This is a genomic window from Patulibacter defluvii (assembly GCF_034096925.1).
Taxonomy (GTDB): Bacteria; Actinomycetota; Thermoleophilia; order Solirubrobacterales; family Solirubrobacteraceae; genus Patulibacter; species Patulibacter defluvii.
On the sequence record NZ_JAWZSQ010000021.1, the window covers coordinates 1 to 56,948 of the forward strand.

53 protein-coding genes (1 of these 53 running past the window's edge) are annotated in these 56,948 nt (G+C 75.7%); 20 read left to right on the top strand and 33 right to left on the bottom strand.

The window, feature by feature from the left end; translation table 11 throughout:
- From SH587_RS18595 to SH587_RS18610, 4 genes are all read right to left on the bottom strand, one after another.
- The coding region (locus SH587_RS18595) for a helix-turn-helix transcriptional regulator (protein ID WP_320672148.1) at positions 1–558 on the bottom strand (558 nt) is incomplete at its 3' end.
- A gap of 181 nt (positions 559–739) precedes the next feature.
- Positions 740–1,975, bottom strand: a complete 1,236-nt coding sequence (locus SH587_RS18600; RefSeq protein WP_320672149.1) for a molybdopterin molybdotransferase MoeA — start codon at positions 1,973–1,975, stop codon at positions 740–742.
- An 81-nt stretch (positions 1,976–2,056) separates the two neighbouring features.
- Positions 2,057–4,243, bottom strand: coding sequence for a molybdopterin-dependent oxidoreductase (locus SH587_RS18605; RefSeq protein ID WP_320672150.1), 2,187 nt, complete (start codon positions 4,241–4,243; stop codon positions 2,057–2,059).
- A 50-nt stretch (positions 4,244–4,293) separates the two neighbouring features.
- Positions 4,294–4,785, bottom strand: a complete 492-nt coding sequence (locus SH587_RS18610) for an HPP family protein (protein ID WP_320672151.1) — start codon at positions 4,783–4,785, stop codon at positions 4,294–4,296.
- Positions 4,786–4,860: 75 nt separating this feature from the next.
- Between SH587_RS18610 and SH587_RS18615 the strand changes: the two genes are divergently transcribed.
- Entirely contained in the window at positions 4,861–5,766 is a 906-nt protein-coding gene (locus SH587_RS18615; RefSeq protein ID WP_320672152.1) for a LysR family transcriptional regulator, read from the top strand.
- An 18-nt stretch (positions 5,767–5,784) separates the two neighbouring features.
- Positions 5,785–6,372 carry a molybdenum cofactor guanylyltransferase gene (mobA, locus tag SH587_RS18620; protein ID WP_320672153.1) on the top strand — a complete coding sequence of 196 codons (588 nt, stop codon included), beginning with the start codon at positions 5,785–5,787 and terminating at the stop codon, positions 6,370–6,372.
- 9 nt (positions 6,373–6,381) lie between these two features.
- On the opposite strand, the gene SH587_RS18625 is transcribed toward mobA, so the two are convergent.
- The 6 genes from SH587_RS18625 to SH587_RS18650 all read right to left on the bottom strand — a co-directional run bounded on the left by SH587_RS18625 (position 6,382) and on the right by SH587_RS18650 (position 14,264).
- Entirely contained in the window at positions 6,382–8,034 is a 1,653-nt protein-coding gene (locus tag SH587_RS18625) for a sulfatase family protein (protein WP_320672154.1), read from the bottom strand.
- Positions 8,031–8,303, bottom strand: coding sequence for a DUF6457 domain-containing protein (locus SH587_RS18630; protein ID WP_320672155.1), 273 nt, complete (start codon positions 8,301–8,303; stop codon positions 8,031–8,033). The genes SH587_RS18625 and SH587_RS18630 overlap by 4 nt, the downstream gene beginning before the upstream one ends.
- A gap of 40 nt (positions 8,304–8,343) precedes the next feature.
- Complete coding sequence (moaA, locus tag SH587_RS18635; RefSeq protein ID WP_320672156.1) at positions 8,344–9,363, bottom strand: GTP 3',8-cyclase MoaA; 1,020 nt, start codon at positions 9,361–9,363, stop codon at positions 8,344–8,346.
- 16 nt (positions 9,364–9,379) lie between these two features.
- A complete protein-coding gene (locus SH587_RS18640) occupies positions 9,380–11,641 on the bottom strand; it encodes a molybdopterin-containing oxidoreductase family protein (protein WP_320672157.1) in 2,262 nt (753 codons plus the stop codon).
- A gap of 131 nt (positions 11,642–11,772) precedes the next feature.
- Positions 11,773–13,368 carry an ABC transporter permease gene (locus tag SH587_RS18645; protein ID WP_320672158.1) on the bottom strand — a complete coding sequence of 532 codons (1,596 nt, stop codon included), beginning with the start codon at positions 13,366–13,368 and terminating at the stop codon, positions 11,773–11,775.
- A complete protein-coding gene (locus SH587_RS18650) occupies positions 13,365–14,264 on the bottom strand; it encodes an ABC transporter ATP-binding protein (protein WP_320672159.1) in 900 nt (299 codons plus the stop codon). The genes SH587_RS18645 and SH587_RS18650 overlap by 4 nt, the downstream gene beginning before the upstream one ends.
- Positions 14,265–14,326: 62 nt before the next feature.
- Between SH587_RS18650 and SH587_RS18655 the strand changes: the two genes are divergently transcribed.
- Together SH587_RS18655 and SH587_RS18660 are read left to right on the top strand one after the other, a co-directional pair.
- Positions 14,327–14,824, top strand: coding sequence for a GbsR/MarR family transcriptional regulator (locus tag SH587_RS18655; RefSeq protein ID WP_320672160.1), 498 nt, complete (start codon positions 14,327–14,329; stop codon positions 14,822–14,824).
- Between the two features lie 98 nt (positions 14,825–14,922).
- Positions 14,923–15,486, top strand: a complete 564-nt coding sequence (locus SH587_RS18660) for a Uma2 family endonuclease (RefSeq protein ID WP_320672161.1) — start codon at positions 14,923–14,925, stop codon at positions 15,484–15,486.
- A gap of 48 nt (positions 15,487–15,534) precedes the next feature.
- Here the strand turns inward: SH587_RS18660 and clpB are convergent, their stop codons facing one another.
- Positions 15,535–18,150: an ATP-dependent chaperone ClpB gene (clpB, locus tag SH587_RS18665; RefSeq protein ID WP_320672162.1), complete on the bottom strand. Its 2,616-nt coding sequence runs from the start codon at positions 18,148–18,150 to the stop codon at positions 15,535–15,537.
- 242 nt (positions 18,151–18,392) lie between these two features.
- On the opposite strand from clpB, the gene SH587_RS18670 reads away from it, so the two are divergent.
- A complete protein-coding gene (locus SH587_RS18670) occupies positions 18,393–19,643 on the top strand; it encodes a CapA family protein (protein WP_320672163.1) in 1,251 nt (416 codons plus the stop codon).
- Entirely contained in the window at positions 19,640–20,344 is a 705-nt protein-coding gene (locus tag SH587_RS18675; protein WP_320672164.1) for a phosphatase PAP2 family protein, read from the top strand. The genes SH587_RS18670 and SH587_RS18675 overlap by 4 nt, the downstream gene beginning before the upstream one ends.
- On the opposite strand, the gene SH587_RS18680 is transcribed toward SH587_RS18675, so the two are convergent.
- Positions 20,289–21,047, bottom strand: a complete 759-nt coding sequence (locus SH587_RS18680) for an RDD family protein (protein ID WP_320672165.1) — start codon at positions 21,045–21,047, stop codon at positions 20,289–20,291. The two genes, SH587_RS18675 and SH587_RS18680, sit on opposite strands and share 56 nt — an antisense overlap.
- 3 nt (positions 21,048–21,050) lie before the next feature.
- Here SH587_RS18680 and SH587_RS18685 point away from each other — a divergent pair, with 3 nt between their 5' ends.
- From SH587_RS18685 to SH587_RS18695, 3 genes are read left to right on the top strand one after another with little or no spacing between them, the layout of a single operon-like run.
- Positions 21,051–22,073 (top strand): stage II sporulation protein M, encoded by a 1,023-nt coding sequence (locus SH587_RS18685; RefSeq protein ID WP_320672166.1) that lies wholly within the window; start codon positions 21,051–21,053, stop codon positions 22,071–22,073.
- 33 nt (positions 22,074–22,106) lie between these two features.
- A complete protein-coding gene (locus tag SH587_RS18690; RefSeq protein ID WP_320672167.1) occupies positions 22,107–22,454 on the top strand; it encodes a VOC family protein in 348 nt (115 codons plus the stop codon).
- A 23-nt stretch (positions 22,455–22,477) separates the two neighbouring features.
- Positions 22,478–22,723, top strand: a complete 246-nt coding sequence (locus tag SH587_RS18695) for an ArsR/SmtB family transcription factor (protein ID WP_320672250.1) — start codon at positions 22,478–22,480, stop codon at positions 22,721–22,723.
- Here the strand turns inward: SH587_RS18695 and SH587_RS18700 are convergent.
- The 17 genes from SH587_RS18700 to SH587_RS18780 form a co-directional block, all read right to left on the bottom strand.
- Entirely contained in the window at positions 22,720–23,973 is a 1,254-nt protein-coding gene (locus tag SH587_RS18700; protein WP_320672168.1) for a DUF58 domain-containing protein, read from the bottom strand. The two genes, SH587_RS18695 and SH587_RS18700, sit on opposite strands and share 4 nt — an antisense overlap.
- A 34-nt stretch (positions 23,974–24,007) precedes the next feature.
- Entirely contained in the window at positions 24,008–24,943 is a 936-nt protein-coding gene (locus tag SH587_RS18705) for an AAA family ATPase (protein WP_320672169.1), read from the bottom strand.
- Positions 24,940–26,046 carry a DUF4350 domain-containing protein gene (locus SH587_RS18710; protein ID WP_320672170.1) on the bottom strand — a complete coding sequence of 369 codons (1,107 nt, stop codon included), beginning with the start codon at positions 26,044–26,046 and terminating at the stop codon, positions 24,940–24,942. The genes SH587_RS18705 and SH587_RS18710 overlap by 4 nt, the downstream gene beginning before the upstream one ends.
- The gene (locus tag SH587_RS18715; protein WP_320672171.1) at positions 26,043–26,753 is read right to left on the bottom strand and encodes a DUF4129 domain-containing protein; all 711 of its coding nucleotides are present in this window, start codon (positions 26,751–26,753) and stop codon (positions 26,043–26,045) included. The genes SH587_RS18710 and SH587_RS18715 overlap by 4 nt, the downstream gene beginning before the upstream one ends.
- Positions 26,750–27,904, bottom strand: coding sequence for a hypothetical protein (locus SH587_RS18720; RefSeq protein WP_320672172.1), 1,155 nt, complete (start codon positions 27,902–27,904; stop codon positions 26,750–26,752). The genes SH587_RS18715 and SH587_RS18720 overlap by 4 nt, the downstream gene beginning before the upstream one ends.
- A gap of 137 nt (positions 27,905–28,041) precedes the next feature.
- Complete coding sequence (locus SH587_RS18725) at positions 28,042–28,545, bottom strand: heat shock protein transcriptional repressor HspR (protein WP_320672173.1); 504 nt, start codon at positions 28,543–28,545, stop codon at positions 28,042–28,044.
- On the bottom strand, positions 28,545–29,660 hold the full coding sequence (dnaJ, locus tag SH587_RS18730) for a molecular chaperone DnaJ (protein ID WP_320672174.1): 1,116 nt from the start codon (positions 29,658–29,660) through the stop codon (positions 28,545–28,547). Before dnaJ ends, SH587_RS18725 begins: the two co-directional genes overlap by 1 nt.
- Positions 29,661–30,329, bottom strand: coding sequence for a nucleotide exchange factor GrpE (locus SH587_RS18735; protein ID WP_320672175.1), 669 nt, complete (start codon positions 30,327–30,329; stop codon positions 29,661–29,663).
- A 30-nt stretch (positions 30,330–30,359) separates the two neighbouring features.
- Positions 30,360–32,258 carry a molecular chaperone DnaK gene (gene dnaK, locus SH587_RS18740; protein WP_320672176.1) on the bottom strand — a complete coding sequence of 633 codons (1,899 nt, stop codon included), beginning with the start codon at positions 32,256–32,258 and terminating at the stop codon, positions 30,360–30,362.
- Positions 32,259–32,423: 165 nt separating this feature from the next.
- Positions 32,424–33,908, bottom strand: a complete 1,485-nt coding sequence (locus SH587_RS18745) for an SDR family NAD(P)-dependent oxidoreductase (protein ID WP_320672177.1) — start codon at positions 33,906–33,908, stop codon at positions 32,424–32,426.
- 131 nt (positions 33,909–34,039) lie between these two features.
- Positions 34,040–35,704 carry a DUF7933 domain-containing protein gene (locus SH587_RS18750; RefSeq protein WP_320672178.1) on the bottom strand — a complete coding sequence of 555 codons (1,665 nt, stop codon included), beginning with the start codon at positions 35,702–35,704 and terminating at the stop codon, positions 34,040–34,042.
- A gap of 268 nt (positions 35,705–35,972) precedes the next feature.
- Entirely contained in the window at positions 35,973–36,719 is a 747-nt protein-coding gene (locus SH587_RS18755; RefSeq protein WP_320672179.1) for an endonuclease III domain-containing protein, read from the bottom strand.
- On the bottom strand, positions 36,716–37,633 hold the full coding sequence (locus SH587_RS18760; RefSeq protein WP_320672180.1) for a carbohydrate kinase family protein: 918 nt from the start codon (positions 37,631–37,633) through the stop codon (positions 36,716–36,718). The genes SH587_RS18755 and SH587_RS18760 overlap by 4 nt, the downstream gene beginning before the upstream one ends.
- A 46-nt stretch (positions 37,634–37,679) precedes the next feature.
- Positions 37,680–39,014: a hypothetical protein gene (locus SH587_RS18765; protein WP_320672181.1), complete on the bottom strand. Its 1,335-nt coding sequence runs from the start codon at positions 39,012–39,014 to the stop codon at positions 37,680–37,682.
- 79 nt (positions 39,015–39,093) lie between these two features.
- A complete protein-coding gene (locus tag SH587_RS18770) occupies positions 39,094–40,197 on the bottom strand; it encodes a hypothetical protein (RefSeq protein WP_320672182.1) in 1,104 nt (367 codons plus the stop codon).
- 3 nt (positions 40,198–40,200) lie between these two features.
- A complete protein-coding gene (locus tag SH587_RS18775; protein WP_320672183.1) occupies positions 40,201–41,022 on the bottom strand; it encodes a thioredoxin domain-containing protein in 822 nt (273 codons plus the stop codon).
- Positions 41,019–41,552, bottom strand: coding sequence for a MauE/DoxX family redox-associated membrane protein (locus SH587_RS18780; RefSeq protein ID WP_320672184.1), 534 nt, complete (start codon positions 41,550–41,552; stop codon positions 41,019–41,021). Before SH587_RS18780 ends, SH587_RS18775 begins: the two co-directional genes overlap by 4 nt.
- Positions 41,553–41,622: 70 nt before the next feature.
- On the opposite strand from SH587_RS18780, the gene SH587_RS18785 reads away from it, so the two are divergent.
- Both SH587_RS18785 and SH587_RS18790 read left to right on the top strand, forming a co-directional pair.
- Positions 41,623–43,518, top strand: coding sequence for a glycosyltransferase family 39 protein (locus SH587_RS18785; RefSeq protein ID WP_320672185.1), 1,896 nt, complete (start codon positions 41,623–41,625; stop codon positions 43,516–43,518).
- Between the two features lie 55 nt (positions 43,519–43,573).
- On the top strand, positions 43,574–43,903 hold the full coding sequence (locus SH587_RS18790; protein ID WP_320672186.1) for a hypothetical protein: 330 nt from the start codon (positions 43,574–43,576) through the stop codon (positions 43,901–43,903).
- Between the two features lie 92 nt (positions 43,904–43,995).
- Here the strand turns inward: SH587_RS18790 and SH587_RS18795 are convergent, their stop codons facing one another.
- Positions 43,996–44,958, bottom strand: coding sequence for a decaprenyl-phosphate phosphoribosyltransferase (locus SH587_RS18795; RefSeq protein WP_320672187.1), 963 nt, complete (start codon positions 44,956–44,958; stop codon positions 43,996–43,998).
- A 118-nt stretch (positions 44,959–45,076) separates the two neighbouring features.
- Between SH587_RS18795 and SH587_RS18800 the strand changes: the two genes are divergently transcribed.
- From SH587_RS18800 to SH587_RS18830, 7 genes are all read left to right on the top strand, one after another.
- On the top strand, positions 45,077–45,685 hold the full coding sequence (locus SH587_RS18800) for a CDP-alcohol phosphatidyltransferase family protein (protein ID WP_320672188.1): 609 nt from the start codon (positions 45,077–45,079) through the stop codon (positions 45,683–45,685).
- Positions 45,686–46,002: 317 nt separating this feature from the next.
- Positions 46,003–47,115, top strand: coding sequence for an inositol-3-phosphate synthase (locus SH587_RS18805; RefSeq protein ID WP_375341789.1), 1,113 nt, complete (start codon positions 46,003–46,005; stop codon positions 47,113–47,115).
- 126 nt (positions 47,116–47,241) lie between these two features.
- Positions 47,242–49,200 (top strand): PHP domain-containing protein, encoded by a 1,959-nt coding sequence (locus tag SH587_RS18810; protein WP_320672190.1) that lies wholly within the window; start codon positions 47,242–47,244, stop codon positions 49,198–49,200.
- Positions 49,200–50,900: a hypothetical protein gene (locus SH587_RS18815; RefSeq protein ID WP_320672191.1), complete on the top strand. Its 1,701-nt coding sequence runs from the start codon at positions 49,200–49,202 to the stop codon at positions 50,898–50,900. The genes SH587_RS18810 and SH587_RS18815 overlap by 1 nt, the downstream gene beginning before the upstream one ends.
- A gap of 55 nt (positions 50,901–50,955) precedes the next feature.
- Entirely contained in the window at positions 50,956–51,738 is a 783-nt protein-coding gene (locus SH587_RS18820) for a phosphatase PAP2 family protein (protein ID WP_320672192.1), read from the top strand.
- 143 nt (positions 51,739–51,881) lie between these two features.
- On the top strand, positions 51,882–52,490 hold the full coding sequence (locus SH587_RS18825; RefSeq protein WP_320672193.1) for a uracil-DNA glycosylase family protein: 609 nt from the start codon (positions 51,882–51,884) through the stop codon (positions 52,488–52,490).
- Positions 52,463–53,176 carry a hypothetical protein gene (locus SH587_RS18830; RefSeq protein ID WP_320672194.1) on the top strand — a complete coding sequence of 238 codons (714 nt, stop codon included), beginning with the start codon at positions 52,463–52,465 and terminating at the stop codon, positions 53,174–53,176. The genes SH587_RS18825 and SH587_RS18830 overlap by 28 nt, the downstream gene beginning before the upstream one ends.
- On the opposite strand, the gene SH587_RS18835 is transcribed toward SH587_RS18830, so the two are convergent.
- Positions 53,173–54,117, bottom strand: coding sequence for a zinc-binding dehydrogenase (locus SH587_RS18835; RefSeq protein WP_320672195.1), 945 nt, complete (start codon positions 54,115–54,117; stop codon positions 53,173–53,175). The genes SH587_RS18830 and SH587_RS18835 overlap by 4 nt on opposite strands.
- A 56-nt stretch (positions 54,118–54,173) precedes the next feature.
- Here SH587_RS18835 and SH587_RS18840 point away from each other — a divergent pair, with 56 nt between their 5' ends.
- Complete coding sequence (locus SH587_RS18840) at positions 54,174–54,869, top strand: class I SAM-dependent methyltransferase (protein WP_320672196.1); 696 nt, start codon at positions 54,174–54,176, stop codon at positions 54,867–54,869.
- 8 nt (positions 54,870–54,877) lie between these two features.
- Here SH587_RS18840 and lhgD read toward each other — a convergent pair whose 3' ends face one another.
- On the bottom strand, positions 54,878–56,101 hold the full coding sequence (gene lhgD / locus SH587_RS18845; RefSeq protein WP_320672197.1) for an L-2-hydroxyglutarate dehydrogenase: 1,224 nt from the start codon (positions 56,099–56,101) through the stop codon (positions 54,878–54,880).
- 101 nt (positions 56,102–56,202) lie between these two features.
- On the opposite strand from lhgD, the gene SH587_RS18850 reads away from it, so the two are divergent.
- Positions 56,203–56,664 carry a MarR family winged helix-turn-helix transcriptional regulator gene (locus SH587_RS18850; RefSeq protein WP_320672198.1) on the top strand — a complete coding sequence of 154 codons (462 nt, stop codon included), beginning with the start codon at positions 56,203–56,205 and terminating at the stop codon, positions 56,662–56,664.
- Between the two features lie 14 nt (positions 56,665–56,678).
- Here the strand turns inward: SH587_RS18850 and rlmD are convergent, their stop codons facing one another.
- Positions 56,679–56,948, bottom strand: the end of a protein-coding gene (gene rlmD / locus SH587_RS18855) for a 23S rRNA (uracil(1939)-C(5))-methyltransferase RlmD (protein ID WP_320672199.1). The gene runs 1,167 nt beyond the window's last position; the window shows 270 of its 1,437 coding nt (coding positions 1,168–1,437); its start codon lies beyond the right edge, outside the window — the gene reads right to left on this strand; it ends in the stop codon at positions 56,679–56,681.

Sequence of the window (56,948 nt, forward strand, 5' to 3'; positions counted from 1 at the left end):
GCGCGGGCCGTGGACGACCGCCGCGTGGACCCGGCCGGCGCGCAGGGCCCGGCGGGCGGCGCCGCTGGTCGCGGGGGCGGCGATCGTCCGCTGGTCGCCCTCGCGCGGGCCGAGAGCGGCGGCCACCGCCAGCGCCGGGTCGCAGCCGGCCACCAGCGCGCCGCCGCGCTGGCCGCCGGGCAGCAGCCGCGGGCCGTCGGCGGCGATCAGCGCGTCGGCGGTGGCCCACTCCCCGTCGGGCCCGGCCAGCGGCACGGCGACGGTCCGCGCGCCGACGGTCGCCAGCCGCACCAGCGCCCCGGCCGCCGGTGCGTGGCCGTCGATCGTCGTCGCCGCCGGCGCGTCCGGCCCCAGGTCGGCGTCGGGACCGAACAGCTCCTCGACGGTGCTGCCGACCGCCGCCGCCAGCCGCAGCGCCGTGTCGACCGCGGGCCGGTGCCGGCCCCGCTCGACGGCGCTGACCAGCGCCCGGCTGACCCGCGCCCGCTCGGCCAGCTGGGCCTGCGAGAGGCCGGCGTGCTCGCGCAGCGCACGCAGGCGGACCGGAGCGGCGTCCATGCCAGGAATCTAGCGCGGCGCCAGGAAGCTGTCAGGGGAGCGAACGTCACACGCCACCGCCGCCCCTCATCGCCGTGTCACGTTCACCGTCACCGGCGGTGGCGAACGTCGCACGGCGAGGAGCGCGCGCCGGGCGTGCGACGTTCACCCCGGGCCCGGGACCTCCCCTTCGCCGTCGGGCCTAGGCCCCCGGCACCGCCACCACCTCGATCGGCTCGCCGGCGGCCAGCGGGCCGTCACCGGGCGGGACGATCGCCAGCACGTCGCCCTCGGCCAGCGGACGCAGCCGGTGCGAGTGCTGGGGACCGAGCACCCGAACCCCGAGCACGCCGTCGTCGCCGAGCGCCGCGACCGCCCGCAGCGCCCGCATCCGGCGGCCGTCGCGGGGAGCGTCCTCCAGCAGCCGCGCGCGGCGGACCGGCTCCGGCGGACGGCCGAGCATCGCCCGCAGCGCCGGGGCCGCGAACAGCGCCGCGGTCACGAACGCCGACGCCGGGTTGCCGGGCAGGCCGAGCACCGGCCGCGCGCCCGCCGCGCCGGGCAGGGCCCCGATCCAGGTCGGCTTGCCGGGCTGGAGCGCGATCCCGAAGACGCTCTCGGTCGCCCCCAGCGCGGCGAGCGCCGGCCGCACGTGGTCGTGGCGGCCGACCGAGACCCCGCCGCAGGAGACGACCAGGTCGCCGTCGGCGTCGCGGAAGGCGGCGATCGTCGCCTCGCGGTCGTCGCCGACCCGCACCACCTGGACCTCGCCCGCGCCCGCCGCCCGCAGCAGCGCCGGGATCGCCAGCCCGTTGACGTCGTGGACGTCGCCCGCGCCGAGCGGTCCGCCACCGGCCACCACGACCTCGTCGCCGGTCGCGATCACCGTCGCCCGCGGGGCCCGCCGGACCGCGACCCGCTCGATCCCGACGCCGCCGAGCAGCGCGATCCGGCCCGGGTGCAGCAGCTCGCCCGCGGCGACCGCCGGCTCGCCCGGCTGGACGTCCTCGCCCGCCGGCCGCACGTCGTGGCCCGCCGGTACCGCGACCCGGATCGCGACCGTCCCGTCGGCCTCGTCGGTGTCCTCGACCCGCACCACCGCATCGGCCCCGGCCGGTATCCGGGCGCCGGTGCTGATCCGCATCGCCTGGCCGGCGGCCAGCGCGCCGTCGCTCGGCCGGCCGGCCCGCGACTCGTCGACCAGCCGCAGCCGCGCGGGCGCGTCGGCGCTGGCCCCCGCGGTGTCGGCGGCCCGCACCGCGTAGCCGTCCATCGCCGAGCCGTCGAACCGCGGCAGCGCGATCGGCACCGCCACCGCCTCGGCCGCGATCCGGCCCGCGGCGGCGGCGATCGGCACCCGCTCGACCGCCGTCGGGGCGGCCGTGCCGAGGGCGATCGCGGCCGCACGGGCGTCGTGGGGGGAGGTCAGCGGCGCCATCGGCCGCAGCCTAGTCGGGCGATCGCCCACCGGCTGCGACCTTCCGGACGCTCAGCGACCGGAACGTGACAGCGGGCGAGCTCACGCCGGCGCGGGAACCGGGACGGCCACCTCGACCGGGATCCCGTTCAGGACCGCGGTCCCGCTCAGCGGCTCCAGCGTCTCGCCGTCGGCCAGCCGGTTGGCGTTGACGCCGGCCACGCCGCGCGCCACCTCCATCCGCGCGCCGGCCGCGTCGTGGCCCCAGCCGTGGGGGACCGACACGACCCCCGGCCGGATCCGGTCGGTGACCGTCGCCGGCAACTCGATCGCGCCGACTCGCGAGCTGATCCGCAGCGGCTCGCCGTCGGCCACGCCGACCCGCGCCGCGTCGTCGGGGTGGATCCACGCCGTGCAGCGCGCGGGGCCCGAGACCAGCAGCGGCAGGTTGTGCATCCAGGAGTTGTTCGAGCGCAGGTCGCGGCGGCCGATCAGCAGCATCCCGTCGGCCGGCTCGTCGAGCGCCAGCGCCAGCCGCTCGACGTCCTCCAGCAGCGCCGCCGGCGCCAGCTCGACCCGGCCGCTCGGCGTCGCCAGCACCTCGGGCAGCCGCGGCTCCAGCGGGCCCAGATCGATCCCGTGCGGCGCCGCCTCCAGATCCGCGAGGGTCAGCCCGTAGGCGCCGCCGCGCAGCAGCAGGTCGAGCAGCCGCTCGGGGCCGACCCGCGGCTCCAGCTCGGCGAGCAGCCCGTCGAGGTCGCGCCCGTGGAGCGCCGAGCGCTCGTCCCCGACCTCGCGCTCGGCCAGCCCACGGGCGACGAAGGCGTCGATCGCGGCGACGTCGGCGTCCGGGCCCTGGCCGGTGACCACCCCGACCAGCCGCAGCAGCGACTGCCACTCGTCGAGCCCGTCGCGGGCCAGCAGCGGCGGGCTGTAATTGGCCACGTTGCGGATCGCGAAGCCGTAGAGCGCCAGGTCGTAGTGGGCCTTCTCCAGCGGCGACGGCGCCGGCAGGATCACGTCGGCGTGGCGGGTCGTCTCGTTGACGTAGATGTCGAGCGCGACGTAGGCGTCGAGCCCCGGCAGCGCCTCGGCCAGCCGGCCGCCGCCCGGCGCCGAGAGCACCGGGTTGCCGGCGATCGTGATCAGCGCCCGGACCTGGCCGGGACCGGGCGTCTCCAGCTCCTCGGCCAGGCAGGCGGCCGGCAGCTCGCCGAAGACCTCGCCGACGCCGCGCACGCGCGAGGTCCAGCGGCCGAAGCGCGCTCCGCGTCCGCGGCCGGCGCCGCGCTTGCCGTGGGCGGGCAGCGGGAACATCGCCCCGCCCGGCCGGTCGAGGTTGCCGGTGACCGCGTTGAGGACGTCGACCAGCCACGAGGCGGTGGCCCCGAACCGCTGGGTGGTGGTGCCGATCCGGCCGTAGACGCAGGCCCGCGGGGCGGCGGCCAGCTCGCGGGCGGCGGTGCGGGTGACCTCGGGCGCGATCCCGGTCACGGCGGCGACCGCCTCGGGCGTGAACGGCTCGGCGGCGGCCAGCACCTCGTCGAGCCCGGCCAGGTGCTCGCCCGGCGTGGTCAGCCCCTCGGCGGCGAGCACGTGCAGCAGCGCCATCAGCCAGGCCGCGTCGCCGCCGGGGCGGATCGCCAGGTGCTGGTCGGCCTCGCGCGCGGTCCGCGTCCGCCGCGGGTCGACCACCACCACCTTGCCGCCGCGGGCCCGGATCGCCTGCAGCCGCCCGCGGACGTCGGGCGCGGTCATCAGCGAGCCGTTCGAGACGACCGGGTTGGCGCCGAGGATCAGCAGGTGGTCGGTGCGGTCCAGGTCGGGCACCGGCACCGTCGCCCCGGAGCCGAAGAGGTGGGCCGTGGCCAGCTGCTTCGGGTACTGGTCGAGCGTCGAGGCACTGAAGATGCTCCGCGTCCGCAGCGCCTTCAGCAGCACCCGCCCGTAGAGCATCGCGCTGAGGCCGTGGGCGGCCGGGTTGCCCAGGTAGACGGCGACCTCGTTCGGGTCGGCGGCGCCGACGAACGGCGCCCACAGCTCGGCGATCCGGGCGAAGGCCGCGTCCCAGCCGACCTCGGCGAACGAGCCGTCGGGCTGCTTGACCAGCGGCCGCCGGACGCGGTCGGGATCCTCGTGCAGCTGCTGGAGCGAGGTGCCCTTGGGGCAGACGAAGCCGTGCGAGAAGACGTCGTCGGCGTCGCCGCGGACCTTCACCACGCGGTCGCCGTCGAGCGTCACGTCGAGGCCGCAGGTGGCCTCGCAGAAGGGGCAGGTGCGGACCGGCATGGCGCGATCCTACGCCCGCCGTCGCCGCCCGCGGGAGCGGTGCTCCGCGCTCAGCCGCCGGGCGCCGGCTCGGGCTGCGGCGCCGGGTAGCGGTGGCCGTGCAGCAGCGGGGCCAGCAGCACCGTCGAGGCGACCAGCACCGCCGCGCCGGCGAGCACGACGCTGACCGGGAACCAGTGGTCGCCGTGGTGCTCGACCGCGATGTAGGCGGTGGCCACCGCAGGGGCGTGCAGCAGGTCGACGCCGCGCATCAGGACCGCGGCCGCGGCGGCGGCGAGCGCGATCGCCAGCGTGCCCTCGCCGACCAGCGCGCCGACGGCGACCCCGACCAGGGCGCCGATCAGGTGGCCGCCGATCACCCGCCGTGGCGCCACGATCGGGCTGTCCGGCGCCGCGTGCTTGAGCGCCGCCGTCGCCACGAAGGGCGCGATCAGCAGCGGCGTGCCCGAGGCCGCGCCGGCCGCCGCCACCAGCACCGTGCTGACGAAGACGCCGAGCCCGAGGCGGAGGTGGGGCAGCAGCTGGGCGGGAGCGATCGGCACGGGCGGCGACCAACCATGCCCACCCAGGTGATCAACTTCAAATATCGATCCTTGAATCAGCAATAATCAATGCTGATGAACCTGCGTCAGCTGGAGTTCCTCGTCGCGCTCGCGGCCGAGCGCCACTTCGGCCGCGCGGCCGCCGCCTGCCACGTCACCCAGCCGGCGCTCTCGATGGCGATCCGGCGGCTGGAGGAGGAGCTGGGCCTGCGGCTCGTGCAGCGCGGCGGCGGCCCGACCGACCTGACCCCGGAGGGCCGGGTGCTGCTCGGCCACGCCCGCCGGGCGGTCGCCGACGTCGACGGCCTGGCCGCCGAGGCCAGCCGGCTGCGGGGGCGGCTGACCGGCACGCTGCGGATCGGCGTGATCCCGACGGCGATGGTCGGCGTCGCCGCGCTCGTCGCCCCACTGGCCCGCGCCCACCCCGGCCTGCAGGTGGAGATCCGGACCCGCTCCGCGGTCGAGATCGCCAGCGGGATCGAGCGCCACGAGCTGGACGCGGGGATGACCTACGTCGACGACCGCCACGGCGACCCGCGGGCGTTCGCGCCGCTCTACCGCGAGCGGTTCGTGCTGCTGCGCTCCGAGCACGAGGGCGACGAGGACGGTCCGCTGCCGTGGGCGGCGATCGCCGGCCAGCCGCTCTGCCTGCTGCCGCCCGACATGCAGCACCGGCAGGCGGTCGACGCGGCGCTGGCCGTCGCCGGCGTCGACGTCCGGGCCCAGATCGAGGCCGACACCTTCACGGCCCTGCTCGGCCTGGTCCGCAACGGCTGGCCGACGATCGTCGGCCACACCTGGCTGCGCGGGCAGCAGCTGCCGGCCGGCGTCCGCGCGCGGCCGCTGGTGGCGCCCGAGGTGGCGCCGACGGTCGGGCTGCTGGCCCCCGACGACGGCCTGGTGCGGCCGGTCACCCGTGCGCTGCTGGCCTCGCTCGAGCACCTCGACCTGCAGGCGCGGCTCGGCCCGCTGCCCGAGTGACGCGCCAGACTGCGGGTGATGGAGCCCCGTCGCCAGCCCCCGGTCGCGATCCTCGCCGGCGGCGCCGCCCGGCGGATGGGCGCCCCGAAGGCGAGCGCCCTGCTCGACGGCCGGCCGCTGCTGGCCCACGCCCTGGCCGCGGTCGCCGCCGCCGGCCTGCGGGCGGTGGTGCTGGCCAAGGACAACACGCCGCTGCCGCCGCTGGCCTGCGAGCGCTGGCCCGAGCCGCAGGAGCCGCGCCATCCGCTGGTCGCCGTCGCCGCCGCCCTCCGCCGTGCCGACGGGCCGCTGGTGACGCTGCCCGTCGACCTGCCGCGGGTCGCCCCCGGCCTGCTGCGGGCGCTGGCCGAGCGACCCGAGCCGCTGGTCGTGGTCGAGGCCGCCGGCCGGCTGCACCCGCTGCTCGGCCGCTTCTCCCCCGCGCACGCCGACGCGCTCGCCGCGGCCGCCCGCGAGGGCGCGCCGGTCACGCGGACCGTGCTCGCGCTCGGCGCCGTCCGGCTCGGCGACGACGAGGTCGCGCGCCACGGCGACCCGGCCGCGCTGCTGGCCAACGTCAACCGGCCCGCGGACCTCGCCGCGCTCGAACGCGACGACCGCGGCTGAGGACCGGCCTCAGCGCGGACGCGGCAGCGGCGGGGCCGGCGCCCGGCAGCTCGGCCCGCGGCAGTGGCGCAGCCGCTCCAGCTCGGTCTGGAGCGCCCGCTTGGTCGCCGCGTAGGAGGGATCGGCGTGCTTCGACGCCAGCTCGTCGGGGTCGCGGCGGAGGTCGTACAGCTCCTCGCTGCCGTCCTCGTAGCGGACGTAGCGGATCCCCGACTGGAGCACGCCCCAGTACTGCGGGATCCGCGGCCCGCTCAGCCGCACGCCGACGCTGCCGCCGTCCTGGTCGAGGTCGCCGCCGGCCGCCGAGGGGCCGATCTCCTGCAGCATCGGCCGCTGCTCCAGCTGCGCGCGCAGCCGCGGCCGCAGGTGGTCGAGCAGCGAGCGGCCGTCGAGCGGCCAGCGGGCCCGGGTGCGGGTCATGTCGAGGATCGTCGCGCCCAGGTCGACGTCGCCGGCCGGCAGCTCCGAGCGGACGCCGGCGGGAATCCCCGGGCCGCGGATCATCATCGGCACGTGGGTCGCCGGCTCGTAGGCCAGCAGCTTGCCGCCCGGCACCCGGTGCTCGCCGTGGAAGAAGCCGTTGTCGGAGGTGAAGATCACGTAGGTCCGCTGCAGCTGACCGCTCTCGCGGAGCGCGCCGACGATCGCCGCGACCGCCTCGTCGACGGCCAGCAGCGACTCGCGGCGGGCGCGGTAGCGGGCGGTGATCTTCTCGATCCCGGCCGCGCCGAGCGGGTGGCGCCAGTTGAGCCAGGCCGGCTTGTCGCTCATGTCGGCCTCGTCGAACGACGGCGGCCGCGCCAGCGGCTCGTCGGCCAGCTGGCCGCGGTGGCGCGGGGCCGAGCGCGGGTTGCGACCCGGGAACGGCCGCTCGAGCCCGGTCTCGCTGTGCGGCGCCACGAACGAGAGCGAGAGGAAGAACGGCGCGCGGCCGGGGGCCGCCTGGCCGCGCACGAAGCGGACGGCCTTCCGCCGGAAGACGTCGGTCTGGTAGAAGCGCGGATCCTCGACCCGCCGCTGGCCGTAGGTCTTCAGCTTCCCGTTCTCGTTCAGCTGGTAGCCCCACATCCGGTAGGCCTCGGTGGCGCCGTACCAGTCGGTCCATCCGGGCGGGATCCCGCGGTGGCGCGGCTTGCCGTAGCCGTTCAGGTACTTGCCGATGTGGGCGGTCCGGTACGGCTGCCGGCGGCGGTGCGAGAGCGCGAACGGCACCGTCTTGCGCTCGCCGTGGCGGACCAGCGCGCCGTAGCCGCCGAGCGGCGGGTTGTTGCCGAGCACGCCGCTGTTGTGGCTGTACTGGCCGGTCAGGATCGTCGCCCGCGCCGGGCAGCAGAGCGGGAACGAGACCCGGTACTGGTCGAAGGTCGCGCCGGCCCCGCCGACCAGCTGCCGGGTCCGCGGCATCACCTCCATGTCGGCCAACGTCTGGTCGTCGGTCAGCAGCAGGACCACGTTCGCCGGCCGGCCGCCGGTCGCCGGACCGGCCGGCAGCGGCCGCTGGGCGGCGGTCGGCAGGAAACGGACGGTCGCGGTCGGCGAGGACGGCCCGCCGCCGGTCGCCAGCAGCACCACGACCAGCGCCGCCACCATCGCCGCCAGCGCGGCGACGAGCATCCGCGCCCGCGCCACGCGCGACGGGCCTGAACCGCGAGCGCCGCTCATCGAGGCGCGTCGTCGCCGTCGGCCTCCGGCGCCCGCAGCGTCGGATCGGCCTCGACCAGCGCCAGCGCGTCGGCCACCGGCAGGCCGCTGCGGCCCGCGATCCAGCAGGCGATCGGCGCCGCCTGGCGCTGCGAGCGGTGGGCCGCGTGGCGGGCCAGGTCGAGCAGGTCGCGCAGCTCGTCGGCGGTCGGCGGGGGCGCGCCGGTGCGGGCCGCGAAGGCGTCGAGCCAGCCGGCGATCGTGGCGGTGTCGGGTGGGCCCTCGCTCATCCCCGCAGATGGTGCCGGAAACGGCGGCGGCCGTCGCCGGTCAGCCGCCGATCGCGCTCATCGGCCGCGCCGGCGGGCGGAAGCCGGGGCGGTGGATCTCGTGGCCCCACTGCTTGCCGGCGACCGCCTCGCGGACGATCCGCTCCAGCTCGCCGTCGTCGGCGCCGGCCCGCAGCGGCCCGCGGAGGTCGGTCTCGCCGTGGGCGAAGAGGCAGGTCCGCAGCTGGCCGTCGGCGGTCAGGCGGATCCGGTCGCAGTCGCCGCAGAACGGCTCGCTGACCGAGGCGATGAAGCCGACCTCGCCGCCGCCGTCGGCGAAGCGGAAGACGGTCGCGGTCGACGAGGGCGCCCGCTCCAGCGGCTCGACCGGCCAGCGGCGGGCGATGGTCGCGCGCAGCTCCTCCGCGGTCAGCACGTCCTGCTGGCGCCAGCGGTGGCCGGCGTCGAGCGGCATCACCTCGATGAACCGCAGCTGCAGGTCGTGGGCGCGGGCGAAGGCCACCAGCTCCAGCGCCTCGTGCTCGACCACGCCGCGCAGCGCGACCGCGTTCAGCTTCACCTGCCGGATCCCCGGCGTGGCCTGGGCGGCGGCGATCCCCTCCAGCACCCGCGGCAGCAGGTCGCGGCGGGTCAGCTCGGCGAACCGCTGCGGGTCGACGCTGTCGAGCGAGACGTTGATCCGGCTGATCCCGGCCGCGGCCAGCGCGCCGACGTGCTTGGCCAGCAGCACGCCGTTGGTGGTCAGCGACAGCTCCTCGATCCCGTCGATCGCGGCCAGCCGCGCGACCAGGCCGGCCAGCCGCGGCCGCACCAGCGGCTCGCCGCCGGTCACCCGCACCGTCCGCACGCCGAGCCCGGCCAGCAGCCGCACCAGCCGCACCGTCTCCTGCTCGTCGAGCCGCTGCTCGCGCGGGAGCCAGGCCATCTGCTCGTCGGGCAGGCAGTAGCGGCAGCGCAGGTTGCAGACGTCGGTGACCGACAGCCGCAGGTCGCGTGCGACGCGCCCGAAGCCGTCCGTCAGCGCGGCGGCCGGCGTCGATCGGGAGAGGGCGGTGCCCATCCCTGCACCTTACGGGTCAGTCGGCGGCGGCCCCCACCCGTGCGCCGCCGCTGCCGTCCGCGGCCGCCGGGACCACCGGCTCGGCCCGCACCGGGACCGCGGTCAGGTGGGCCATCCCGGCCAGCGGCTCGAGGTCGGCCGGGTCGCTCGACATCAGCCGGTTGACGTTGACCCCGCCCGGCCGGCCGACCGGCGCGTCCTCGTCGCCGCCGCCGGCCGCGTTCGCCCGCCGCCAGCCGCCGGTGCCCTTGTGGCCCCAGCCGTGGGGCACGGCGACGACCCCGCGGGCGACCTCGTCGGTGACCAGCGCCGGCAGCTCGATCGCCCCGTGGCGGCTGGCCAGCCGCACCAGCGCGCCGTCCTCGACCCCGATCGCCGCCGCGTCCTCGGGGTGGATCCGGGCCGCCTGGGTGCGACCGCCGCGGACCAGCAGCGGCGCGTTGTGCATCCACGAGTTCTCCGACCGCAGCTCGCGCATCCCGATCAGCCGCAGCGGATAGCGGTCGTCGTCGCGGCGGGCCTGGAGCCGGGCCACCTCGGCCGCGATCGCCGGCGGGTCGAGCCGCACCCGGCCGCCGCGGTGGAGGACGACCCGGCCGAGCACGCCGGCTCGCAGCGCCGGGGCGACGGCGGTCCCGTGCGGGTGCTGCTCCAGCAGCCGCCGGAGGCTCAGCCCGCCGCGGCGGAGGCCGAAGCGGTCGCCGCCCTCGCCCAGCCGCACCAGCGCGTCGACCAGCGGCCGCGGGGTCAGGCGTCGTCCGACCAGCCCGAGGCCGCGGCGGACCAGCTCGGTCCCGGCCAGCAGCGGCGAGGCCCGCCACAGCTCGCGCATCAGGTCGTCGACGATCTCCCACTCCTGGCGGGCCTCGCCGGCGGGCGGCACGACCGCGGCCGTCGCCTGCCGGAACGGGGTCAGGTGGAGGGTCTGGAAGGCGAGCGGGAAGTCGTCGCGCTCGTACATCGTGGTCGCCGGCAGCACGTAGTCGGCGTGGGCGTTGGTCTCGTTGACGTAGAGGTCGATCGAGACCAGCAGCTCGAGGTCGTCGAGCGCCGCCTCCAGCTCGTCGCCGTTGGGGACCGACAGCACCGGGTTGCCGGACGAGACCATCAGCGCCCGGATCCGCCCCGGGCCGGGCGTGGTGATCTCCTTCGCCATCACCGCCGCCGGCTCGGTCCCGAGCACCGACGGCAGCCCGCCGATCCGCGAGCGGTGGCGGTCGGCGCGGTCGATCAGCCGGTTGAGGACCAGGCCGGCGGCGCGCTCGCCGGGCACGCCGAGGGTCCCGAACATCGAGCCGCCCTCGCGGTCGAGGTTGCCGGCGACCAGGTTGACCGCGTCGAGCAGGAAGGTCGTCAGCGTGCCGGCCCGGCCGAGGCAGGTGCCGGTGCGGCCGTAGACGGCGGCCCGCTCGGTCCGGGCCAGGTCGCGGGCCAGCGCCCGCACCTGCGCGGCGGGGACGCCGCTGCGCGCGGCCGTCCGCTCGGGCGCGAACGGGCGGGCCAGCGCCCGCAGGCCGGCGGCGCCGGTGGCCTGGCGGGCGAGCGCCTGCTCGTCGGCCAGCCGCTCCTCGAACAGCACGTGCAGCAGCGACAGCAGCAGGAAGGCGTCGCCGTCGGGCGCGACCGGCAGCCAGTCGAAGGCGCGGGCGGTCTCGGTCCGCCGCGGGTCGACGACCACCACCCGGCCGCCGCGCTCGACGATCCCGTGCAGCTGCTCCTTGATCCGCGGGGCGGTCATCACGCTGCCGTGGGAGACGAGCGGGTTGGCCCCGATCACCACCAGCAGCTCGCTGCGGCCGAGGTCGGGGACCGGCGCCACGATCGACGAGCCGTAGAGCAGCCGGCTGGCCACGAAGCGGTTGTTGACGTCCTGCGAGCCGGCCGAGAAGACGTGCGGCGAGCCGAGCGCCTGCATGAACGCCGCCACCCAGAGCGTGTGGCTGTAGCTGAACGCGCTCGGGTTGCCGAAGTACCAGCCGATCCCGGACGGCCCGTGCTGGCCGTGGATCCGGCGCAGGCGGGCGCCGATGTCGCTGATCGCCGTCTCCCAGCTGACCCGCTCGAAGCCGCCGTCGGCCGTCCGCCGCAGCGGGTGGAGGACACGGTCGGGGTCGTTCTGGATCTCGCTGAAGGCGATCCCCTTGGGGCAGGCGAAGCCGCGCGACAGCGGATGGTCGCGGTCGGGCCGCAGCCGCACCAGCCGGTCGCCGTCGACCGTCGCCACCATCCCGCAGAGCGGCTCGCAGATCCGGCAGAACGTGAGCTTGTCCTCGGTCATCCCGCTCTCCTGTCCCCCGCGCCCGACCCCGGCTCGTGGTCAACGAGCCGCGGCCGGGCGGGTTCCCTCCGCAACCGTGCGAGACGACGTGACGCCTCACGTACCACCATAGTTCGCCGTGGGGCTCCCGCTCAACCCAGGTCGCGCCGCCGCAGGCCGAGCAGGCCGGCGACGGTCAGCGCGACGGCGACCGCCGCCAGGCCGATCAGCGCCGCGACCGACACCGTCCCGCCCGGCAGCGACGGCGCGTGATGGAACGGCGACAGGTCCAGGATCCACCCCGGCAGCCGCAGCGCGGGACCGAGCAGCGACAGCAGCGCGAACGCCCCGACGGCGCCCCACGCCGCCGCCGACCAGGCCGGCCGCAGCCCGAGCAACGCGACGGCCAGCGCGACCGGCACCGCCGCGGCCGGCGTCTGGGCCAGCGCCGCCCCCAGCATCCGCGGCAGCTGGCGGCCGAGGTCGCCGTGGAGCCCGAACGCGAGCCCGGCGGCGAGCCCGGTCAGCAGCAGCAGGCCGACGACGACCGCCGCGGCGAGGACGAGCTGGGCGCCCGCCCACCGCAGCCGCCCGACCGCGGTCGCCAGCAGCGGCTCGACGCGGCCGGCGGTCTCGTCGCCGCGCAGCCGCAGCACCGCCTGGACGCCGGCCAGCGCGGCCAGGATCGCGGCGATCCCGACCGTCATCGCCAGGAACGCGTCGTCGAGTCCCGCCTGGCCGCCGATCCGCTCGATCGCCGACCGCAGCGCGTCGCTGCTGCCGACCAGGTCGTCGAGCCCGCTGGCGACGCCGCCGAGCGTCGCCCCGAGCACCCCCGCGGCCAGCATCCAGCCGGCGACCGCGCCCCGCTGCTGCCGCCAGTCGAGGACCAGCGGCCCGCGCAGCCGGGGCGCGGCGCGAGCCGATCCCGGGCGCGGCGGCCAGAGCCCGGCCCCGAGGTCGCGGCGACGGCCGAGCGCCCGCGCGAGCACCAGCAGCGCCGCGGCCAGCGCCAGGCCCAGCAGCAGCGGCCACCAGCGGTCGGCGGCGAACGGGCGGGTCTGCTGGCTCCAGCCGATCGGCGACAGCCAGCTGGGCCAGGCCGGTCCGCCGTCGCCGGACGCGTCGCCGACGGCCCGCAGCAGGAACGACGCCCCGAGGACGCCGATCGCGATCCCGTTCGCCGTCCGCGCGCTCTCGACCAGCTGGGCGGCAACCGCGGCGACCGCCGCGAAGACCCAGCCACCGACCGCGACCGCGGCGGCGAACAGCAGCGCGCCGCCGGCCGCCTCGCCGAGCACCAGCAGTCCGATCGCGTCGAGCAGCCCGACGGCGAGCACCGCCGCGCCGGTGATCGCGAGCGCCGCGACCAGCGGCGCCTGGCGGCCGACGACCGCCGCCCCGACCAGCTCGGCCCGGCCGCGCTCCTCCTCGGCGCGGGTGTGGCGGACGACGGCGAGGATCGCCATCAGGCCGACGATCAGGACCGAGAGCCCGACCATCCGCCACGCCACCAGCCCGCCGACGCTGTCGTCGTAGACGCGGCCGTAGAGGACGAGGATCGCCCCGGTCTCGTCGGCGCCGGCGGCGAAGCGGGCGCGGGCGGCGGCGGTGTCGTAGAGCCCGGCGTAGGAGACCGCCGTCGAGACCACCGACGCGACCACCGCGTAGACCCAGACCGGCAGCTGGATCCGGTCGCGGCGGGCGGCGATCCGCAGCAGCGTGGCGGTGCCGGCGAGCGCGCTCATCGGGCCGCCGGATCCTGCTCGTAGTGGCGCAGGAACAGTTCCTCCAGCGTCGGCGGGCGGCTGACCAGCGTGCGGACGCCGACCGCGGTCAGCCGTCCCAGCAGCGCGCCGAGCGCCGGCGTGTCGACCTGGCAGCGGACCCGCGCCCCGTCGACCCGCAGGTCGTGGATCCCGGGCGCCGCGGCCAGCTCGGCGGGCGGCGGCGCGGCCAGCTCGGCGTCGATCGAGGTCCGGGTCAGGTGCCGCAGCTCGGCCAGCGTGCCGTGCTCGACGGTCCGCCCGTCGCGGACGATGCTGACCCGGTCGCAGAGCGCCTCGACCTCGCTGAGGATGTGGCTGGAGAGCAGCACCGTCCGCCCCCGCTCCCGCTCCTCGGCGACCTGCTCGCGGAAGACCTCCTCCATCAGCGGGTCGAGGCCGGAGGTCGGCTCGTCGAGCAGCAGCAGCTCGGCGTCGGACGCGAACGCGGTCACCAGCGCGACCTTCTGGCGGTTGCCCTTCGAGTAGCCGCGGCCCTTCTTGGTCGGGTCGAGCGCGAACCGCTCGATCAGCGTCGACCGCCGCCGCTCGTCGAGGCCGCCGCGGAGCCGGCCGAGCAGGTCGATCGTCTCGCCGCCGGAGAGGTTGGGCCAGAGCGTGACGTCGCCGGGCACGTAGGCCAGCCGCCGGTGGAGGCGGGTGGCGTCGCGCCAGGGATCGCCGCCGAGCAGCTCCATCCGGCCCCCGTCGGCCCGCAGCAGCCCGAGCAGCAGCCGCAGCGTGGTCGACTTGCCGGCCCCGTTCGGTCCGAGGAACCCGTGGACCTCGCCGCGGGCCACGCGCAGGTCGAGGCCGTCGAGCGCCTGGGTGCGGCCGAACGCCTTGCGCAGGCCCTCGACCACGATCGCGTCGGTCATGGTCGCGACGATACATCAGATTCAGAACTTTCTGAAACTTCAAGAGACAGTACGATCGGCCGGTGCCCCGCTCGACCCCCCGGCGCGACGACGACCCGCCCCGCGACGAGGAGGCCGTCGCCCGCTTCGTCGAGCGGTTCGCCGCCGCGCTGGTCGAGTCGGGCATGCAGCGGATGCCGGCGCGGGTCTTCGGGGCGATCCTCTCCAGCCCCGACGGGCGGCTGACCGCCGCCGAGCTGGCCGAGCGGCTGCGCACCAGCGCGGCCTCGATCTCCGGCGCCGTCCGCTACCTGGAGCAGGTGCGGCTGGTCGTCCGCGAGCGCGAGCCCGGCTCCCGCCGCGACGTCTTCGTGGTCCACGACGACGCCTGGTACGAGGCGTCGGTCCGCCGCGACGAGCAGCTGCGGCGGTGGGTCGAGGTGCTCGCCGACGGCGTCGGCGCCGTTGGCCCCGACAGCGCCGCCGGCGCCCGGCTGCGCGAGACGCAGGAGTTCTTCGCCTTCGCCGTCGCCGAGCTGCCGCGGATGCTGGAGCGCTGGCGCGCCACCCGCGACGGCTGACGCGGCCGCGCCCCTGAAATTGGGGGGGCGCACTTCACCGGCCTGGCGGGTCTTTCTCCTGATGGACGAAAACCAGGAGGAGACCTACGATGACGGGCATGACCGCGATCGCCCCGCAGCGGATCACCGCGGAGCAGTTCCTGGCGATGCCGGCACCGGCGGACGGCCGGCGCCGCGAGCTGATCGAGGGTGAGGTGGTCGTCCTCACCCAGCCGAAGCCGCTGCACCAGCTGGCGCTGCTCAACCTCGTCTTCGCGATCAAGGGCTGGACGGCCGCCGCACCGGACCGCGGCTTCGTCACGCTGCCGATCGACACCGGCGTCGACCAGTGGAACGTGCTGGCGCCCGACCTCCAGTGGTACGCCGCCGACCGCGAGCTGCCGCCGCTCGAGCGCGGACCGTGGCCGCTCGGCGACCTGGTGGTCGAGGTCCGCAGCCCCTCCACCTGGGCGCGCGACGTCGGCGTCAAGCGGCAGGTCTACGAGCGCTCGGGCGCGGCGGAGCTGTGGCTGGTCGATCCGCCCTCGGCCAGCGTCCTGGCCCTGCGGCGGAGCGGCGACGGGACCGCCTTCGACCCGCCGGTCGCGATCGGCGGCGACCAGCCGCTGACCAGCCCGCTGCTGCCCGGCTTCGCGGTCGCCGCCTCCGCGCTCTTCCGCTGAGGCCGGATCGAGACGGCGGCGGCCCCGGTCGCCCGGGGCCGCGGTCGCTCACTGCTCGCCGTCGCCGGAGGCGGCCAGCGCCGCCGGCTCGCCCGGTCGCGGCTGGGTGCCGGCCTCGGCCAGCAGGTCACCGTCGACCGTCAGCGTGATCTCGCCGTCGGCCGCCCCGACCTGAACCGTCTCGCCGTCCCGCACCTGGCCGCGCAGCAGCGCCAGGGCCAGCCGGTCGGTCAGGTGGCGCTGGATCGTCCGCTTCAGCGGCCGGGCGCCGTAGGTCGGGTCGTAGCCGAGGTTGCCCAGCAGCTCGAGCGCGTCGTCGTCGAGCTGGACCGCGACGCCCCGCTCGGCCGCCCGCTCGACCACCCGCCGGACCTGGATGTCGACGATCTTCGTCAGGTGCCGGCGGTCGAGGCTGTGGAACTCGATGATGTCGTCGAGCCGGTTGATGAACTCGGGCCGGAAGTGGGCCTCGGCCCCGGCCCGGCCGCCGGGGATGTTCGAGGTCAGGATCAGGACGGTGTTCGTGAAGTCGACCGTCCGCCCCTGGCCGTCGGTCAGGCGGCCGTCGTCGAGCAGCTGGAGCAGGATGTTGAAGACGTCCTGGTGGGCCTTCTCGACCTCGTCCAGCAGCACCACCGAGTAGGGCCGGCGGCGGACCGCCTCGGTCAGCTGACCGCCCTCGTCGTAGCCGACGTAGCCCGGAGGGGCGCCGACCAGCCGCGACACGGCGTGCTTCTCCATGTACTCCGACATGTCGATCCGGACCATCGCGTCCTGGCTGTCGAAGAGGAACTCGGCCAGCGCCCGCGCCAGCTCGGTCTTGCCGACGCCGGTCGGGCCGAGGAACAGGAACGAGCCGATCGGGCGGTCGGGATCGCCGAGCCCCGCGCGGCTGCGGCGGATCGCGGCGCTGACGGCGGCGACCGCCTCCTCCTGGCCGATCACCCGCTCGTGCAGGCGATCCTCCATGTGGACCAGCTTCTCGACCTCGCCCTCGAGCAGCCGCGCGACGGGGATCCCGGTCCAGCGGCCGACCACCTCGGCGATGTGCTCCGCGGTGACCTCGTTCTCCAGGAACCGGGTCTCGCCGGCGGAGACCGTCTCCGCCTGCTGCTCCAGCTCGCCGATCCGCGCCTCCAGCTGGGGGATCTCGCCGTAGGTCAGCTCGGCCGCCCGCTGCAGGTCGCCCTCGCGCTGGGCGCGCGCGGCCTCGACCTTCTTCTGCTCCAGCTGCTCCTGGGCCTCGCGGACCTGGTCGACGGCCTCCTTCTCGCGCTGCCACTCGGCGGTCATCGCCGCCGACCGCTCGCGGAGGTCGGCGAGGTCGCGGTCGAGCGCCTCCAGCCGCGCCTTCGAGGCGTCGTCGGACTCCTGCTCGAGCGAGGTCCGCTCGATCTCCAGCTGCAGGATCTGGCGGTCGACCTCGTCGATCTCGGTCGGCTTCGAGTCGATCTCGATCTTCAGCCGCGAGGCCGCCTCGTCGATCAGGTCGATCGCCTTGTCGGGCAGCTGGCGGTCGGCGATGTGGCGCTGGGAGAGGGTGGCGGCGGCGATCAGCGCGGCGTCCTGGATCCGGACGCCGTGGTGCGCCTCGTACTTCTCCTTCAGGCCGCGGAGGATCGCGATCGCGTCCTCGACCGACGGCTCCTCGACCAGCACCGGCTGGAACCGGCGCTCGAGCGCCGCGTCCTTCTCGATGTGCTTGCGGTACTCGTCGAGCGTGGTCGCGCCGACCGCGCGCAGCTCGCCGCGGGCCAGCATCGGCTTCAGCAGGTTGGCGGCGTCGACCGCGCCCTCGGAGGCGCCGGCGCCGACGATCGTGTGCAGCTCGTCGATGAAGAGCACGATCTGGCCCTTCGCGTCGGCGACCTCCTTGAGGACGGCCTTGAGCCGGTCCTCGAACTCGCCGCGGTACTTGGCGCCGGCGATCATCGCGCCGATGTCGAGCGAGATCACACGCCGGTCGCGCAGCGACTCGGGCACGTCGCCGGAGACGATCCGCTGGGCCAGGCCCTCGACGATCGCCGTCTTGCCGACGCCCGGCTCGCCGATCAGGACCGGGTTGTTCTTGCGCCGGCGGCTGAGGACCTGGATCACGCGCCGGATCTCCTCGTCGCGGCCGATCACCGGATCCAGCTCGCCCTTGGCGGCGGCCTCGGTCAGGTCCTGACCGAACCGCTCGAGCGCCTGGAACTTGTCCTCCGGGTTCTGGTCGGTCACCTGGTGGCCGCCGCGGACCTCGGTCACGGCCGGCTCCAGCGCCTCGGGCGTCGCGCCGACCGCGCGCAGGGCGTCGCCGGCCTTCGAGTCGTGGCCGGCCAGCGCCAGCAGCACGTGCTCGGTCGACAGGTACTCGTCGCCGAGCCGCCGCATCTGGTCCTCGGCCCCGCGCAGGACCGCCACCAGCTCGCTGGAGGGACCGGAGGCCTGGCCGCCGCCGGTGGTCGTCGGCAGCGCGTCGAGCGCGGCCGCGACCGGCCGCCGGACCTGCTCGACGGGCACGCCGAGCTTCTGGAGGACCGGGCCGACGGTGCCGCCCTCCTGGTCGAGGAGGACGAGCAGCAGGTGCTCGGGAACGATCTGGGGGTTCTTGCGGCGCTCGGCCAGCTGACCGGCCTCGGCGAGCGCCTCCTGCGTCTTGATGGTGAAGCGATCGGGCTGCATGGGCGACCTTCGGGAGTCAGGAGGACGCGGACGGCCTCCGGGGGATGCACGAGACAGCGTGACGGACCGGGCGACGTTCGGGAAGCCCGATCGGCGCCTGCTACATCTGCGTCACTTGGACTTAGATTTTGCGGGATGACTGAACTCATGTCAAGCGATCCGCTGCACGAGCGCGTGCGCGGACGGCAAGACCGGCTGCAGGAGCAAGGGGCCGGCCGCCGGGCCCCCAACCCAGACGGTCGATGGCCCCTCCCCGTCCCCGTCCCCGTCGTCCCGCCCCCGACCCGCGCCGCGCCCGCCGCGACGCCGCCGCCCGTCGGCGGGCCGCGGTCCGCCGCCGCAGCGCGATCGCGATCCTGCTGCTGGCGGCGGTGGTGCTGGCGCTGCGGGCCGCCTCGCAGGGCGATCCCGGTGCGCCCGGCGCCGTCGCCGGGGCCCGCGCCGCCGCCCCGAAGCGGCCGGCGCCGCCGATCGAGATCGCCTGGGTCGGCGACACCACGCTCGGGTCGAGCCGTGGCCTGCCGCCCGCGAACGCCAGCACGATGCTGGCCGGCGTCCAGGGCCAGCTCGGCGGCGACCTGGTGCTCGGCAACCTCGAGGGCACCTTCGGCACCGGCGGCGCCACCAAGTGCCCGGCGACGACCAAGTCCGCCACCTGCTTCGCCTTCCAGGCCCCGCCCCAGAACGCCGCCGCGCTGCGGGCGGCCGGCTTCGACCTGGTCAGCCTGGCCAACAACCACGCCTGGGACGCCGGCGGCGCCGGGATGGCCCAGACGACCCGCGCGCTCGACGCGGCCGGCGTCCGCTACAACGGCCGCCCGGGCGAGATCACGCTCCTGCGGACCCGCGGGCGGACGGTCGCCGTGGTCGGCTTCGCCGCCTATCCGTGGGCGTCGCCGATCAACGACCCGGCGGCGATCCGCAGCTTCGTCGGCGAGGCGGCGGCCAAGGCCGACACCGTCGTCGTGACCTTCCACGCCGGGGCCGAGGGCGCCGGCGCCCAGCGGACCCCGGCCGGGATGGAGACCGCCTACGGCGAGCAGCGGGGCGACGTCCGCGCCTTCGCCCGGACCGCGATCGACGCCGGCGCCGACCTGGTGCTCGGCGCCGGGCCGCACGTGCTGCGGGGGATGGAGGTCTACCGCGACCGGCTGATCGCCTACTCGCTGGGCAACTTCGCCGGCTACGACAACTTCTCGGTCCACGGCCCGATGGCGCTGAGCGGGATCCTGCGGGTGCGGCTGGCGCCCGACGGACGCGCGATCGGCGGCCGGCTGGTGCCGCTGCGGCTGGTCGGCAAGGGCCTGCCCGAGCCCGACCCGGCGCGGATCGCGATCGACCGCGTGGCCTCGCTCTCGGCCGCCGACTTCGGCGCCGCCGCGGTTCCGATCGATCCCGAGGGCCGGCTGCTCGGCGACGCCCGCGGCCACGTCGACCCGACCACCACCGTCGACCCGCCGGCGGCGACGACCAGCGGATCGCCGGCGCGATGAGCGCCGCCGGTCGCCGGCCGGCCGCGGTCGGGCGATCGGCGCTGCCGCGGGGCGCGGCGCCCGCGGCGGCGCTGCTGACGCTGCTGGCCGTCGTGCTCGGGTTCGTCGTCGGCGGCGACAACCCGGTCACCCGCGCCGACGCCCACGTCGTCCAGTGGGCGGCCGACCACCGCTCGCAGGGGCTGGTGTCGCTGGCGAAGGCGATCACGCTGCTCGGCGACGGACGGGTGGTGATCGCGCTGCTGGTGGTGCTGCTGCTGGCGCTGGTGGCAACCGGCGTGCTCGGCCGCACGGCGGCGCTGGTGGCCCCGCTCTCGCTCGGGATCGGGGCGGCGCTGGTGCCGCCGCTGAAGGACGTCGTCGACCGGCCGCGGCCACCGCTCGACCTGCACCGCGTGGTCGAGACGACCAGCGGCTACCCCTCGGGCCACTCGCAGCAGGCCGCGGCGGCCTGGATCGCGCTGGCGCTGGTGCTGCGTGCGCACGGCCACCGGCGGGCGGCCGCGGTCGCCGTCGCGGCGGTGGTGGCGGTCGGGATCAGCCGCGTGCTACTCGGGGTCCACAGTCCGACCGACGTGCTCGGCGGCTGGGCGGTGGGGACGGTCGTCGCGCTGGCCGCGGTGGCGGTCGCGGCGCGGCTCGGGGTCATCCCCGCAGCGACGTCCCCCGCGCCACCGCCAGCACCAGCTGCTCGTCGCTGAGGTCGGGCGGGACGCCGCCGACCCGCTGGCGGAGGGCGCCGCCGATCGCCGCCGCCAGCCGCTCGCGCTCTGCCGGGTCGAGGGTCGCGTGGCGAGCGGCGAAGGCGCGCGCGGTCGAGCGGTCGTGGTCGGTGAGGGCGGCCGTGTCGAGCCGCGGCGCGGCCTGATCGTCGACGGCCGGGGTCGCCGGGGCGGCGGTCGCGGCGGGGCGGCCGAGCGCGACCGAGGCCCGCCGCGGCTCGCGCACCACCAACGTGCCGCCGAGCAGGTCGCCGACCCGCTGGTGGCGGCGGGTGAGGGTGACCATTGCGATCCCCGGGGCGTAGGCCAGCGGCAGCTCGATGATCCGCAGCAGGTTGCGGACCACGCTCGACGCCGGGTCGACGCGGCGGCCGTCGTCGCGCACCACCCGCAGGCCGAGCGCGGCCTTGCCCGGCGTGCGGCCGTCGTTGGCCAGCTCCCAGGCGACGTCCCAGAAGAAGATCAGCAGGAACGCGAGCACCGACGCGATCGCGATCGTCCAGTCGTCGCCGATGTCCTCCGAGAGGGCTCCCAGCACCACCAGGCCGATCACCGCGACGACCAGCTGCAGGACCAGATCGGCCAGTCCGCTGACGATCCGGGTGCCGGGACCGGCCAGCTCCAGCTGCAGCTCGACACCCTCCGGGGTGGTGATCGCGAGCCGGTCCTGATAGTCGTCCACGCGGTGACCCTATCCCGCTTCCTCGACGATCGCGGCCCCTCGTGGGACCGGCTGGAGGCCCTGCTGCGGCGGGCCGGCTCGCGTCCCGAGCGGCTCGGCGCGGACGGCGTCCTCCAGCTGGGGGCCGCCTACCGCGGGGCGGCGGCCGATCTGGCCTACGCGCGGCGGGCGTTCCCCGGCGATCCGGTGGTGGCGCGACTGGAGCAGCTGGTGCGGCGCGCGCGGGCGCTGGTCTACGCCCGCAGCGGCCCGCGGCCGTCGCTGCGGGCGTTCGTGGTCCGCGGCTACTGGCGGCTGGTCCGCGACCTCGGCGGCTGGCTGGGACTGAGCGCGGCGGCGCTGCTGCTGCCGGCGATCGTGGTCGGGGTCTGGGCGGCGCTCGATCCGGCGGTGGCGGCGGCGATCGTGCCCGGCGACTTCATCGACGGCGCGGCGCCGCCGAGCCTCGACCGCGGGCTCAGCTCGTCGGAGTCGGCGGCCTTCTCGTCGCAGCTGTTCACGAACAACATCCGCGTCACCTTCATGGCCTTCGTCGCCGGCGCCGGCTGCGTGCTGCCCGGGGTGCTGCTGCTGGCCTACAACGGCGCGATCCTCGGCGCGGTGCTGGGGCTGGCGGCGGCCAACGACCACCTCGGGACGGTGCTGCGGCTGGTGACCGCCCACGGCGTGCTCGAGCTGAGCTGCATCGTCGTCGCCGGTGCGGCCGGGATGGCGGTCGGCTGGTCGATCGTCGAGCCGGGCGAGCGGCCGCGGCGGCTGGCCGTCCGCGACCGCGCGCGCCCGGCGATCGGCGCGATCGTCGGAACCGCGCCGGTGCTGGTGATCTGCGGCCTGCTGGAGGGCTTCGTCTCGCCCGCCGGCTGGCCGGCGCTGGCCGTGGCCGCGATCGGCCTCGGCGCCGCGGCGGTCTACTGGACGCTGATCCGCGTCCGCGGCCGGCGGCCGGCCGCGGAGCCGCCGCCGGAGGCCGCCCCGGAGCCGCCGCCCGACGGGCTGGCCGCGCTGCCGCAGCCGGCCCCGGCCTGACATTTCGGGACTTCCCGAAGTATTGTCCCGGCGATGAGCCACGCGCACCTTCACGGCGGCATCGCGCACGTCGACATCGCCGGTCCCGACCTGACCGCCCTCGCCGGCTTCTACGGCCCGACCCTCGGCTGGGACGTCCAGTCGCGGGGGCCGGGATACTCCGGGATCACCACCCCCGCCGGCAGCGCCGACGGCGCGCTGGTCGAGGCCGACGAGCCGTCGATCACGATCGGCGTCACCGTCGACGACCTCGACGCGACCGTGGCGGCGGCCGTCGCGCACGGCGGCGCCCTCGCGATGCCGCCGACCGACAACGGCTGGGTCGTCAAGGCCCAGGTCCGCGACCCGGCGGGCAACCTCCTGACGCTGATCCAACGCTGACCGACCCCGACCTCAACGAGCTGCTGCGGGCCCTCGCCCACGAGGAGCGGCGGGCGCTGCTGGCCGCCTGCTGGGAGCGTCCCCGGACCGCCGGCGAGCTGGTCGAGCGTTCGGCCCTGACCGCGCCGAGCGTCTCCGAGCACCTCAAGGTCCTGCGCAAGACCGGGCTGCTGGTGCTGGAGCGGCAGGGTCGGTACCGGCTCTACCGCGCCGACCCGGAGGTGCTGGAGCGGGTGACGGCGGCGCTCGGGCGGATCGCGCCCGGCTAGAGCGCCACCCGCCGCTTGGCCCGCAGGTAGGCGTGGACGCAGGCGGTCGGCAGCACCTCGGGCGGAGCGGTCAGGACCATCGCCCCGGTCGCGCGCAGGCGGGCGGCCGCGGCGTCGCGGGCGGCCCGGACCTCGACCGCGACCGCCTGCGAGAGCGCGGCCAGCTCGTCGTCGGGGGCCGCCGTCGCCAGCCGCCGCAGGCGCGGCTCCTCGACCGCGGCGACGCAGAGCGCGTGGCGGCGGGCGAGCACCGGCGCGGCCTCCAGCAGCGGGCCGGCGGCGGCCTCGTCGAGCAGGTCGGTGAGGACCAGGACGAACGCCCGGCGGGTGCCGCCGACGGCCTGGAAGGCCCGCGCGTGGTCGCTGTCGACCGGCCGCGGCTCGAGGTCGTGGAGGGCCCGTACGACCGCGTCGCCGCCGGCTCGCCGCGGGGCCAGCCGGCGCCGGATCCGCTCGTCGTAGGCGACCGCGCCGACGTGGTCGTCGAGCGCGTCGGCGGTCGCGGCGACGGCGGCCGCGGCGTCGAGCCAGCGGTCGAGCAGCCGCGCCCCGTCCTCGGCCCCCGCCGGCGCCGCGCCGAGCCGGCCGGCGTCGACCAGCAGCACCACGTCGCGGTCGGACTCGACCCGCCGCTGGTTGCTCATCGGCCGCCCGACCCGCTCGCTGGCGCGCCAGTTGACCTGCCGGATGTCGTCCTCGGGCGCGTAGTCGCGGACGTGGTCGAAATCGGTCCCCAGCCCCAGCGGCCCCTGCCGCCGCAGGCCGCTGGTGGCGCGGCCGGAGCGGATCGCCACCGCCAGCCGCTGGGCGGTCCGGTAGTCGGGCAGCACCCGCAGCTCGACCGCCGCCGCGCCGGCGTGGTCCCAGCGCCCCAGCCGCAGCGGCCCGGTCCGCCGTGCGACCGGCGCCGGCAGCCGGTGGTGACCGCGGCGCAGCGCCGTCACCCGCGCGTCGAGCGCGCCGCGCCCGTCGCCGTCGGCGACCGTCACCGCCGGCAGCCCCGCCAGTCGCAGCCGCAGCCGCGGCTCGGCCCGCTCGGGGGTCACCGTCACCGCCACCGGCAGCCCGCGGGGGGCGATCGCCGGCGCGACGACCCGCAGCCGCGGCGGGTCGCGGCGGGCCAGCAGCCCGTCGACCACCGTCGCCGCCGCCACCAGCGCCGCCAGCAGCAGGCAGAGCCAGCCGGGCAGCAGGATCGCCAGCACGCCGCAGGCGGCGAGCGCGATCGCGACGCGCGGCGTCGGGCTCACGCCGGGCCCGTTGCGAGGATCGCGACCGCCGGGCTCACGACGAGACCGGGACCGGGACGGTGGCCAGGGCGGCCGCCACCGCGTCGACGTCGCGGGTGCCCTCCAGCTCCGCCTCGGGGCTCAGGACCAGGCGGTGGGCGAGCACCGGCTCGGCCATCTCGCGGACGTCGTCGGGGGTCGCGAAGTCGCGGCCCGCCAGCCGCGCCGCGGCCTGGGCCGCCGCCAGCAGGTGGACGCCGGCCCGCGGGCTGGCCCCGAGCGCGACGCTCGGCAGCGTGCGGGTGGCGCGCACGATCGCGACCGCGTAGCCGGCGACGTCGCCGTGGACGTAGGTCTCGGCGACCAGCGCCCGCGCCGCCCGCAGCTGCTCCGGCCCGGCGACGGCGCGGACCTCCTCGAAGGCGGCCGGCCGCAGCCCGTCGCGAGCCGCGCCGACGATCTCGCGCTCGGCCGCCTCGTCGGGGTAGCCGACCCGGATCCGCAGCAGGAAGCGGTCGAGCTGGGCCTCCGGCAGCGGGTAGGTGCCCTCGTGCTCGACCGGGTTCTGGGTCGCCACCAGCAGGAACGGGTCGGGCAGCGCGTGGCGGGTGCCGTCGACGGTCACCGCGCCCTCCTGCATCGCCTCCAGCAGCGCCGACTGGGTCTTCGGCGGGGTCCGGTTGATCTCGTCGGCGATCAGCAGGTTGGCGAAGACCGGCCCGGGACGGAAGACCAGCTCGCCGCCGCGCAGGGCGACGGTGCCGGTGATGTCCGACGGCAGCATGTCGGGCGTCAGCTGGATCCGCGCCGCGTCGACGTCGAGCGCGCGGGCCAGCGTCGTCGCGGTCAGCGTCTTCGCCACCCCCGGCGGTCCCTCCAGCAGCACGTGGCCGCCGAGCGCGGCGGCGGCGACCAGCAGCTCGACGGTCCGGTCGGCGTCGCGGACGACCCGGCCGACCTCGTCGCGGAGGGCGGTCACGAGCTCGTTCATCGGGGACCTCCAGGGGTCGTTCGCTGTTCGAGTGCCGCCAGGGCCTGCCCGGCGGCGCGAGGATCGGGAGTCGTTCCGGTGCCGGCCAGGGCCCGCGCCGCCGCCGGCTCGAGCCCGGCCCGCAGCGCGGCGGCCTCGAGCTCGGGCGGGCCGGCGTCCGGCTCCAGGCCGACCCGCCGCCGCAGGATCGCCCGCGCCCGCTCGCGGGTCGGACGCAGCGCGGCGTCGCGGTCGCGGGTGCGGGCCAGCGCGGCGGCCAGCGCGTCGACGTAGGCCGAGCGGCTCGGCGCCGGGTCCTCGTCGGGGGCGACGGCGGGCCCGAGCCGGCGGCCGCGGGAGAGCAGCGCCGCGACCCCGGCCAGGACCAGCAGCGCCAGCACCACGCCGACCCGCGGCGAGACGCCGGCGGCGGTCGCCGCGCCGTCGCGGACGCGCAGCGCGACCACCCGCCCGCGTCCGGCCAGGCCGACGGCGAGCGCGGCGTTGTCGTCGACTCCGAGGCCGCCGTTCTCGACGGGCCGGCGGCTGGCCAGCAGCAGCAGCGTGCCCTCGCCGACCCGCGCCTGACCCACCACCACCGGCGGATCGTGGAGGACGTCGCCGACGCCGGCGGTCACCAGCGCCCACAGCGCGTGCTCGCTGCCGGGCCAGGCGACCGCGCCGCGGCCGGTGGCGACCCGGTCGACCGAGCGGGTCTCGGGACTGCGGCGAGCCCGCCGCGCGACCGGGCCGCCGGACGCCGAGGCCAGCGGCAGCCCGAGCGCGCGGCCGAGCACGATCGCGTCGCGGCCGGCGGCGACGACCCGGGCCCCGCGGCGGGCCTCGCGCAGCACCCGCCGGGCGCGGTCGCGGTCGAGGTCGCCCTCGGCGAACAGGTAGGTGGTGCGGGGCAGCAGCCGCAGCCGGTCGGCGTCGACCTCGGCCACCCGCACCCCGACGCCCTCGTGCCGCAGCAGCGCCCGCCAGCCGGCCAGGCCCCGGTCCTCGGCGCTGTTCCAGCCGTTGCGCGGCGGCGGATCCTCGCCGCCGCTGCCGAAGAGCCCGAGCACGATCAGGACCACCAGCACCAGCCCGACGACCGACAGCAGCGCCCGCAGCTTCACGGCCGCTGCTCCTCGCCGTGCTCGGCCAGGACCGACCGCCAGCCCTCGCGCGCGGCCCGGCTGGCGTCGGCGTCGACGCCGTGGCTGCCGTAGGCGGCGCGGTCGTAGTCGGCGGCGAGCGGGCCGATCGCGGGGTGCTCGACGCCGCGCGCGACCTGGCCGGCGGTCCGCGCCGCCGCCGGGCGCAGCAGGCCGCGGTCGAGCAGCCGCAGGGTGCCGGCGCGGAACCGCAGCACCACCGAGCGCTCGTGCTCGCCGGCCGCCTCGGCGGCGTCGGCGGCGCGGTCGAGCGCCGCCAGGTCGGGCCCGGACGCCGCAGCCGGACGGACCGCCGTCGGCCGCCGTCGCGGGCCGCGCCGGGCCAGGCGGACGGCCAGCAGCACCAGCGCCGCGATCACCACCACCGCCAGCAGCCGCCAGGCCCAGCCGCTGCCGCCGGAACCGTCGCCGAGCCGGTCGATCGCGTCGCCGCGGTCGCGGGCGTCGGGCCCGCGGCCGGTCAGCTCACGGGCGGTCCGGCGCAGGCGGTCGGCCTCGCCGCGCTCGGCCGCGGTCGGGGTCAGGTCGCCGGCGGCCTGGACCGGGACGTCGGCCGCGACCGCGGGCCCCGGCGCGACGACGGCCGGTCCGGCCAGCGCGAGCAGCAGCGCGACCGCCGCCGCGAGCCCGCGGCGACCGCCCGGCCGGGCTCGCGCCGCCGCCCTCACTCCCCGGACGGATCGGAGGGGCGGGCCCAGCCGCCGCCCGTCCCGCCCGCGTCCGGCTCGCCGCCGGGGGCCGCGGGATCGCCGCCCGACGACGGCGGCGGGCCGCCCTCGCCGCCCGGCGCCCAGCTGCCCGGCTCGGCGGTCGCCCACGGGCCGCTGCCGGCCTCGGGCGCGCGGCCGAAGGCGTCCGGCTCGGCCGGCCGCTGCATCTCCTCCGCCGCCCGCCACAGCGAGGCGGTGTCGGTGCCGGCCAGCGTCCGGTGCGCGACCACCACCGGCGCGACGTAGGCGGCCACGAAGACGAGGCTGAAGAGGACCACCAGCACGATGTACGGGGCCAGCGCCACGGCACCGGCGGTGTCGTCGAGCGCGAACAGCCCGCCGACGGCCAGCTGCAGGACCATCGTGACCACGAAGTTGATCACCCCGACCACGATCGAGACCAGCACCAGGACCCCGAAGAGGGCCCAGAAGCGCCCACGGCTGATCTGCCACGCGCGGCCGAACGAGGCCATCCCCAGCCCCTCCGAGAGGTGCACGACCGGCCACAGGAAGAGGCGCACCCCGACGTAGACGAGCAGGCAGAAGGCCGCGATCCCGACGATCACCGCCAGGCCGCTCGAGGCCTCGGCGACGATCGCCACCACCAGCACCAGGCCGAAGAAGAAGATGATCCAGCCGATCGCGAAGACGATCCCGAGCACGAACAGCTTCGGCACCGCGCGCAGCGCCTGGCGGACGGCGGCCTTCAGCGGCAGCGCCGGCTCGCCGGCCAGCGCCCGCTCGGCGCCGCGGACGACCGAGACGTAGGCGGCGATCGTCGCCCAGGCGAGGATGATCGCGATGATCGTCACCGCGATCACGACGACCACCGTCTGGCCGTCGGTGAAGTCGGGGACCTCGTAGACCTCGAGGCTGCTGTCGCCGAAGAACGAGCTCTCGCGGCGGGTCTCGAGCGTGGTGGCGACGTCGCCCAGCGACAGCCAGCCGACGACGCCGACGATCACGGCGATCACCATCGCCACCAGGTTCAGCGCCAGCTGCGGCAGCAGCAGCGGCCGGGCGTGGCGGCGCAGCAGCGCGAAGCCGGCGTCCAGCGTCGAACCGACGGCCAGCGGCGGGGGTGGATTCTGGGTCTCGGCGGTGCTCATGGGACGTCCTGGCGCGTGCTGGGCAGCGGGTGCGCGCCACCCTAATGCAGACGGACCCGGTTCTGGGCCGCACCTGGACGATCCTGGGGGGGGCTCCCCCTAGCCGCCGGCGGACGCCGTCCACGGCCCGCGGGGCGTCAGTCGCCCTCGCGCTCGATCCGGATCCGCAGCGACGGGCGGGCGGGCACGACCTCGGTGCTCTGGCGGTAGGGGACGATCTCCGTCCGCTGGCGGAGCTTGGCCAGCTCGGCCTGCATCTCCGCCTGCAGCCGGTCGCGCATCTCGACCGTCTCGCGCTGCAGCTGCTCCAGCCGCGCCGCGGCCTCGGCGTAGCGCCGCTTCTCCCGCTCGAGCTCGATCTCCAGCTCCAGCACCCGCTCGACCCCGGCCAGGTTGAGGCCCAGCTCGTTGGTCATCTGCTGGATCCGGCGCAGCCGGTCGACGTCGCTGTGCGAGTAGAGCCGGGTGCCCTTCGGCGACCGCTTCGGCTCGATCAGGCCGCGGGTCTCGTACATCCGCAGCGTCTGCGGGTGCATCTCCGCCAGCTCCGCCGCGACCGAGATCATGAAGACGCCGCGGTCGGCGTCGACCTGGATCGTGGTGGTGGTGCGCGTCCCCCGCTTCGGGCGTTCCTCGGCCATCAGGACTCCTTGAACAGCCTCTCACGGCTGGCGGCGGGGAAGAGCCCGGCGAGCTGGTCGACCGCCTCCCGCTGCTCGTCGCTGGACGGCTCCGGAACCTCGATCACGAACCGGTAGCGGATGTCGCCGCGGCCGCCGCCGCCGAGCCGCGGCGGCCCCTCGCCGCGCAGCCGCTGGAGGGTGCCGTGCTTGGTGCCGGGCGCGACCCGCAGCTTCTTGCGGCCGTCGAGCGTCGGGACCTCGATGTCGGAGCCCCGGACGGCCTCGGCGATCGACAGCGGGACGGTCACCTCGACGTCGTCGCCCTTGCGCTCGAAGACCTCGGACGGCCGCACGTGGGTGATCACGAAGAGGTCGCCGGGCGGCCCGCCGTTGCGGCCCGCCTGGCCCTTGCCGGCCAGCCGCACCCGCGAGCCCTCCTTGACCCCGGGCGGCACGTTGACGCGGTAGCGCTTGGTGGTATGGACCGCGCCCTCGCCGTTGCAGGTCGGGCAGGGGTCCTCGATCACGGTCCCGGAGCCGTGGCAGCGGCCGCAGGGCTGGCTGATCGAGAACAGCCCCTGGCCCTGCGACTCGACCCCGCGGCCCTGGCAGCGGGGGCAGATCGTCGGGCTGGTGCCCGGCTTCGCGCCGGTGCCGGCGCAGGTGCCGCAGGTGGCGGTGGTCCGCACGCTGAGCGGGATCTGGGCGCCGTCCATCGCCTGCCGGAACGAGAGCGTGACCTCGGCCTCGAGGTCGCGCCCGCGCTGGACGTTCGGACGCCGGGTGCGCTGCTGCGCCCCGCCGCCGCGGTTGCCGAAGACCTGGCCGAGGATGTCCCCGATCCCGCTGTCGCCGAAGTCGAACCCGGCGCCCCCGGTCGAGAACGCCCCGCCGAGCCCGCCGAACGAGCGGGCCCGGTCGTACTCCTTGCGCTTCTCGGCGTCGGACAGGATGTCGTGCGCCGCGGAGACCTGCTTGAACCGCTCCTCGGCCGCGGTGTCGCCCGGATTGCGATCCGGGTGGTACTCGCGGGCGAGCTTGCGGTACGCCTTCTTGATCTCCTCCGGCGTCGCCTTCTTGTCGACGCCCAGGACCGCGTAGAGGTCCGGCGTGTTGTCCTGTCGGGTGGCCATCTACCCCGCCACGATCACCTTCGCCGGCCGCAGCACGTCGTCGCGCAGGCGGTAGCCCGCCTGGTAGACGGTCACGACCGTCCCCGGCAGCGTGCCCTCGGGCGCCGGCTGCTGGCTGAGCGCCTCGTGGAAGCGGGGATCGAACTCCTCGCCGGTCGGGTCGTAGGACTCGATCCCGGCCTGGGCCAGGGCGCCGTGCAGCTCGCGGTGGACGATCCGCAGCCCGTCGACGATCTGCTGGTCGCCGGCCTCGGGCGCCTCGCTCAGGTGGGCCAGCGCCCGGTCGAGGTTGTCGAGCGCCGGCAGCAGCTCGCGGGCCAGCCGCGAGACGCCGCGCAGCTCGCCCGCCGCGGCGTCGCGGCGGGCCCGCTTGCGGACGTTGTCGAGCTCGGCCACGGCCCGCACGTACTTGTCCTTCCAGTCCGGCTCCTCGACCTCGGCCGCGGGCTCGGCCTCGGCCTCGGCGGCCGGCGCGCCGTCGGCGCCGGCCTCCGCCGACCCGCCGGCGCGGGCCTCGTCGGCCGCGGCGGCGGTCTCGCCGGCGGCCGACTGCGGGTCGACCGGGGTGCCGGTCTCCGGGGTCGCCGCCTCGGTCGCCAGGCCCTCGGCGTCCGCGGCCGGGTCGACCGGCGACGGGGCGTCGCCGGCCGTCTGGGGCTGCTCGCTCATGCGTGCTCCTCGCTCGGCGGGTGGCGTCGGCTACTTCTCGTCCACGACCTCGGCGTCGACCACGTCCTCGACGTCGTCGTCGCCGGAGCCGCCCGCCGCAGCGCCGTCGGCCTGCGCGGCCTGCTGCTCCTGGGCGCGCTGGTAGAGCTGCTCGGAGACCTTGTGGAAGGCCTGCTCGAGCGCCTCGCGCTTGGCGTTGATCGCGTCGGCGTCGCCGCCGTCGAGAGCCTCGCGGACGCCCTTGATCGCGTCCTCGATCTCCTTGCGCGACGTCTCGTCGATCTGCTCGCCGAGGTCGGTCAGCTGCTTCTCGGCCTGGTAGGCGCCCTGCTCGGCGACGTTGCGGGCCTCGGCCAGCTCGCGCGCCTTGCGGTCCTCCTCGGCGTGCGACTCGGCGTCGGAGACCATCTGCTGGATCTCCTCGTCCGAGAGGCCGCCGCCGGCCTTGATCTCGATCTTCTGCTCCTTGCCGGTGCCGAGGTCCTTCGCCGACACGTTGAGGATGCCGTTGGCGTCGATGTCGAAGGTGACCTCGATCTGCGGCACGCCGCGGGGGGCGGGCGGGATCCCGGTCAGCTGGAACTTGCCGAGCGACTTGTTGTAGGTCGCCATCTCGCGCTCGCCCTGGAGGACGTGGATCTCGACCGACGGCTGGTTGTCGTCGGCGGTCGAGAAGATCTCGCTCTTGCGGGTCGGGATCGTGGTGTTGCGCTCGATCAGCTTGGTCATCACGCCGCCCTTGGTCTCGATGCCGACCGTCAGCGGGGTGACGTCCAGCAGCAGGACGTCCTTGACGTCGCCGGCGAGCACGCCGGCCTGGACGGCGGCGCCGATCGCGACGACCTCGTCCGGGTTGACGCCGCGGTGCGGGTCCTTGCCGGTCAGCTCCTTGACCTTGTCCTGGACGGCCGGCATCCGGGTCATGCCGCCGACGAGGACGACGTGGTCGATCGTCGCGGCGCCCTTCTCCTTGGCGTCGTCGAGCGCCTGGCGGACCGGGGCGACCAGGCGGTCGAGCAGGCTCGAGGCCAGCTCGGTCAGCTTGGCGCGGGTCAGCCGCACGTCGAGGTGCTTCGGGCCCGAGGCGTCGGCGGTGATGAAGGGCAGGTTGATCTGCGTCTCCTGCGCCGAGGAGAGCTCGATCTTCGCCTTCTCGGCGGCCTCGAACAGCCGCTGGAGGGCCATCGGGTCGGCCTTGAGGTCGATCCCCTGGTCCTTCTTGAACTCGCCGGCGAGCCAGTCGACGATCGCCTTGTCGAAGTTGTCGCCGCCGAGGTGGTTGTCGCCCGCGGTCGACTTGACCTCGAAGACGCCGTCGCCGATCTCCAGCACCGACACGTCGAAGGTGCCGCCGCCGAGGTCGAAGACGAGGATCGTCTGGTCGGCCTCCTTGTCGAGGCCGTAGGCGAGCGACGCGGCGGTCGGCTCGTTGATGATCCGCTTGACGTCGAGGCCGGCGATCTTGCCGGCGTCCTTGGTCGCCTGCCGCTGGTCGTCGTTGAAGTAGGCCGGGACGGTGATGACCGCGCCGTCGACCGACTCGCCCAGGTACGCCTCGGCGTCGGCCTTCAGCTTCGCGAGCGTGATCGCGGAAACCTCCGGCGGGCTGTACTGCTTGCCCTCGGCCTCGATCCGGGCGTCCCCGTTGGGACCGGCGACGACCTTGTACGGGACGATCGCCTCCTCCTCGTGGACCTCGGCCTCCTTGCGGCCCATGAAGCGCTTGACCGACGAGATCGTGTTCGTCGGGTTGGTGACGGCCTGGCGCTTGGCGACCGCGCCGACCAGCCGCTCGCCCTTCGCGAAGGCGACCACGGACGGGGTCGTCCGGCCACCCTCGGCGTTCTCGATGACGGTCGGCTCGCCGCCCTCCAGGACGGCCATGCACGAGTTGGTCGTGCCCAGGTCGATGCCGATGATCTTGCCCATGGCGGTTCCTCTTGCTGATGCGTGTCGTCTCAGGGCCCGTCCCGGCGAGAGGCGGGCTTCGTCGTCCGCCAGCCGGCGGATCAACATCTGAGTGGAGTTGTATCAGATCTTGTAGGTCCCGATCAAGAAGGCGGGACCGGCGTACGCAGGCCGGAAGCCCGCGTCCTACCAGGGCGAGGGCTCGTAGTCCTTGAGGAAGCAGCCGTAGAGGTCCTCGCCCGCCTCGCCGCGCACGATCGGGTCGTAGACCCGCGCCGCGCCGTCGACCAGGTCGAGCGGCGCGTGGAAGCCGATCGACGCCATCCGCTGCTTCTGCGGGTGCGGCCGCTCGTCGGTGATCCAGCCGGTGTCGACGGCGGTCATCAGGATCCCGTCGGCCTCCAGCATCTCCTTGGCGCTGGTCCGCGTCAGCATGTTCAGCGCCGCCTTCGCCATGTTCGTGTGGGGATGGCCCGGGCCCTTGTAGCCGCGGCTGAACTGGCCCTCCATCGCCGAGACGTTGACCACGTACTTGCGGCGGGCCGGCGACGCGGCCATCGCCGGCCGCAGGCGGCTGACGAGGATGAAGGGCGCGGTCGCGTTGCAGAGCTGGACCTCGAGCAGCTCGATCGGGTCGACCTCGCCGACCGTCTGGACCCAGCTGTTGCTGTCGTGGAGGTCCGGCACCAGGCCGCCGGCGTCGATCGCCCGCCCCATCGCCACCCGCTCGAAGGTCGCCGAGCGCGAGGCCAGCGCCATCGCGGTCAGGGCGTGCGGGGTCGGCGCCCAATGGCCGTCGCCGGCGCCGAGGGCCGTGGCCGGGGCGTCGGCCAGCGCGTGGGCGTCGCCGGCGCGGCCGAGGGTGACGATCTCCGGCAGCGGGCCGGCGGGCAGCGGCTCGCGCTCGGCCCGGGCCAGCGGCGCGTAGGCCTCGGCCGAGCGGCGGACGGTCTGGGCCGCGTTGTTGATCAGGATGTCGAGCGGCCCGCGGGCGGCGACCTCGTCGGCCAGCGCCACCACCTGGGCCGGGTCGCGGAGGTCGATGCCGACGATCCGCAGCCGGTGCAGCCACTCGCCGCTGTCGGGCATCGCCGTGAAGCGCCGGACCGCGTCGTGCGGGAAGCGGGTGGTGACGGTCAGGTCGGCGCCGTCGCGCAGCAGCCGCAGCGCGATGTACATCCCGATCTTCGCCCTGCCGCCGGTCAGCAGCGCGCGGCGGCCGGTCAGGTCGGTGCGGGCGTCGCGGCGGGCGTGGCTCTTGGCCGCGCAGGGCGGGCAGAGCTGGTGGTAGAAGGCGTCGACGTCGACGAAGTGCTGCTTGCAGATGTAGCAGGAGCGCGACTGCTCGAGCCGGCCCGCGGTCGCGCCGGGAGCGGTCGAGGCGAGCGGGATCCCCGCCGTCTCGTCGTCGATCCGGCCGGGAGCCGCGGTCGCGGTGCGGGCGTCGATCGCCGCGTCGTGGGCCCGGATCGCGTCGACCCGGGCCTTGCGGCGGCGGGCGCGGACCGTCTTGTAGATCTTCGACGTCGCCCGCTGGACGGCGACCGCGTCGGGGTGGTCGACCGGCAGCGCCTCGACCTGCTCCAGCACCCGCAGCGCCCGCTCCAGCTCCCGCGGGTCGATCCCGGTCGCGGCCTCGTGCGTCGTCCCGCCGTCGTGGCGGGCGGTCATGAGCGGCCTCGACGGCCCGGCCGGGGGCGGTTGTGCAGGGTGGCGACCACGCCTCCACGGTAGTCGCCCACCGGCCGGGGCGCGTCCCGGCGCGGGGCGGGCGCGCACGGCGCCCACCCCGGCCGTGGGGATCACATGTCGGCGAAGCTGACCAGCGCGATCGCCCCGCGCGGGCCCTGCGTGCGCACGACCACGCGGTTGTTGCGCGACTTCAGCGCCCGGCGGATGTCGAGCTTGCGCTCGGCCCCGGCCCGCAGGCCGCCGACCCGGAACCGCTTGCCGTTGACGGTCAGCTCGACCGTCCGCACGCCGGGCCGGCCGTTGCTGATCCGGACCCAGCGGTCATCGCGGGGCAGCCGCTTGATCACCCGCGTCGCCCGCCCGCCGCGACCGTTGCGGAGGACCGTCGCGACCGGGTCGCAGATCGTGACGTTGCCCGCCATGTCGGTGACGCGGATGAAGAACGTCGCCGGCATCAGCGGCACGACGCCGTAGCCGCGGACGGTGATCCAGTCGGTCGTCCCGGGGGTGAAGGCCGGGATCGGCACGTTGGCGTTGTTGGTCGAGTGGACCACGATCGACTGGATGCCGCTCAGCGGGTCACGGGCGCGGACGTCCATGTAGGCCCGCAGGTCGAGGCCGACGCCCTGCTTGACGAACGTGCACTCGGGCGGCGCGGTGTCGGGCGAGGTCACCGTCAGCGTCGCCGGCGGGACCGGGTTGAGGCCCGTGCTGGTGACGTTCGACGGGCCGTTGACGTAGGTGCCGGCGGTCGCGGCCGAGACCGGCACCGAGACCTCGCACGAGCTCTGGCCGGTGGTCAGGTCGCCGCTGACGGCGATCGACGCCCCGCCGACCGGCGCGTTGAGGCTGCCGTTGCTGCAGGTGGTGGTCGCCGCGCCGGCCACCCGCACCGCCCCGGGCAGCGCGTCGCTGAACGACCAGCCCGGCTTCGCCGCCAGCTCCGAGGTGTTGGTGACCGTGAACTTCAGCGTCGAGACCTCGTTGGTCAGGACGTGGTCGGGCGTGAAGGACTTGTCGAGCGACGGGGTCGCGTCGAGGACCTTGATGTCGTCGATCGCCGCGTCGTTGCCGCCGCCGTTGCCGTTGCCGTTGCGCATCCGCAGCCCCAGCGAGGGGCCGTTGAAGAGCACCGCGCTGTCGGACGGGAAGCTGCCCGCGCCGCTGCTGGCGCCGGGCGCGCAGGGCACGATCGGGTCGGTGAAGGTCGCGATCTCGCTGCCCGGGCTGGCCGGATCCAGCAGGTAGAACTTGAACAGCGGCGCGCCCCGGCGGCCGACCGGTCCGCCGCCCGGCGCCTGGCAGTTGATCGCCGCGGCGTTGACGGAGAAGGTGATGAAGCGCCCGCCGGAGCTGACCAGCGGAATCGGCGAACCGGTCTCGAACTGGACCGCGTCGACGCCCGGGTTGTTCGAGGTGTACGCCGAGAGGACCTGGTTGTCCTGGGTCGGCGAGCTGCCGTTGACGCTGCCGAGGACGTTCCCCAGCGACTTGATCTGGGCGTAGAAGCCGCAGACGTTGCCGTTGGCGTCGGTCGTGGCGCCCGAGACCACGATCCCGTTGCAGGTGCTGCCGCCCGGAAGCCAGCCCGGATCGGCGCTGTAGGTCATCCCCGAGGCGCCGGTGTACGCGTCGAGCGCGTAGGCCTTGGTCGCGTCGGGGACGTTCTCGAAGTCCTCGGTGTAGACCGTCGTCGGCGGCACCGGGACTCCCGGAGCCGCGTGGACGGTCGCCGGCATCGCGATCGCGGCCCCCGCGATCACGGCGAAGCGCACGAGCCCGCGCCGGGCTCGGCCGTTCCTCAACATCTGGTGTTGCCCCCCTGTCGGTCCCCGGCGCACCCCAACTGCGCACCGGGGCGCTCGACTATAGGCACGGGCGGAACGGTGTCCACCGGCCTCGTTCGGCGGCGGTCGATCGGCCGCCGCCGCGCGGCCCCGGCGCCGGCGGCGAAAGCCCTGCTGGCAGGGCGGTTTCCCGCGTCGGCACGCTCTCACGCGTGGCGCCCGGGCGCCAGCGAAATCACCTGGGTGAAAGCGGCGCTCAGCGGACGCGGCCGGGGCAGCTCCGGCGCAGCGGGCACTGCGGGCAGGCGGGCCGGCGCGCGTGGCAGGTGCGCCGGCCGTGGCGCAGCAGGTTGACGTGGAACTCGAGCCCGGCGCCGACGGGGGTGATCCACAGCATCTCGTCGTGCAGCTCGTCGAGCGGGGCGCCGGGCCGGAACAGCCCCAGTCGCGTGCCGACCCGCTGGACGTGGGTGTCGACGGGGATGTCGTGGCGGTCGTAGGCGAACAGCAGCACGCAGGCCGCGGTCTTGCGGCCGACGCCGGGCAGGTCGCAGAGGAAGTCGCGCGCGGCGGCGACCGGAGCCCGCTCCATCCAGCTCAGGTCGAGCGGCGAGGCGCCGGCCGGCGGCGCCAGGCCCAGCTCGCGGGCGGCGGCGGCGCTGCGCTGCTCGATCGCCGCCAGGATCGCCGCGATCCGGACCGACTTGACCTTCGAGATCCCGCCGGGACGGATCGCCGCCTCGATCTCCTCGACCGGGGCCGCGGCGACCAGCTCCCACGAGGGCAGGCGCTCGACCAGCCGCAGGTAGGCGACGTCGCGGTTGCGGTCGTTGGTCGACTGCGAGAGGACGGTCAGGACCAGCTCGGCGAGCGGGTCGCGGTGCGGCGGCTGGACCGGCACCCCGTAGACCCAGGCCAGCCGCTCGCGCAGGGCCCGGATCCGCGGCCGGGTCGGGGCGACCCAGCTCGCGCGCGGGACGGTCGGGAGCGCCGCGCCGCTCACGCCGGCTCGAGCCCGCCCCAGCGCGCCGCGGCGGCAGCCGCCTCGGCGACGGCGTCGGGCAGCGCGGCGGCGACCGCCGCCGGGTACCAGGCCGACAGCTCGAGCGCGGCCAGCAGCGTGCCGGCCAGGGCCGCGTCGACCCCGGTCGGGTCGACCGCCGCGGGGGCGCCGACGGGGGCGCCGACGGTCAGGTCGATGCCGGGCCCGCGGACGACGCCGCCGCCGGCGTCGCCGACGACCACGATCCCGGCGCCGCGGTCGAGCAGCACCGCGGCGGCCGCGGCGGGGTCGTCCTCGGCGGTCACCCGGACCGCGTCGCGGGGGCGGACGACGACCAGCGCCGCGCCGGGAACGAGGGCCGCGGCGGCGGCGCGGGCCCCGTCGCGGGCGACGAACCGGTCGCCGCCGACGTCGAGGTCGACGACGACGGGGCGGTCGAGGTCGCGGGCGCGCTGGAGGGCGGCCTCGGCCACCTGGCGCTCGCGCGCGTCGGCCGGCTGGGCCCAGGTGGCGGCGGAGAGGAAGAGCCCGTCGCAGGCGTCGACCGCCTCGGCGATCCGCGGCCGGACGGCGTCCATCACCAGGTCGAGCGACTGCCCGTAGAGGTCGGCGTGGGCCTCGCCGGCGGCGTCGACGGTCCGGAACGCGACCGGCGTCCGCTCGCCGGCCACCTGCCGGAACCAGGTCAGGTCGACGCCCTCGGCCTCGAGCCGCCCGCGCAGCCACGAGCCCCAGTCGTCGTCGCCGACCCCGCCGGCGAGGGCGGTGCGGGCCCCGCGACGGGCCGCGTGGACGGCGGCGCCGGCGACCGCGCCGCCGAAGCGCGGGACGAACGAGGGGGCGTCGGTGAGCCGGTCGACGGGCTGCTCGCAGACCAGGTCGACCAGCGTCTCGCCGAGCATCAGGGTGGTCACGCCCGGGAGGGTAGTCGGTCGCTCGCCGGGCGCCGTCGTGCGGCGGCTACGCCGACCCGTCGGCCCAGGCGCTCAGCAGCGGCTGGCCGTCGGCCGTGCGGCCGATGGCGCGGAGCGCGAACTCCCACGCCGGCGGCCTCGCGCGCCAGCCGCCGTCGGCGGCGGTGGCGGTCGGCGGCACGACCACGCGCGGCCGGGGAGGACGGCGGTAGGGCGGACCGTCGACCTGATCGACCTCGACCATCGCCCCGGACAGCGGCACCCGCTCGACCGTGCGGTGGTCGCGCACCAGCGCCCGCTGGGCCCGGACGACGATCTCGCCAGTCGGGTCGCAGCCGATCACGGGGACGTCGCCGGGCTTCGGCGGAGGCGGTGGCACGCACGGCAGCTCCAGGCGCAGCTCGGGCGCCGACCAGTGCGCGGCCCCGCTCAGCGGATCGACCGCCCGCTCGACCACGAGGCTCGCCGTCGTGCGGTCGATCTCGCCGGAGAGGCACTGCACGCGGCCCTCGCCCGGGGCCTCGATCGCCGCCCAGCGGCGCCCGTCGTGGGCGACGCCGCAGGTCTGACGACCGCTGGACCGGGCCTCCGCGTCGCGTGCCCGTCCGGGCCGTCCCCCGGCGCCGAGCACCCGGCGGCCGACGCTGTTCTTGCCGTCCCAGCGAGCGGTCGTCCAGGTGACGCCGGCCGCCGTCAGCACCGGCGGCCCCAACGCCACGTTGCCGCTGCCGCTCTCGCCCGGTTGCGTGCGACGGACGACGAAGGTCCGCGACCGCCGGACGTCGCCGGTGACGATCTCCTGCGAGGAGCCGGAGTAGGTGCTCGGCGACGACGCCCGGACCGCGAACCGCGTCCCCCGCAGCGCGATCGCGGTCACCCCCGGATCGTTGTTGCCCTCGCGCAACGTGCAGCCGCCGACCCCGATCGACCGGTGCCGGCCACCGGCGGAGCGGACGCCGATCCGGCAGAAGCGGTCCGCCGAGGCGGTGACGATCGTCGTCCGCCACTGGGCGGCGGCCTGGACGCCGCGGCCCCAGGCGGGGCGACTGGTGCGCCCGCTGCGGGCGTCGATCCGCACCACCCGGCAGCTCGACCGGCGGCCGGGGCAGGCGATCGCCAGCACGATCGGCCGCCCGCGCTCGTCGGGACCGGCCGAGAGCCGGACGACGTGCGCCAGCCGCACCGTCCGCACCGCGCCCTGGGGCGGCCGGATCGCGATCCCGTCGGCCGCCGTCCAGGCCAGGAAGCCGCCGTAGCCGGCCGCCTCGGCGGCGAGCGGGGCCACGGCCAGCGCCCGGTCGGCGGGCGCTGCCGCACCGGCCGTCGCCGGCAGCGCCGCGGCCGGCATCAGGGCGAGGACGACGACCACGCGACGGGACATGCCCGCTCGAACCCCAGAGACAGCGATGAGTTGCGCTCGCGGCCGCGAGCGAGCGGGCGACCGCGCGGGCGGGCGGGACCTAGTACCCGTTGAAGCTCCCGCCCAGCTCCTTCAGCGCCTTGTCGATCTCGCGCTTGGCGGTGCCCTTGCGGCGCAGGACGCTGGAGTTGACCCAGCCGGAGACGCCGCGCGGGACGTAGGCGGCCTTGATCACCGTGACGCAGGAGTAGGAGCGGCAGCAGCTGCGGTCCTTGCGGCGGGTCTCCGGCGGGCAGCGCTCGGAGGGGTTGCGCTGCGTGCACTTGTAGCAGTAGCGCGCGACCACGTCGCCGGGCACCAGCCAGAAGATCGTGGTGCCGTCGGCCTCGTACTTGAGGTTGTAGCGCTCGTGGCTGAGCGAGGTGATGAGGTCCTTCTCGTTGGGATCGCGGTAGATCCCGACCTCCATCGTGGTCGGCTTGCCGCAGGTGCCCCACTTCATGGTCGACCCGCCGCACTTGTAGCCCGGGTCCTCCTTGCGGGCGTTGTTGGCGCAGCCGGTCTTGTACTTCGTGTTCTTCTTCGTGCCCGCGCGGCAGTCGAAGTCGAGGTCGGCCGGCCCGCAGATGATCCCCGGGAAGTCCGGCTCGCTGACCGAGTAGCGGGTTCCGTCGACGACGCCGGCGATCCACCCGCCCTTGTTGTGGGTGCCCGACTGGGCCGTCGGGTAGCCCCAGTAGAAGCCGCGGCCGGCGCCCAGGCCGGGCCGCATCGGCGGCGCCGGGCAGTCGCGCTCGACCCCGCCGTCGCGCTCGCTGACGCGGCCGTAGACCCCGTCGACGTTCATGATCACCGGGTTGCCGTGCTTGTAGATGATCGGCGCGTCGGGCGCCGGGCCCTTGCGGACCGCGACCCCGGTCCGGCCCTTCGGCAGGAACTCCGCCGGCTCGCTGCGGAGGGTCCGGTAGGGGGCGTAGCAGACGTTGATCTGGAGCCGGCCGTGCCCGCAGTCCTTCGGCCGGTGGCGGGGATCGGCCTCGCGCTTGGCCGTCGTCGTCGTCCGCGCGTCGCTCTCGTCGCCGCAGGCCGCCAGCAGGGTCCCGCCCGCCGCGGCACCGGCGACGCTGCCGAGGAAGCGGCGGCGCGACGGGGTCGGCGAGGCCAGGCGCTCCTGGGCGTTGCGGACGAGCTGGTCGAGCGACAAGGGTCAGTGCTCCTCGGTCGGGGACGCGTCGCGCTGCCGCACGACGGGGCGTGACGCTAGCGCAGACGCGCCAAGTTCGGCGTCGCTGCCGCCGGCGACGATCCGCACGTCGAGCGCCGCCGGCTCGTCCTGGTCGAGCTCCCAGAAGGGGATCGTCTCGCCCCAGTCGGCGACCCGCACCGAGTCCGGCGCGCCGGCGAAGACGCCGTCCTCGCAGGCCCGGGCGGCCTCGCGCAGGTGCTCGGGATCGGTCGGGCGGCCGAGCGCCACCACCTGGCCGCGGGCGATCCCCACCAGCGACGGGGTCGACTCCGGCTGCAGCCGCTCGGGCAGGTCGTCGAAGGCGACGGTCGGGACGCCGTGGATCGCGTGCTCGCGCAGGTGCTCGCGCGCGTAGGGCTCGCCGAGGGCCAGGACGCTGAGGATCCGCACGCCGTCGGCCGGCACCGGCGCGTCGTCGCTGGCCCGCTCGCCGGCGACCTCCTCCAGCGCCTCCTCGATCCCCTCGCAGCTGACGCAGCCGGGCGCGTGGACGACCAGCAGCACCGGCCGGTCGTCGGGCCCGCCGATCGCGATCGGGTCGCCGCCGCTCGCCGCCCGCCGGTCGCCGGCGTCGAAGACGGTCGCGGCGAAGGCCTCGACCGGCTCGTAGAGGGCGACGTCGAGCGGCGGCTCCTCGGCCGCGGCGGCGACGCCGGACTCGCGCAGCCGGTCGACGTCGGCCCGCAGCTCGCCGACCTGCCGCAGCAGGGTCACGACGACCGCGGCCAGCAGCCCGACGACGATCCAGGCGAGGACGGTGGCGACGACCCAGACCGCGCTCACGACGGCAGCCCCACGGTCCGCAGCCGCCGTAGCGCGACCGCCAGCTGCCAGACGCAGGTCAGCCCGATCGCGACGCAGGCGGCGCCGGCCAGCTCGCCGGCGTCGACCCGCCAGAGCGGGCCGGCGGGCGCGGCCACCAGCGCGGCGGCGCCGACGGCCAGCAGCAGGTTGCGGACGCGGCCGGTGGCCGGGTCGCCGTCGCCGCCGGAGCCGAAGCAGTTGCAGCGCAGCAGCATCCCGTCGCGGCGCGAGGCGGCCCGCCGCTCGAGCCACAGCAGCGCGGCGGTGAAGGCCAGCAGCAGCCCCAGCACCAGCAGCGCGGCGATCCGCCCGGCGGTCCCGGCCGGCGCCGCGACCAGCGCCGCGGCGAGCACCAGCTCGACGATCGGCAGGGTCGCGGCGATCCCCCGCGCGGACCGGTCGGGGAGCGCGATCCGCAAGCTCTCCCGGAACGGCTCCGGGTCGCGGATCTTCGCGATCGCGGCGAGGATCAGGGTCGCCGCGAGCAGCACGGTGACGGCCGCAGGCACCGATCGAGGGTAGCGAGCGACCGCCGCCGGGCGCCGCGCACGGCCGGGATCCGTCGTACAGTGCCCCGCGATGCGCACCGGCGGCGAGGACCAGGACGACCGGCCGGCGGACGACGCTCCCGCGGCCGCCCAGGCGGCGGGCGGGTCGCCGCGGTGGTGGTGGATCGGGCTCGCGGCGATCGTGCTGCTGGGCCTGGTGCTGCGGCTGTGGGGGATCCGCTGGGGGCTGCCGTTCGGCTACAACCTGGACGAGCGCTCGCACTTCGTCCCGCGCGCGGTCGAGTACTTCCGCGGCTCGTCGCTCGACCCCGACTACCAGCTCAACCCGTCGGGCCTGATCGAGTGGATCGCCGGCGCGCTGTGGCTGCTGCACTGGTCCTCGGACGGGATCGTGAAGGCCTGGGCGACCGACCCGAGCGACGTCTGGACGATCGCCCGGGTCGCCTCGGCGCTGCTCTCGACCGCCGGGATCGCGCTGCTCTACGCGGCCGGCGCGCGGCTCTTCGACCGCCGGGTCGGGCTGCTGGCGGCGGCGATCATGGCGACCGCCTTCCTGCCGACCCACTACGGCCACCTGGCGCTGAACGACGCGCCCTCGCTGGCCCCGACCGGGCTGGCGCTGTTCGCGATCGCCGGGATCGTGCGCTTCGGCCGCCGCCGCGACTACCTGCTGGCCGGCGTCGCGATCGGCGCCGCGGTCGGGTTCAAGTACAACGCCGCCTTCGTGCTGCTGCCGATGGGCACGGCGGCGGTGATCCACGCGCTCGGCTGGCGTCCCGGCGACCTCCGCGGCACCCAGCCCGAGGGCGTGGCGGCCGACGCGGAGCGCGGCGACGGCTTCGCCCTCCCCCACTGGCGGCCGGCGCTGCTCGGCCTGGTGGTGGCGGGGGCGGCCGCGGTGGTCGCGTTCTTCGTCTGCGACCCGTACGCGATCCTGCGGCCCGGCTTCTTCGTCGACGAGGTCCGGCACCTGTCGGACTACACGAAGGGCGGCCTGCTGCTGGGCGAGACGCAGACCTCGGGCTACCGCTACTACGGCTGGTCGCTGGTCTGGGGCTTCGGGCTGCTGCCGCTGCTGCTGGCGGTGGTCGGCGGCCTGCGGCTGATCCGGGCCGAGCGCTGGCAGGCGCTGGTGCTGATCCCGGCGCCGCTGCTGTTCTTCGCCTACGTCGGCTCGCAGGGCCGCTACTTCGCGCGCTACGGGATGCCGGTCTACCCGATCCTGGCGCTGCTGGCGGCGGCCGGCGGGGTCTGGCTGGCGAGCTGGGCGCTGCGGCGGCTGAACGTCCGCGCGCCGGGGCTGCGGCTGGGCCTGGGGGTCGCCGCCGCAGTCGTGGTGGTGGCCCAGGGCCTGGTCTGGACGGTCCACAACGGGATCGTCCTGAGCCGCGAGGACACCCGCAGCGTGGCCCGCGACTGGATGGTCCGGAACGTGCCGGCGGGGTCGACGATCGTGGTCGAGCCGATGATGCCGAAGGAGTGGTACGCCGACGGGGCCCGGCTGCCGAACCCGAAGTCGCGCGAGGGCTACCGCTGGAACCGCCTGGTGCGGACCGGCGCCGACAAGGCCGAGCTGATCCGTCGCTACCCGGAGCTGCGGGCGAAGATCAACCGCCGCGCCGACTTCGCCAACAACGGCTACACGCTCTTCCCGGGCCTGCTGGACTTCTACCGCGAGAAGGGCGCCTGCTGGATCGTCTCCGGCTCGATGCAGTCGGGTCGCGTGATGAACAACCCGGCCCGCGTGCCCGAGGCGGTCCGCTACTACCGCGCGCTCGACCGCCAGGCCGACCTCGCCTTCCAGTCCGTCCCCTTCGACGGCCCCGAGGCGAAGCACTACTTCCAGTACGACATGGCGTTCAACTTCGGCCAGCTGCGCTACGAGCGGCCGGGCCCGTCGGTGCGCGTCTACCGCCTGCGCCGCTGCACCCCGCGGATCGCCGATCCGACGTCGCGGAGCCGCTGAGGGGGCTATCGGCGGATCGTTTTGCGGCCGTGAAGGCCGGTGGTACGTTCGCGGCGTGTCGTTCGTCAACCGCATGGCTCGGGGAAAGAACCGGCTGTCGGTCAGGGTCGATCCGGAGCTGATCGCCGCCGGCAGGACGGCGGTTGCGGCGGGTCGTGCGGCCACCCTCGGTGCCTGGGTCAGCGAGGCCTTGCGGCGACAGGCCGCCCACGACGAGCGACTGGCGGCGATGGGCGAGTTCCTCGCCGAGGACGAGGCGGAGCACGGGCCGATCACCGACGAGCAGATCGAGGAGAACCGGCGTTGGCTCGAGGAGCGGTCGATCCGCTTCGACGAGCACGGCGAGATCGCCTACCGCGGGCCAAAGGTGCCGAAGAAGACCTGACCTCGGACCCCGACGACCTGCTGCCGTTGGTTTCCCTGGCGGCCCGCCGGGCGACGGTCTCGGCCCTCTGAGCCGAACGCCGTCGTCCGACCTCAGTGGATGTAGACCGACCCGAGGAACAGCGCCAGCCACGCGAGGCCGATCAGGCGCAGCCCCGGGTCGCGGATCACCAGCTCCTCGGGCGCGCCGCCCTTGCCCTGGTCGACCAGCAGGGCGTAGCGCATGATCCCCATCACGAAGGGGACGATCGACAGGCCCCACCAGGGGACCTCGCTCGTCTTCGGGTGCTCGAAGGCCCACAGGCAGTAGGTGAGGATCGTCACCGCCGCCGCCATCGTCACCACGAACCGCAGGTACTCGACGGTGTACTGCTCGAGCGCCTTGCGGGTCGAGCCGTCGCCGACGTGCAGCAGCTCGCCGTGGCGCTTGCCCGCGACCATGAACAGCGAGCCGAAGCAGGTGACGGCCAGGAACCACTTCGAGAGCGTGATGTCGACCGCGACGCCGCCCGAGATCGCACGCACGACGAAGCCGGTCGCCACGACCATGATGTCGAGGATCGCCGTGTGCTTCAGGCGGAAGGTGTAGGCGATCGTCAGCGCCTTGTACGCGGTCAGCAGCGCGCCCAGCCGCCAGCTGATCAGGTAGGCCAGGCCGAGCCCGACCAGCAGCAGCGCCACCACCGCCACCAGCGCCACCGGCACCGGCACGATCCCGGCCGCGATCGGGCGGTTGCGCTTGGTCGGGTGGCGGCGGTCGGCCTCGACGTCGCCGACGTCGTTGAGGATGTAGGTCGCGCTGGAGACCAGGCAGAAGGCGACGAAGGTCAGGACCGCGTCGCGGATCACGTCGCCGTCGTTGAGCGCCGCGCCGGCGGCCGGCGCCGCGAAGACCAGGACGTTCTTCACCCACTGCTTCGGCCGCGCGGCCCGCACCAGGCCGGCGACCAGCGAGCCCCGCGGCGCGGGGCCGGTCGGGGCGCCGGACGCGCCCGGGGCCGGATCGGCTGGGGACGCCGCGGCAGCGGACGCGGGCGCGGTGGTCTCGCCGGACACGCCCGGGAGTCTGCCGGAAGCGGACCGGACCGCGCCGATCGGGCCCCACGACCGGGGCAACGGCGCCGCACCGCTCCGCGCGCGGTCCGCCGTTCGGCGTACCCTCCCCGGCGTCCCCATGACCGCCGCGACCGACCCACCCGCCGACCGCACGCGCCTCCAGCAGTGGCTGATCGACCTGCCGCTGACCCCGAACGCGATCTCGGTCACCGGCCTGCTCGGCAACCTGCTCGCCGCCGTCCTGATCTGGCAGGAGCACTACGTCCTGGCCGGCGTGGCCTTCATCCTCGGCTCGATCATGGACACCCTCGACGGCCGCTACTCGCGGATGTCGGGCAAGGGCACGACCTTCGGCGCGTTCCTCGACTCGACCCTCGACCGGATCGAGGAGGGCATCGTCCTGACCGCGGTCGTGATGGTCTACGCCAAGCACGGCGACGACGTCAACGCGGGCCTCGCGGCGCTGGCCGCGGTCAGCTCGCTGCTGGTCAGCTACACCCGCGCGCGGGCCGAGGGCCTGGGCCTGGACGGCAAGGCCGGGATCGGCAGCCGCGCGGTGCGGGTCGTGATCCTCTCGATCGGCCTGGTGCTCGGCGGCGAGGAGATCGCCGGCGGGCTCGACCTGCTGCCGGCCTCGATCTGGGTCCTGGCCGCGCTCGGCGTCTTCACCACCGCCCAGCGGATGTGGCACGTGCGGCGGCAGCTGAACGGTCCCGACCGCGCCTGAGCCGCGGCGTCCGGCCCGCGCGCCGGACGTGGCACCACGCTCCGGGCGCGCCGACCTGCCACCATCGTCCTCGCGCCGGGAGCGCCGTCGCACGCCCGCGGCACCCGCTCGGGAGCCTGTGACGGAGTTGTAACCGGCCGCCGCGAGCGGGGTTCCTGGCTCTGGACCTCCCGCTTGCCGGCTGGCCCGACGTGGATTCGTTCCGCGCCGCCGGCTCCCCATTCGAGATCGAGGACTTCGAGAAGAACGTGAGCAACACGACCAACGGCAACGGCGCGGCCGCCTCCAACGGCAGCGGCCGCTACCAGCGCGACAAGGTGCGCGTGGCGATCATCGGCGTCGGCAACTGCGCCAACTCCTTCGTGCAGGGCGTGGAGTTCTACAAGAACGCCGATGCCAGCAAGCCGGTCCCGGGCCTGATGCACGTCGACCTCGGCGGCTACCACGTCAAGGACATCGAGTTCACGGCCGCCTTCGACATCAACGAGACGAAGGTCGGCAAGGACCTGTCCGAGGCGATCTGGGCCGATCCGAACGACACGATCAAGTTCGCCGACGTCCCGAAGCTGGACGTCCCGGTCTACCGGGGCATGACGCACGACGGGATCGGCAAGTACCTGTCGCAGAAGATCACGAAGGCGCCCGGCCCGACGGCCGACATCGTCAAGATCCTCAAGGACACGAAGACCGACGTCGTCGTCTCCTACCTGCCGGTCGGCTCCGAGCAGGCGACCAAGTGGTACGTCGAGCAGGTGCTCGAGGCCGGCTGCGGCTTCGTCAACTGCATCCCCGTCTTCATCGCCCGCGAGGAGTACTGGGACAAGCGCTTCGAGGAGAAGGGCCTGCCGATCATCGGCGACGACATCAAGTCGCAGGTCGGCGCCACGATCGTCCACCGCGCCCTCGCCCGCCTCTTCCACGAGCGCGGCGTCGTGCTGGAGCACACGTCGCAGCTGAACGTCGGCGGCAACATGGACTTCTTCAACATGCTCGAGCGCGAGCGGCTGGAGTCGAAGAAGATCTCGAAGACGAACGCCGTGACCTCGGTCGCCGGCGTCGAGCTGCCGGACCGCGACGTCCACGTCGGCCCGTCGGACTACGTGCCGTGGCTGACCGACCGCAAGTGGGCCCACATCCGCCTCGAGGGCAAGGCCTTCGGCGAGGTGCCGCTGACCGCCGAGCTGAAGCTCGAGGTCTGGGACTCGCCGAACTCGGCCGGCGTGATCATCGACGCCGCCCGCCTGATCAAGCTGGGCCTGAACAACGGCGTCGCCGGCCAGCTCGACGGCCCGTCGTCGTACCTCATGAAGTCGCCGCACAACCAGCGGCCGGACGACGAGGCGCGCAACGCGACCGAGAAGTTCATCAAGGACAACCGCCTCGTCCGCGACGCGTCGGGCAAGGCGAAGGCGAAGACCGTCGAGGCCTGAGCCACCCCCGCGCCGGCCTCCGGCGCGTTCGAGCACGCGAGACGACCCGGGCCACCGCCCGGGTCGTTCGCGTTTCGGGGGCGGTCTCGGGGTGCGCTGGCGCGCCACCGGCCTATGCTGCTGCCCGTGAGTTCTGCCGCGCCGCTGGCGATCGCCCAGATCACGCCCTACCCCCTGGAGGCCGGGCATCCCGTCACGGCGCACGCCTTGCGTCTGGCGCAGGAGCTGGCCGAGCGGGGCCACCGGCTGGTCGTGCTGGCGCCTTCACGCGACCCCGAGCGGGTGCGGCGGACGCGGGCCGCGCTGCGCGAGGACCCGGCCGGGCTGCTGCCGGAACCGGGGGCCGCGCCGGTGGTGCTGGCGGTCGGCGAGGCGCTGCCGCCGATCCCCGGGACGACCACCCCGGCGACGCTGCCGGTCGACGCGGCGCGGGCGGTCGAGGACGCGCTGACGGCGCTGGCGCTCGACATCGTCCACGTGCACGAGCCGTTCGGGCCGTCGGTCAGCTCGATCGCGTTGCGCCACAGCCGGACGCTGAACGTCGGCACCTTCCACCTGCCGGCCGAGCGGTTCATCGCCACCCAGGTCACGCGCAAGCGGGCCGCGCGGCTGCTGGGCCGGCTCGACGACCGCCAGGCGGCCAGCGCGACGACCGCGGCGCTCGTCGCCCGCTCGTTCCCGATCGGGCTCGGCTACGTCGACCGCGTCCCGCCGCCGGCCGCCGCCAGCGATCCGCCGGAGGCCGCCGCCCGCCGCGATCCGGACGCCCCGCTGCACCTGGTGGTGCCGTTCGACGAGGAGCGCCCGGCCCGCCGCGCCGCCCTCCGCGCGCTCCGCCGGCTCGACCTCGACCTGCCGTGGCGGGCGACCGTGGTGGTCGCCGACGGCGACGCGCCGACCGCGCCGCTGAAGCCGGCGTTGCGCGACCGGATCCGCTTCCTGCCGATCGACGAGCTGCGGGCCGAGCCGCACGGCGAGCACGACGGGGTCCGGCTGCTGCCGCCCGACGCCGACGTGGTGCTGCTGGCCTCGACCGGCGCCCGTCCCGCTCCCCACGCGCTGGTCGCCGCGCTGCACGTCGGCGCGGTGCCCGTCGCGAGCCGAATCGGCGTCCACGACGAGCTGACCGACGGCGGCGCGCGAGGGCTGCTGTTCGAGCCCGGCGACGTCGACGTGCTCGTCGCCCAGCTGGAGCGGCTGCTGGGCGACCCCCAGCTGGCCGAGCAGCTGCGTGCGGCCGGCCGCGAATGGGTCGCCGACCGCAGCTGGGCCGCCCACGTCGACTGGGTGCTGGAGCGCTACGCGGTCGTCCGCGCCCGCCGCCACGACCCCGAGCGCTTCGATCCCGAGATCGTCGCCCGGCTGCGCGACCGGCCGCGGATCGACGTCGACCTGCACATGCACACCGACCACAGCGGCGACTGCGCCACACCGGCCGAGGTGCTGCTGGACGCCGCCCGCCGCCAGGGCCTCGGCGCGATCGTGATCACCGACCACAACGAGGTCTCCGGCGCCTTCGAGGCGCTCGAGAAGGCCGACCGCTTCGGGGTCAAGGTGATCGTCGGCGAGGAGGTGAAGACCGCCGACCAGGGCGAGGTGATCGGGATCTTCCTGAAGGAGCGGATCCCGAAGGGCGTCACCCTGCAGGAGGCGATCGCCGAGATCCGGCGCCAGGGCGGGCTGGTCTACGTGCCCCACCCCTTCGACCGGATGCACAGCGTGCCCGACTACGAGCACCTGCTCGACGTGGTCGGCGAGATCGACGCGATCGAGATCTTCAACCCGCGGGTGGCGATCGGCTCCTTCAACGAGGAGGCCGCGATCTTCGCCGAGAAGTACCGGATCGTCGCCGGCGCCGGCTCGGACAGCCACGTCGCCGCCGGCCTCGGCTCGGTCCGGGTCCGGATCCCCGACTTCGACGGGCCGGAGGAGTTCCTGGTCGCGCTCTCGATGGCAGAGATCGAGACCAAGCCCGGCACGCTCGTCTACGTCCAGGCGCTGAAGTTCCTGGAGACGAAGGCGACCCCGCCCGGCGCCCGCCGCCGGGTCCGCGCGCGCCGCGTCCGCCGCGCGACCCGGGACTGATGGCCGGCGTCGGCCGGCGGGTCCCGCCCTGGGCGCTGGCGCTGCTGCTGGGGGCGCTCTACGTCGCGGTCGCCCCGCCGACCACCGACCTGGCCGCCCAGGAGCACCGGGTCGAGCTGGCCCGGCAGGGGGTCTGGCTGTACGACCTCTCGTGGTTCGGCGGCCACCACCTGCCGAGCTACAGCGTGCTGCTGCCGCTGCTGGGGGCACTGGTCGGGGCGACCGTCGTCGGGGCGCTGGCGGCCGTCGTCGCCGCCTGGGCCTTCGCGCGGCTGGCCGCCGGCTGGTGGCCCGCGACCGAGGACCCGCGACCGTGGCGCGACCCGGCGACGGTCGCCTCGTGGTGGTTCGCGGCCGGGATCGGCGGGCTGCTGTTCACCGGCCGGATGACCTTCGTGCTGGGGGCCGCGCTCGGGCTGGTGGCGCTGGTGCTCGCCGCCGACGTGCGGGTCTCGGACCGGGGACGCGAGATCGGCGCGGCCGCCGCCGCGCTGCTGACCGCACTGGCCAGCCCGGTGGCCGCGCTGTTCCTGGCGCTGGCGGGGCTGGCCTGGTGGATCGGCGCCCCGGCGTCGCGGATGGTCGCGGCGACCGTCACCGCGACGGCGTTCGGCGTCGCGCTGCTGCTGTCGGTGAGCTTCCCCGGCGGCGGCAGCGAGCCGTTCGTGGCCTCGGCCCTGTGGCCGGCGCTGATCGCGTTGGCCGCGACCGTGCTGGTGCTGCCGGCGCGCGAGCGGGCGCTGCGGGCCGGCGCGGCGCTCTACCTGGCCGCGATCGTGCTCGCCGGCCTGCTCGACACGCCGATGGGCGGCAACGCCACCCGACTGGCCGCGCTGGCCGGCGGCCCGCTGCTGGCCGCGGCGCTGCTGGCGCGGGAGCGGGACGGGTCGACCGGGCGGCGCGGTCGCGCCGCCGGCGCCGTCGGGGCGCTGCTGCTGGTCGCCTTCCTCTACTGGCAGTGGTATCCGCCGGTCCGCGACGCCGCCCAGGCCTGGGGCGACCGCGCGGCCCGCGCCGGCTACTGGGCGCCGCTGGCCGACCAGCTGCGGGAGCGGCTCCGCGCCGATCCGGCCCGTGTCGAGATCCCGCCGACCGCCCGCCGCGGCGAGGCGCGCTGGATCGGGCCCGAGATTCCGCTGGCGCGCGGTTGGATCCGCCAGCTCGACCGCGACCGCAACCCGCTCTTCTACGAGGGTCGGCCGACCGCCGACCGCTACCGCCGCTGGCTGGACGAGAACGCGGTCGGCTGGGTGGCGGTGCCCGGCGCAGAGCCCGACCACGCCTCGCGCGACGAGCTGGCGCTGCTGCGCGACCCCGCCGCGCGGCGGGCGATCGGGCTCGACGAGGCCTGGCGCAACGCCGACTGGACGCTTTACCGGGTGACCGATCCGGCGCCGCTGGTGGCGGCCGCGGCCGACCGCGAGAGCGACGATCCGCTCGGCTTCCCCGGCGGCGGGCCCGACCTGCGGGTGGCCGAACTGCGCGCCGACCGGGTGGTCCTGCGCGGTTCCGGCGGAGGCACGTTCGTGCTCCGAATCCGCTACTCCCCCTACCTCCAGGTGATGCACGGAACCGCGTGCCTGTCAACCGCCCCTGGGGGGTGGACGCACGTCCGGTCCATGGTTCACGGTACGGTTACATTGGGAACCGGTCTCCCCGGTCCCTGGCGACGCGCGCAACCGGACGACTGCGACCGGTAGCCGCCCCGCAGGGCGCAGGTCTCGCCCCGCGGTCAGCGCCGATCCCGTTCGTCCCATGCCAGCGTTCCTCACCCGCCCCGTCCGCTTCCTGCCCAACGGCATCCTCGATGCGCTGGCGAACCTGGCGATCGTGATGGCGGCGTACTGGATCTACCGCTACTCGCGGGGCATGGTCGACTACGAGATGGCCGCCTCGACGGCGTTCGCCAACGCCGACTGGATCATCTCGGTCGAGCGGGCGCTGCACCTGGACATGGAGGGCGGGCTCCAGCGGTTCGCGGGCAACGTGCCCGGGCTGCTGGACGGCTCGAGCTTCATGTACATCAACTTCCAGAGCACCGTCACGTTCGGGGCGATGGCCTACATCTACGCGGTCCACAACCGCGCGTTCGGCTTCGTCCGCAACATGTTCATCGTCGCCTGGTTCATCGCCCTCGCCTGCTACGTGCTGGTGCCGACGGCGCCGCCGCGGCTGGTGCCGGGCCTGGGGATCCACGACGCGGTCGCGGCGTTCACGAACATCGACCCGAACAGCCACAGCGTCAGCAAGCTGTTCAACCCCTACGCCGCGGTGCCGTCGATGCACGTCGGCTTCGCGATGATGATCGGGATCCCGCTGGCCCGGCTCTCGAAGCACAAGGTCACGCGCTGGTTCTGGGCGGTCTACCCGCTGGTGGTGACGTTCGTCGTGATGGCGACCGGCAACCACTTCTTCCTCGACGCCGTCTTCGGCGCGATGACCGTCGGCGCCGCCGCCCTCGTCGCCCGCCAGCTCGGCCAGCTGCGGCCGAACGCCTGGCAGTTCCGCGGCAAGCTGCGCGAAGCGCCCTCCTCGTAGGCCGCGGCCTGGCGCCGCCGCCGCGCGTGCGACAGGATTCCGTCAACTCCTGCTCGGCGACGCGTGCAGCACGGATTGCTGCATCCGGCAACCGTCCCTGCAACCGCGAGGACGAGCCGCGCCCCGGGTCAATCCACGCCGCGATGCCCGCGACCGACGACGAGATCCACGAGAAGTACCTCGACCGTGCGATCCGTGAGATCAACTCGTTGACCCACGACCTGCACGCCTGCGAGCGCTGCCCGCGCGGCGAGGCGCTGCCGGTCGTCGGGTCCGGCCACCCACAGGCCGACGTCTTCCTGCTCAAGCACCACGCGACCCGCGCGGAGATCGAGGAGGGCGTCGCCTTCTACGGGCGCGGCGGGACGGCGGTCCTGAAGAGCCTCAAGCGGCTCGGGATCGACCCGACGACGATCTACGGCACGCTCTGCGTCAAGTGCCCGGTCGATGACGACGAGTGGACCGGCGACCCCGGCTGCGTCGCCCGCGTCGCCGAGGAGCTGGCGATCGTCCAGCCGCGGATCGTGGTCGTGATGGGCGGCGACGCGCTCGACGCCCTCAACGCGCTGGAGATCCCGCTGGCCGAGCCGCTGCGCGACGAGCCGGGCACGATCCAGCGCTTCACCCCCTCCTGCCAGGCGCTGGTCACGCCGTCGATCGACGACGCGCTCGACGAGCTGCACGCGAAGCAGGCGTTCTGGACCGCGTTCCGGGAGCTGGGCGCGTGGCACGACTCGCTGCCGCCCTACTAGCCCTGCTGGGCGGCCTGGCCGTCCTCCTCGTCGCCGCGCCGGCGCTGCCCGAGCTGCAGCCGCCGGCGCGGGCGACGCTGGTCGCCGCGGTGCCGCCGATCGTGCTGCTCGGCGGCCTGGCCTACGTGATGGCGCCGCTGGTGCGGATGCCGCTGGCGCTGGCCGCGCTGGCCGCCGCCGGCGGACTGCTGACCGGCGCCACCGCCGCGCTCGACGCCCACGGCGGCGGCACGCTGCCCGAGGCGCTGCTGGCGATCGCGCTCGGGCTGCTGTTCGCGCGGGTCTTCGACCTCGGCGCCTTCGTGGTCGCGCTGCCGCTGGTGATCGGGGCGATCGACGCCGTCACCACCCTCAGCGCCGGCGGCGTCCGGACCTGGCCGCAGCCGCTGCCGGCCGGCGAGCCGCTGACCCTCGAGCTGCCCCTGTGGGGCGCGCACGTGGCGGCCGGCTCGCTCTCGATCGCCACCGTCCTCTTCCTCGCCGCGCTCCAGGGCTACGCGGTCCGCCAGCGGCTGCGGCCGGCCGGGACCGCGGTCGGGATGACCGCGGCGCTGGTCGGGGCCTACCTGCTGGAGTGGCGGCTGGATCGGCCGATGCCGCAGACCGCGTTCGTCGCCGTCGGCTTCCTGATCGCCTGCAGCGACCTGCTGCCGCGCTGGTGGCGGGCCGGCGGGCTCGAGCGCTAGATCGTCAGCAGGACCTTGCCGAGCTTGCCGCCGGCCGCGAACCGCTCGTAGGCGGCGGCGACCTCGTCGAGCGGGAAGCTGGCGGCGATCGGGACGGCGATCGCGCCGCGGGCGATCAGCGGCAGCAGTTCGCGCTCGACCAGGCGGGCGGTGGCGGCCTTCTCCTCCAGCGGGCGGGCGCGGAGGGTCGAGGCGCTGATCCGGCCCCGCTTGCCCATCAGCGCCAGCAGATTGACCTCGGCCTTGAAGCCGCCGCCGACCCCGATCACCACGATCCGGCCGCCGGTCGCCAGCGTCCGCAGGTTGATCGCCATGTTCGGCGCGCCGACCAGCTCGAGGACGACGTCGAAGGGCCCGGCGTCGTCGGCCAGCTCGTCGGGCGCGAGAACCACGTCGGCGCCGAGCGCGGCGACGCCGGCCCGCAGGTCGGGGTTGCGGACCGACGCGGTCACGTGGGCCCCGATCGCCCGCCCGAGCTGGACGGCGGCGGTGCCGACCCCGCCGGCCGCCCCGTGGACGAGCAGCCGCTCGCCGGGCCGCAGGCCGGCCTGGGTCACCAGCGCGTCGTGGGCGGTGGTGACGACCTCGCTGAAGCCGCCGGCGGCCGGCCAGTCGAGGCCGGCCGGGACCGGCATCGCCTGCCGCTCGTGGACCACCAGCAGCTCGGCCTGCCCGCCGCCGCCGACGATCCCCATCACCCGCGCGCCGTCGGCGAACCGCTCGGCGTCGCGGCCGCGCGCGACCACCTCGCCGGCGAACTCCAGGCCGGGGATGTCGGGCGGGCTGCCGGGCGGCGCGGGGTAGCCGCCACGCTGCTGCAGCAGGTCGGCGCCGTTGAGGCCGGCGGCCCGGACGCGGACCAGCAGCTCGCCCGGGCCGGGCGTCGGGTCGGGGTGCTCGGCGACGAGCACCTGGCCATCGCGGATCGTGGCGGCGCGCATGGCCCGACACGCTACCCCGGCGGCACCGGCGACCCGGGCCTGGCACGATCGATCGCGTGCCGCCCGCGTCCCCCGTCCCCGCCGATCGTCGCTTCGACGGGCTGGCCGAGGTCTACGACCGCTGGGAGGAGCTGACCGGCGATCCGGTCGGCGACTGGCTGCCGGGTGTCCTGCCGGGCGGGGCGACCGCGCTCGACGCCACCTGCGGCAGCGGCCGCCACGCGCTGCTGCTGGCCGAGCGCTACGACGACGTGCTGGCCGTCGACCTGTCGGCCGACATGATCGAGCGAGCCCGTGCGGTCCGGCCGCACCCGCGGATCCGGTACGTCCAGGGCGATCTCCACGACCAGCGCGGGCGCTACGACCTGGTCTTCACCTCGGCCGCGCTGCACGACGTGCCGGACCTGGACCGGGCGCTGCTCCACCTGCGGTCGCTGGTGGCCCCCGGCGGGACGCTGATCGTGGTCGACATCGCCGCCGACGGCGCGCTCCGCAGCGGCCGCGCCCCCCGCTGGACGGTACGGGCAGCGATGCTGCGCGGCCTGCTCGGCGACCTCCGGCGGCGCGACCGCCACGCCTGGGAGCGCTACCGGCTGGGCACCCACCCGGTCTGGCTGGCGCACCTGGCCAGCGACGACACGCCCGAGCGCGAGCAGCTGCGCGAGCGCTGCCTGCGGCGGCTGCCCGGGGCCCGCGACGAGCGGCTGCAGTACCTGCACGCCTTCGTCTGGACCGCGCCCGCCGGAGGCTGAGGGCCGGCTCAGCGGTCGGCGGCGTCGACGCGGTCGGCGATCAGCTCGGCGAGGGCCAGCGAGGAGGTCGCGGCGGGGCTGGGGGCGTTGCGGACGTGGACCCCGGAGCCGGTCTCGTGGACGACGAAGTCGTCGACCAGCGCCCCGTCGCGCGCGACGGCCTGCGCCCGGATCCCCGCCGGATGCGGACCGTGGTCGACGTCATCGCGGCCCAGCGCCGGCACGTAGCGCGCCGCCTCGCGCACCAGCCGCCCCGGGGCGAGCGCGGTCGCCAGCTCGTGGGCGCCGGTCCGCCACCAACGCGCCAGCACCCGTCCCGTTCCCGGCCACCCGAGCGTCGCCCGCAACTCGCCACCCCCCGGCCGCCACGCCCCGCGCAGCCGGTAGCCGTCGCGGCGACCGACCAACAGCGCCGTCGGGCCCAGCCACAGCTCGCCACCGATGGTGCGGGTCAGGTGGACCCCGAGGAACGGCAGCGCCGGATCGGGCACGGGATAGATCAGGCCCCGCACCAGTCCGCTGGCCGATGGGCGCAGCCGTAGGTAGCCGCCGCGGAAGGGCACGATCCGCGGATCGGCCGGCGCCCCGTCGGCCACCGCCAGCCGGTCGCTCCAGAGCCCCGCACAGGCCACCACCCGCCGCGCCTGCACCGTTCCCGCGGGACCGGAGACCCGCACCACCCCGCCCGACCGGTCCAGCCGCTGGACCGCGAACCCCAGCCGCAGCTCGCCACCGTGCTCGCGCAGCTGCTCGGCCAGCACCCCGGCGACGGCGGCGAAGTCGACGATCCCCGTCATCGGACTGTGCAGCGCCGCGACCCCGGTCGCGTACGGCTCGACCTCCGCGATCGCCCCCGGCCCCTCGAGCCGCCGCAGGCCCGGAACGCCGTTGGCGATCGCCCGCCGCTCCAACTCGTCCAACCGCGTGCGCTCGCCCGCGTCGAGCGCGACCACCAACTTGCCGCACCGCTCATGCGCGATCGCGTGCTCGTCGCAGAACCGCTCCAGCAGCTCCCGGCCCCGCACGCAGGCACGGGCCTTCAGGCTCCCCGGCGGGTAGTAGATCCCCGCGTGCAGCACCCCCGAGGAGTGCGAGCTCTGATGGGCGGCCACCCGCGACTCGCGATCGACCACCAGCACCCGCCGCGCGGGGTCGCGCCGTTGCAGCTCGCGTGCGGTCGCCAGACCGACGATCCCCGCCCCGATCACCACCACGTCCCAGGGCCCGGTCACCGCTCCATCATGGCGCGTCGGCGCCCGTCGGGAGCCCCGCGCCGACTACGGCGTAAGCGGACGGACGGGCCAGGTGCCCAAGCGTCGGCTACCCTCGCGACGTGTCAACCGACCCCTTCGACCAGCTCCAGCACGAGCTGGCGGTGCTCGCCCGCCGCTCCGAGCGCGTCCGGCTGGCCGCTGCCGACGTCGCCCGCTCGCCGCTGGACCGCTCCGGCTACCTGCTGCTCGCCCACCTCGACGAGCGCGGCGAGCAGACGATGAGCGACCTCGCGACCGCCTTCGACCTGGACGCGTCGACCGTCACCCGCCAGATCGCCCCGCTCGAACGCCGCGGCTACGTCTCGCGGACCCGCAGCGACGTCGACCGGCGGGCGACGCTGGTCCGGATCACCGACAGCGGCCGCGCCGAGCGCCAGCTCGTCCGCGAGGCCCGGACCCAGCTGATGGGCCACCGGCTGGCCGAGTGGTCGGTCGAGGACGTGACCGCGCTCGCGACCCTGCTCGGCCGGCTCAACACGACGCTGACCGAGGCCGACGCGGCGACGCCGCCGGCCCCCTAGGCCGGGACCCCGCCTCAGTCGGCCCGGCGGTCCAATACCGCGACGCACTCCACGTGCGGCGTCTGCGGGAAGAGGTCGACCGGGCGGACCTTGCGCAGCACGTAGCCCTCCTCGACCAGCCGCGCGGCGTCCGGCGCCAGCGTCGTCGGGTTGCACGAGACGTAGACCACGCGCTTCGGCGCCGCCTCGGCGATCCGGCGGCAGACCCGCGGCCCGACGCCGGCCCGCGGCGGATCGACGATCAGGACGTCGGGACGGCCGGCGTGCTCGACCGCGTCCGGCAG

Coding starts and splice junctions, on each gene's coding strand:
- SH587_RS18600 (WP_320672149.1), bottom strand. CDS start 1,975: ATGGCGCCGCTGACCTCCCCCCACGACGCCCGTGCGGCCGCGATCGCC.
- SH587_RS18605 (WP_320672150.1), bottom strand. CDS start 4,243: ATGCCGGTCCGCACCTGCCCCTTCTGCGAGGCCACCTGCGGCCTCGAC.
- SH587_RS18615 (WP_320672152.1), top strand. CDS start 4,861: ATGAACCTGCGTCAGCTGGAGTTCCTCGTCGCGCTCGCGGCCGAGCGC.
- mobA (WP_320672153.1), top strand. CDS start 5,785: ATGGAGCCCCGTCGCCAGCCCCCGGTCGCGATCCTCGCCGGCGGCGCC.
- SH587_RS18625 (WP_320672154.1), bottom strand. CDS start 8,034: ATGAGCGGCGCTCGCGGTTCAGGCCCGTCGCGCGTGGCGCGGGCGCGG.
- SH587_RS18630 (WP_320672155.1), bottom strand. CDS start 8,303: ATGAGCGAGGGCCCACCCGACACCGCCACGATCGCCGGCTGGCTCGAC.
- moaA (WP_320672156.1), bottom strand. CDS start 9,363: ATGGGCACCGCCCTCTCCCGATCGACGCCGGCCGCCGCGCTGACGGAC.
- SH587_RS18640 (WP_320672157.1), bottom strand. CDS start 11,641: ATGACCGAGGACAAGCTCACGTTCTGCCGGATCTGCGAGCCGCTCTGC.
- SH587_RS18645 (WP_320672158.1), bottom strand. CDS start 13,368: ATGAGCGCGCTCGCCGGCACCGCCACGCTGCTGCGGATCGCCGCCCGC.
- SH587_RS18650 (WP_320672159.1), bottom strand. CDS start 14,264: ATGACCGACGCGATCGTGGTCGAGGGCCTGCGCAAGGCGTTCGGCCGC.
- SH587_RS18660 (WP_320672161.1), top strand. CDS start 14,923: ATGACCGCGATCGCCCCGCAGCGGATCACCGCGGAGCAGTTCCTGGCG.
- clpB (WP_320672162.1), bottom strand. CDS start 18,150: ATGCAGCCCGATCGCTTCACCATCAAGACGCAGGAGGCGCTCGCCGAG.
- SH587_RS18670 (WP_320672163.1), top strand. CDS start 18,393: ATGGCCCCTCCCCGTCCCCGTCCCCGTCGTCCCGCCCCCGACCCGCGC.
- SH587_RS18675 (WP_320672164.1), top strand. CDS start 19,640: ATGAGCGCCGCCGGTCGCCGGCCGGCCGCGGTCGGGCGATCGGCGCTG.
- SH587_RS18690 (WP_320672167.1), top strand. CDS start 22,107: ATGAGCCACGCGCACCTTCACGGCGGCATCGCGCACGTCGACATCGCC.
- SH587_RS18705 (WP_320672169.1), bottom strand. CDS start 24,943: ATGAACGAGCTCGTGACCGCCCTCCGCGACGAGGTCGGCCGGGTCGTC.
- SH587_RS18720 (WP_320672172.1), bottom strand. CDS start 27,904: ATGAGCACCGCCGAGACCCAGAATCCACCCCCGCCGCTGGCCGTCGGT.
- SH587_RS18725 (WP_320672173.1), bottom strand. CDS start 28,545: ATGGCCGAGGAACGCCCGAAGCGGGGGACGCGCACCACCACCACGATC.
- dnaJ (WP_320672174.1), bottom strand. CDS start 29,660: ATGGCCACCCGACAGGACAACACGCCGGACCTCTACGCGGTCCTGGGC.
- SH587_RS18735 (WP_320672175.1), bottom strand. CDS start 30,329: ATGAGCGAGCAGCCCCAGACGGCCGGCGACGCCCCGTCGCCGGTCGAC.
- dnaK (WP_320672176.1), bottom strand. CDS start 32,258: ATGGGCAAGATCATCGGCATCGACCTGGGCACGACCAACTCGTGCATG.
- SH587_RS18745 (WP_320672177.1), bottom strand. CDS start 33,908: ATGACCGCCCGCCACGACGGCGGGACGACGCACGAGGCCGCGACCGGG.
- SH587_RS18765 (WP_320672181.1), bottom strand. CDS start 39,014: ATGTCCCGTCGCGTGGTCGTCGTCCTCGCCCTGATGCCGGCCGCGGCG.
- SH587_RS18785 (WP_320672185.1), top strand. CDS start 41,623: ATGCGCACCGGCGGCGAGGACCAGGACGACCGGCCGGCGGACGACGCT.
- SH587_RS18800 (WP_320672188.1), top strand. CDS start 45,077: ATGACCGCCGCGACCGACCCACCCGCCGACCGCACGCGCCTCCAGCAG.
- SH587_RS18815 (WP_320672191.1), top strand. CDS start 49,200: ATGGCCGGCGTCGGCCGGCGGGTCCCGCCCTGGGCGCTGGCGCTGCTG.
- SH587_RS18820 (WP_320672192.1), top strand. CDS start 50,956: ATGCCAGCGTTCCTCACCCGCCCCGTCCGCTTCCTGCCCAACGGCATC.
- SH587_RS18825 (WP_320672193.1), top strand. CDS start 51,882: ATGCCCGCGACCGACGACGAGATCCACGAGAAGTACCTCGACCGTGCG.
- SH587_RS18835 (WP_320672195.1), bottom strand. CDS start 54,117: ATGCGCGCCGCCACGATCCGCGATGGCCAGGTGCTCGTCGCCGAGCAC.